This is a genomic window from Amycolatopsis sp. NPDC003861, from assembly GCF_053605405.1.
This window is the reverse complement of sequence record NZ_JBSGJD010000061.1, coordinates 1-40,465: the sequence shown is the minus strand read 5'-3', so window position 1 is coordinate 40,465 and position 40,465 is coordinate 1. Positions and strand designations below refer to the sequence as shown.

46 protein-coding genes and 1 pseudogene are annotated in these 40,465 nt (G+C 71.0%); 21 read left to right on the top strand and 26 right to left on the bottom strand.

Features of this window, described 5'->3' with window-relative positions; all coding sequences use genetic code 11:
- Positions 1-45 precede the first annotated feature (45 nt).
- Entirely contained in the window at positions 46-456 is a 411-nt protein-coding gene (locus tag ACWEVN_RS17690) for a DUF3151 domain-containing protein (RefSeq protein ID WP_452051933.1), read from the bottom strand.
- 230 nt (positions 457-686) lie between these two features.
- Between ACWEVN_RS17690 and ACWEVN_RS17685 the strand changes: the two genes are divergently transcribed.
- Positions 687-1,868 carry a hypothetical protein gene (locus tag ACWEVN_RS17685; RefSeq protein ID WP_449686108.1) on the top strand — a complete coding sequence of 394 codons (1,182 nt, stop codon included), beginning with the start codon at positions 687-689 and terminating at the stop codon, positions 1,866-1,868.
- 50 nt (positions 1,869-1,918) lie between these two features.
- Here the strand turns inward: ACWEVN_RS17685 and fbaA are convergent, their stop codons facing one another.
- A complete protein-coding gene (fbaA, locus tag ACWEVN_RS17680) occupies positions 1,919-2,950 on the bottom strand; it encodes a class II fructose-bisphosphate aldolase (protein WP_449686109.1) in 1,032 nt (343 codons plus the stop codon).
- A 208-nt stretch (positions 2,951-3,158) separates the two neighbouring features.
- A complete protein-coding gene (locus ACWEVN_RS17675) occupies positions 3,159-3,983 on the bottom strand; it encodes an LLM class F420-dependent oxidoreductase (RefSeq protein ID WP_449686110.1) in 825 nt (274 codons plus the stop codon).
- A 72-nt stretch (positions 3,984-4,055) separates the two neighbouring features.
- Between ACWEVN_RS17675 and ACWEVN_RS17670 the strand changes: the two genes are divergently transcribed.
- The 6 genes from ACWEVN_RS17670 (at position 4,056) to ACWEVN_RS17645 (ending at position 9,822) form a co-directional block, all read left to right on the top strand.
- Positions 4,056-4,964: an aldo/keto reductase gene (locus ACWEVN_RS17670; protein WP_452051932.1), complete on the top strand. Its 909-nt coding sequence runs from the start codon at positions 4,056-4,058 to the stop codon at positions 4,962-4,964.
- A 73-nt stretch (positions 4,965-5,037) separates the two neighbouring features.
- A complete protein-coding gene (locus tag ACWEVN_RS17665) occupies positions 5,038-5,949 on the top strand; it encodes an SDR family oxidoreductase (protein ID WP_378203758.1) in 912 nt (303 codons plus the stop codon).
- A 2-nt stretch (positions 5,950-5,951) separates the two neighbouring features.
- Positions 5,952-6,425, top strand: a complete 474-nt coding sequence (locus ACWEVN_RS17660) for a pyridoxamine 5'-phosphate oxidase family protein (protein WP_449686112.1) — start codon at positions 5,952-5,954, stop codon at positions 6,423-6,425.
- An 81-nt stretch (positions 6,426-6,506) separates the two neighbouring features.
- Positions 6,507-7,979, top strand: a complete 1,473-nt coding sequence (locus ACWEVN_RS17655) for a flavin-containing monooxygenase (RefSeq protein ID WP_452051931.1) — start codon at positions 6,507-6,509, stop codon at positions 7,977-7,979.
- Entirely contained in the window at positions 7,976-8,833 is an 858-nt protein-coding gene (locus ACWEVN_RS17650) for a metal-dependent hydrolase (protein ID WP_452051930.1), read from the top strand. The genes ACWEVN_RS17655 and ACWEVN_RS17650 overlap by 4 nt, the downstream gene beginning before the upstream one ends.
- 50 nt (positions 8,834-8,883) lie before the next feature.
- The gene (locus ACWEVN_RS17645; RefSeq protein WP_452051935.1) at positions 8,884-9,822 is read left to right on the top strand and encodes a PDR/VanB family oxidoreductase; all 939 of its coding nucleotides are present in this window, start codon (positions 8,884-8,886) and stop codon (positions 9,820-9,822) included.
- Here ACWEVN_RS17645 and ACWEVN_RS17640 read toward each other — a convergent pair.
- Entirely contained in the window at positions 9,817-10,101 is a 285-nt protein-coding gene (locus tag ACWEVN_RS17640; protein WP_449686115.1) for a YciI family protein, read from the bottom strand. The two genes, ACWEVN_RS17645 and ACWEVN_RS17640, sit on opposite strands and share 6 nt — an antisense overlap.
- Before the next feature lie 200 nt (positions 10,102-10,301).
- Here ACWEVN_RS17640 and ACWEVN_RS17635 point away from each other — a divergent pair, with 200 nt between their 5' ends.
- The 4 genes from ACWEVN_RS17635 (at position 10,302) to ACWEVN_RS17620 (ending at position 13,242) form a co-directional block, all read left to right on the top strand.
- The gene (locus ACWEVN_RS17635) at positions 10,302-10,874 is read left to right on the top strand and encodes an RNA polymerase sigma factor (RefSeq protein WP_163046624.1); all 573 of its coding nucleotides are present in this window, start codon (positions 10,302-10,304) and stop codon (positions 10,872-10,874) included.
- Positions 10,875-10,965: 91 nt separating this feature from the next.
- Positions 10,966-12,117, top strand: coding sequence for an N-acetylglucosamine-6-phosphate deacetylase (gene nagA, locus ACWEVN_RS17630; protein WP_449686147.1), 1,152 nt, complete (start codon positions 10,966-10,968; stop codon positions 12,115-12,117).
- 24 nt (positions 12,118-12,141) lie between these two features.
- Positions 12,142-12,495, top strand: a complete 354-nt coding sequence (locus ACWEVN_RS17625) for a hypothetical protein (RefSeq protein ID WP_452051929.1) — start codon at positions 12,142-12,144, stop codon at positions 12,493-12,495.
- Positions 12,496-12,540: 45 nt separating this feature from the next.
- Positions 12,541-13,242 carry a DedA family protein gene (locus tag ACWEVN_RS17620; protein WP_449686117.1) on the top strand — a complete coding sequence of 234 codons (702 nt, stop codon included), beginning with the start codon at positions 12,541-12,543 and terminating at the stop codon, positions 13,240-13,242.
- On the opposite strand, the gene ACWEVN_RS17615 is transcribed toward ACWEVN_RS17620, so the two are convergent.
- The 4 genes from ACWEVN_RS17615 to ACWEVN_RS17600 form a co-directional block, all read right to left on the bottom strand.
- The gene (locus ACWEVN_RS17615) at positions 13,232-13,645 is read right to left on the bottom strand and encodes a type II toxin-antitoxin system VapC family toxin (protein WP_449686118.1); all 414 of its coding nucleotides are present in this window, start codon (positions 13,643-13,645) and stop codon (positions 13,232-13,234) included. The two genes, ACWEVN_RS17620 and ACWEVN_RS17615, sit on opposite strands and share 11 nt — an antisense overlap.
- Entirely contained in the window at positions 13,645-13,917 is a 273-nt protein-coding gene (locus ACWEVN_RS17610) for a type II toxin-antitoxin system Phd/YefM family antitoxin (RefSeq protein WP_452051928.1), read from the bottom strand. Before ACWEVN_RS17610 ends, ACWEVN_RS17615 begins: the two co-directional genes overlap by 1 nt.
- A gap of 32 nt (positions 13,918-13,949) precedes the next feature.
- The gene (locus ACWEVN_RS17605; protein WP_310969543.1) at positions 13,950-15,341 is read right to left on the bottom strand and encodes an FAD-binding oxidoreductase; all 1,392 of its coding nucleotides are present in this window, start codon (positions 15,339-15,341) and stop codon (positions 13,950-13,952) included.
- Positions 15,342-15,410: 69 nt separating this feature from the next.
- Positions 15,411-15,836, bottom strand: coding sequence for a PPOX class F420-dependent oxidoreductase (locus ACWEVN_RS17600; RefSeq protein WP_452051927.1), 426 nt, complete (start codon positions 15,834-15,836; stop codon positions 15,411-15,413).
- 188 nt (positions 15,837-16,024) lie between these two features.
- Here ACWEVN_RS17600 and ACWEVN_RS17595 point away from each other — a divergent pair, with 188 nt between their 5' ends.
- The 4 genes from ACWEVN_RS17595 to ACWEVN_RS17580 all read left to right on the top strand — a co-directional run bounded on the left by ACWEVN_RS17595 (position 16,025) and on the right by ACWEVN_RS17580 (position 20,730).
- Complete coding sequence (locus ACWEVN_RS17595) at positions 16,025-16,549, top strand: MarR family winged helix-turn-helix transcriptional regulator (RefSeq protein ID WP_449686120.1); 525 nt, start codon at positions 16,025-16,027, stop codon at positions 16,547-16,549.
- The gene (locus tag ACWEVN_RS17590) at positions 16,546-19,113 is read left to right on the top strand and encodes an MFS transporter (protein ID WP_449686121.1); all 2,568 of its coding nucleotides are present in this window, start codon (positions 16,546-16,548) and stop codon (positions 19,111-19,113) included. Before ACWEVN_RS17595 ends, ACWEVN_RS17590 begins: the two co-directional genes overlap by 4 nt.
- Entirely contained in the window at positions 19,110-19,931 is an 822-nt protein-coding gene (locus ACWEVN_RS17585; RefSeq protein WP_452051926.1) for a YceI family protein, read from the top strand. Before ACWEVN_RS17590 ends, ACWEVN_RS17585 begins: the two co-directional genes overlap by 4 nt.
- A gap of 130 nt (positions 19,932-20,061) precedes the next feature.
- A complete protein-coding gene (locus tag ACWEVN_RS17580) occupies positions 20,062-20,730 on the top strand; it encodes a DedA family protein (protein WP_449686123.1) in 669 nt (222 codons plus the stop codon).
- A gap of 3 nt (positions 20,731-20,733) precedes the next feature.
- On the opposite strand, the gene ACWEVN_RS17575 is transcribed toward ACWEVN_RS17580, so the two are convergent.
- The 7 genes from ACWEVN_RS17575 to ACWEVN_RS17545 all read right to left on the bottom strand — a co-directional run bounded on the left by ACWEVN_RS17575 (position 20,734) and on the right by ACWEVN_RS17545 (position 26,333).
- On the bottom strand, positions 20,734-21,147 hold the full coding sequence (locus tag ACWEVN_RS17575; protein ID WP_449686124.1) for a VOC family protein: 414 nt from the start codon (positions 21,145-21,147) through the stop codon (positions 20,734-20,736).
- A gap of 175 nt (positions 21,148-21,322) precedes the next feature.
- A complete protein-coding gene (locus ACWEVN_RS17570) occupies positions 21,323-22,063 on the bottom strand; it encodes an SDR family oxidoreductase (protein ID WP_449686125.1) in 741 nt (246 codons plus the stop codon).
- Entirely contained in the window at positions 22,060-22,695 is a 636-nt protein-coding gene (locus ACWEVN_RS17565) for a nucleoside/nucleotide kinase family protein (protein ID WP_013230842.1), read from the bottom strand. The genes ACWEVN_RS17570 and ACWEVN_RS17565 overlap by 4 nt, the downstream gene beginning before the upstream one ends.
- Positions 22,692-23,519 carry a PfkB family carbohydrate kinase gene (locus ACWEVN_RS17560; protein WP_452051934.1) on the bottom strand — a complete coding sequence of 276 codons (828 nt, stop codon included), beginning with the start codon at positions 23,517-23,519 and terminating at the stop codon, positions 22,692-22,694. The genes ACWEVN_RS17565 and ACWEVN_RS17560 overlap by 4 nt, the downstream gene beginning before the upstream one ends.
- Before the next feature lie 2 nt (positions 23,520-23,521).
- The gene (locus ACWEVN_RS17555; RefSeq protein ID WP_452051925.1) at positions 23,522-24,331 is read right to left on the bottom strand and encodes an ATP-binding cassette domain-containing protein; all 810 of its coding nucleotides are present in this window, start codon (positions 24,329-24,331) and stop codon (positions 23,522-23,524) included.
- On the bottom strand, positions 24,328-25,320 hold the full coding sequence (locus ACWEVN_RS17550; protein ID WP_449677247.1) for an ABC transporter permease: 993 nt from the start codon (positions 25,318-25,320) through the stop codon (positions 24,328-24,330). The genes ACWEVN_RS17555 and ACWEVN_RS17550 overlap by 4 nt, the downstream gene beginning before the upstream one ends.
- Positions 25,317-26,333 carry a substrate-binding domain-containing protein gene (locus tag ACWEVN_RS17545; protein WP_310969555.1) on the bottom strand — a complete coding sequence of 339 codons (1,017 nt, stop codon included), beginning with the start codon at positions 26,331-26,333 and terminating at the stop codon, positions 25,317-25,319. Before ACWEVN_RS17545 ends, ACWEVN_RS17550 begins: the two co-directional genes overlap by 4 nt.
- Before the next feature lie 106 nt (positions 26,334-26,439).
- Here ACWEVN_RS17545 and ACWEVN_RS17540 point away from each other — a divergent pair, with 106 nt between their 5' ends.
- The 3 genes from ACWEVN_RS17540 to ACWEVN_RS17530 all read left to right on the top strand — a co-directional run bounded on the left by ACWEVN_RS17540 (position 26,440) and on the right by ACWEVN_RS17530 (position 28,937).
- Positions 26,440-27,477, top strand: a complete 1,038-nt coding sequence (locus ACWEVN_RS17540; protein WP_449686127.1) for a LacI family DNA-binding transcriptional regulator — start codon at positions 26,440-26,442, stop codon at positions 27,475-27,477.
- Positions 27,478-27,547: 70 nt separating this feature from the next.
- Positions 27,548-28,414 carry a LacI family DNA-binding transcriptional regulator gene (locus ACWEVN_RS17535; protein ID WP_449686128.1) on the top strand — a complete coding sequence of 289 codons (867 nt, stop codon included), beginning with the start codon at positions 27,548-27,550 and terminating at the stop codon, positions 28,412-28,414.
- Between the two features lie 10 nt (positions 28,415-28,424).
- Positions 28,425-28,937, top strand: coding sequence for a GNAT family N-acetyltransferase (locus ACWEVN_RS17530; protein ID WP_452051924.1), 513 nt, complete (start codon positions 28,425-28,427; stop codon positions 28,935-28,937).
- Here ACWEVN_RS17530 and ACWEVN_RS17525 read toward each other — a convergent pair.
- On the bottom strand, positions 28,902-29,930 hold the full coding sequence (locus ACWEVN_RS17525; protein ID WP_452051923.1) for a glycoside hydrolase family 76 protein: 1,029 nt from the start codon (positions 29,928-29,930) through the stop codon (positions 28,902-28,904). The two genes, ACWEVN_RS17530 and ACWEVN_RS17525, sit on opposite strands and share 36 nt — an antisense overlap.
- A 51-nt stretch (positions 29,931-29,981) precedes the next feature.
- Between ACWEVN_RS17525 and ACWEVN_RS17520 the strand changes: the two genes are divergently transcribed.
- Together ACWEVN_RS17520 and ACWEVN_RS17515 are read left to right on the top strand one after the other, a co-directional pair.
- On the top strand, positions 29,982-32,114 hold the full coding sequence (locus ACWEVN_RS17520) for a molybdopterin-dependent oxidoreductase (protein WP_452051922.1): 2,133 nt from the start codon (positions 29,982-29,984) through the stop codon (positions 32,112-32,114).
- Between the two features lie 68 nt (positions 32,115-32,182).
- Positions 32,183-33,151, top strand: coding sequence for a cellulase family glycosylhydrolase (locus tag ACWEVN_RS17515; protein ID WP_452051921.1), 969 nt, complete (start codon positions 32,183-32,185; stop codon positions 33,149-33,151).
- Position 33,152: 1 nt separating this feature from the next.
- On the opposite strand, the gene ACWEVN_RS17510 is transcribed toward ACWEVN_RS17515, so the two are convergent.
- The 7 genes from ACWEVN_RS17510 to ACWEVN_RS17480 form a co-directional block, all read right to left on the bottom strand.
- The gene (locus ACWEVN_RS17510) at positions 33,153-33,803 is read right to left on the bottom strand and encodes a TrmH family RNA methyltransferase (protein ID WP_449686133.1); all 651 of its coding nucleotides are present in this window, start codon (positions 33,801-33,803) and stop codon (positions 33,153-33,155) included.
- Between the two features lie 14 nt (positions 33,804-33,817).
- The gene (locus ACWEVN_RS17505) at positions 33,818-34,207 is read right to left on the bottom strand and encodes a DUF2784 domain-containing protein (RefSeq protein WP_449686134.1); all 390 of its coding nucleotides are present in this window, start codon (positions 34,205-34,207) and stop codon (positions 33,818-33,820) included.
- Positions 34,208-34,517: 310 nt separating this feature from the next.
- A complete protein-coding gene (locus ACWEVN_RS17500) occupies positions 34,518-34,922 on the bottom strand; it encodes an Asp23/Gls24 family envelope stress response protein (protein ID WP_449686135.1) in 405 nt (134 codons plus the stop codon).
- A 76-nt stretch (positions 34,923-34,998) separates the two neighbouring features.
- Positions 34,999-35,292 carry a hypothetical protein gene (locus tag ACWEVN_RS17495; RefSeq protein WP_452051920.1) on the bottom strand — a complete coding sequence of 98 codons (294 nt, stop codon included), beginning with the start codon at positions 35,290-35,292 and terminating at the stop codon, positions 34,999-35,001.
- Positions 35,289-35,651 carry an Asp23/Gls24 family envelope stress response protein gene (locus tag ACWEVN_RS17490; RefSeq protein ID WP_449686137.1) on the bottom strand — a complete coding sequence of 121 codons (363 nt, stop codon included), beginning with the start codon at positions 35,649-35,651 and terminating at the stop codon, positions 35,289-35,291. Before ACWEVN_RS17490 ends, ACWEVN_RS17495 begins: the two co-directional genes overlap by 4 nt.
- Positions 35,648-36,220, bottom strand: coding sequence for an Asp23/Gls24 family envelope stress response protein (locus tag ACWEVN_RS17485; RefSeq protein WP_449686138.1), 573 nt, complete (start codon positions 36,218-36,220; stop codon positions 35,648-35,650). Before ACWEVN_RS17485 ends, ACWEVN_RS17490 begins: the two co-directional genes overlap by 4 nt.
- On the bottom strand, positions 36,211-36,762 hold the full coding sequence (locus tag ACWEVN_RS17480) for an RNA polymerase sigma factor (protein ID WP_310969568.1): 552 nt from the start codon (positions 36,760-36,762) through the stop codon (positions 36,211-36,213). Before ACWEVN_RS17480 ends, ACWEVN_RS17485 begins: the two co-directional genes overlap by 10 nt.
- Positions 36,763-36,921: 159 nt before the next feature.
- Between ACWEVN_RS17480 and ACWEVN_RS17475 the strand changes: the two genes are divergently transcribed.
- Positions 36,922-37,107 (top strand): CsbD family protein, encoded by a 186-nt coding sequence (locus ACWEVN_RS17475; protein ID WP_452051919.1) that lies wholly within the window; start codon positions 36,922-36,924, stop codon positions 37,105-37,107.
- Positions 37,108-37,151: 44 nt separating this feature from the next.
- Here the strand turns inward: ACWEVN_RS17475 and pyrE are convergent, their stop codons facing one another.
- The 3 genes and pseudogenes from pyrE to ACWEVN_RS17460 form a co-directional block, all read right to left on the bottom strand.
- On the bottom strand, positions 37,152-37,715 hold the full coding sequence (pyrE, locus tag ACWEVN_RS17470) for an orotate phosphoribosyltransferase (protein ID WP_285457324.1): 564 nt from the start codon (positions 37,713-37,715) through the stop codon (positions 37,152-37,154).
- Positions 37,716-37,742: 27 nt separating this feature from the next.
- Positions 37,743-40,190 carry an ABC transporter permease gene (locus tag ACWEVN_RS17465; RefSeq protein ID WP_452051918.1) on the bottom strand — a complete coding sequence of 816 codons (2,448 nt, stop codon included), beginning with the start codon at positions 40,188-40,190 and terminating at the stop codon, positions 37,743-37,745.
- Positions 40,190-40,465: pseudogene (locus ACWEVN_RS17460) on the bottom strand (ABC transporter ATP-binding protein); the annotation flags it as partial. The gene ACWEVN_RS17465 and the pseudogene ACWEVN_RS17460, both read right to left, overlap by 1 nt.

The following is a 40,465-nucleotide window of genomic DNA, read 5'->3' as shown; positions in this document are numbered from 1 at the left end:
TGGTAAGGCGGGTTAGAACCCGCCTTACCACTCACGACCGGTGGGTCACTTCAGGCCGGTGGCTTCCGCGGCGGCGGGGTCGGAGTCGGCGAGGAAGGTCTTGCAGCGCTCGTGCTCCTCGGTCTCGCCGATCTTGCCGGCCGCCTTGCCCAGGACGGCGAGGGCGCGGAGGAACCCCTGGTTGGGGCGGTGCGACCAGGGCACCGGGCCGAAGCCCTTCCAGCCCGCGCGGCGCAGCTGGTCGAGGCCCCGGTGGTAGCCGGTGCGGGCGTACGCGTACGCGGCGACGGTCTCGCCCGCGTCGAAGGCCTTCTCGGCCAGCGAAGCCCACGCCTCGCTGTAGTCGGGGTGTTCGGCCGCGACGGTGGCCGGGTCGCTCCCGGCGTCGAGCGCGGCCTGGGCGGCGGTGTGCTCGGGCAGCAGCGTCGGCTCGGGGCCGAGCAGGTTGTACGTCATGGGGTCATTGTGCCCCTACAGGAAGAGGCTCCCGAGCACCCCGGCTCCGGCCAGCACCAGGGCGGCGACGAGCACGCCCGCGACAACTCGTTTCGGCATCATGGCGCGACACCCTGCCAAGCCGGCCCTGCCGGAAGCAAGTTCGCCACCCGTAGGGGTGAACCCCGATTTTCGCGGCGTTTGCCACGGTCTTGGCCCACTCGTGACCATGACCGGCCATGATGTCCGGCATGGCCAAGGCAGTCGACGTCCCGGTGGACGTGATCCCGCGCAGCCCCGTCGCCAAGACGCGGCTGTTCTTCACGCGGCACTGGCACCGCGGCGCCCCCGGGCAGCCGACCCCGGACTGGGTGCTCCGGTTCTGCTACGGGATGTGGCTGGCGGCGTTCGCGTTCAAGCTGGTCGGCTCGTCGTGGGACATGTCGTGGCACTTCAGGTGGCTGCGCGACGACCTGGCGCCCCCGCACCTGATCAACACCGTCGGCACGGTGATCATCGTGGTGCTGGTGGCGATCCACAGCTACACGGGCCTGGGCTGCGACAAGCGGTCGCTGCGGCTGATGCAGATCGGCCTGCTGACGTTCCTGGTCGCGGCCCCGCTGGACGTGATCAACCACCGCGTCAACGGCCTCGACCTGACCGCGTGGAGCCCGTCCCACATGATGTTGTACCTGGGCACGGGCATCATGCAGGCGGGCGTGCTCCTGGCCTGGCTGAAGTTCGCGCCGCCGGGCCGCTTCCGCACCGGCGTCCTGCTGGCGCTGTGGGCGTTCTTCCTGGAGAACACGTTCTTCCCGAACGGCCAGCAGGAGTACGGCATCCTGGGGCTGCGCGCGTGGGAGCGCGGGGAGCCGGAGGCGGAGAAGTCGCTGCTGGACTTCGCGGCCAACCAGATCGGCCACCCGGTCGACCGGACGGCGGTGCTGCACTTCACGATGCCGATCCCGTCGTGGGTGTACCCGCTGTGGGGCATCGGCGTGATGGCGTTGATCCTGGTCGTGGCGCGCCGGACGCTGGGCTTCCGCTGGGCGGCTACTTCGGTGGCGCTGGCGTATGTGGCTTACCGGTCGGTGATGTGGCCGCTGCTGCTCGGGCTGGGTTTCCCGGTGTCGACGGTGCCGTTCTACCTGCTGTTCGTGGGCCTGGCGGTGGACGTGGCGTTCGCCATCGGTTCCGGATTGGTCCAGGCCGGCGCGGGGGCGCTGCTGGTGACGGCGTTCGGGTACGGGGCGTTCTGGCTGCAGTCGCAGTTCCGGCCGTGGGTGCTGGGTGACGCGCACACGGAGTCGGCCCCGCCGGCGGCGTACTGGACGGCGCTGGTGGTGCTGGGCGGGGTGTTCGCCCTCTGGGCCGGCGCGGAACCGCTGACCCGGAAGTGGGCGGCGCGGCGCTCGGTCGCCGAATCGGTCTGAACACGACGAAGGGGCCGCCACACAACCGTGGCGGCCCCTTCGTCGTGTGACTACTTGAGCTTCGTGCCCGCCGAGCCCAGCGCCTGGCACGCCTCGACGACGCGAGCCGCCATGCCGGCCTCCGCGGCCTTCAGGTACGAGCGGGGGTCGTACACCTTCTTGTTCCCGACCTCGCCGTCGATCTTCAGAACCCCGTCGTAGTTCTTGAAGAAGTGGTCGACGATCGGGCGGGTGAACGCGTACTGCGTGTCCGTGTCGACGTTCATCTTCACGACGCCGTACGACACCGCCTCGCGGATCTCCTCCGGCAGCGAACCCGAACCGCCGTGGAAGACCAGCTCGAACGGCTTCGAACCCGCCTCCAGGCCGAGCTTCTTCGCCGCCGCCTCCTGGCCGCCCTTCAGGACGTCCGGGCGGAGCTTGACGTTGCCCGGCTTGTACACGCCGTGGACGTTGCCGAACGTCGCCGCCAGCAGGTAGCGGCCCCGGTCGCCCGCGCCCAGGGCGTCGATCGTCTTGAGGAAGTCGCCTTCGGCCGTGTACAGCTTCTCGTTGATCTCCGCCTCGACGCCGTCCTCTTCGCCGCCGACGACGCCGATCTCGACCTCGAGGATGATCTTGGCCGCCGCCGTCTTGGCCAGCAGTTCCTGGGCGATCTCGAGGTTCTCGTCGAGGTCGATCGCCGAGCCGTCCCACATGTGGGACTGGAACAGCGGGTTCTGGCCGTTCTTGACGCGCTCGGCCGAGATCTCGATCAGCGGGCGGACGAAGCCGTCCAGCTTGTCCTTCGGGCAGTGGTCGGTGTGCAGCGCGACGTTCACGTCGTACTTGGCCGCGACGACCTGCGCGAACTCCGCCAGCGCGGTCGCGCCGGTCACCATGTCCTTGACCTTCTGGCCGGACGCGAACTCCGCGCCGCCGGTGGAGAACTGGATGATCCCGTCGCTCTCCGCCTCGGCGAACCCGCGGATGGCGGCGTTCACGGTCTCGGACGAGGTCACGTTGATGGCCGGGTAGGCGAACTCGTTCGCCTTGGCCCGGTCGAGCATCTCCGCGTAGACCTCGGGGGTGGCGATGGGCATCGTTACTCCTCCTTGGCACAGGGTGGTCCCGACCGCATCGTACGAGGTGGACCGCCGCCGCACACCGGTCCCCGGGAAGAATCCAAGACAGCGCAGCTCCGCTGCTCCGTTGAGGGTGGCGGCGGGGGCATGGATGGACTTCTCCGCACGTCGGATCGGTTCAGAAGGAGCGCGTCCGGCCGCCGGGGAACCGGCGGCCGGACGGGGATCACACCAGCTCGGCGGCCAGCGCGCGGTACGCCGGCCACGGGTCCTCGTTGAGCACCTGGACGATGACCTGGTCCGCTCCCGCCTCGAGGTGACCCGCCAGGCCGCGGGCGATCGTCGCCGCGTCGCCGTGCAACGCCAGCGCGTCGACCAGCCGGTCGCTGCCCTCGCCCTCGAGGTCCTCGTCCGTGAAGCCGAGTTTCCGCAGGTTGGCGACGTAGTTCGACAGCCCGAGGTAGTACTTCACCGTCTGACGGCCGATCGCGCGGGCCTCGGCGGCGTCGGTCGACAGGACGACCTTGTGCTCGGGGGCCAGCAGCGGTCCCGCTCCGAGGATTTCGCGCGCCGAGCGGGTGTGCTCCGGCGTAGTCAGGTACGGGTGCGCACCCGCCGTGCGCGTACCCGACAGCTCCACCACCTTCGGCCCGAGCGCCGCCAGCGCGCGTCCGGAAGCCGGGACGCCGGCCGCGTCGAGGCCGTCCAGGTAGTCGACCAGCGCCGCGTACGGCTTCTTGTACTCCTTCGTCGCTTCGCGGTGGCCCGCGCCGATGCCGAGGAGGAAGCGGTCCGGGTACTTGCCCGCGAGCCGCTCGTACACCTTCGCGATCGACGCGGGCTCGTCCTGCCAGATGTTCACGATGCCGGTCGCGATGACCAGCGAGTCCGTCGCTCCCAGGAGGTCGTCGACGGAGTCCAGGTCGCCGGCGCCGGGCGAACCGCCCAGCCAGATCGCGCCGTAGCCGAGCTTCTCCGCCTCCGCGGCGAACTTCGCGTCGACACCTCCGTGGTACCGCCAGATCCCGAGCTTGCCCAGTTCGATAGCCATAGAACACCCCAACGCACGAAGTACCGGATTTCCTCCCGGTTCCCACGAGCCGGGAAGACTAACCTCGGGAGCATGACCAAGCTGGGCAACACCGACCTCGACGTCTACGGCCTCAACCTGGGCGGGAACGTCTTCGGCTGGACGGCCGACGAGCCGCAGTCGCACGCCGTGCTCGACGCCTACGCCGCCGCCGGCGGCAACTTCGTGGACACCGCCGACCTCTACGGCGGTGGCGGCCGCTCCGAGGAGATCTTCGGCCGCTGGCTGGCCGCGGGCGGCCGGCGTGACGACTTCGTCGTCGCCACGAAGGTCGGCGGGTGGCAGGAGCGGCCCGGCCTGTCGGCGAAGAACATCCAGGCCGCGGCCGAGGACTCGCTGCGGCGGCTGCAGCTCGACCACATCGACCTCTACTACGCCCACGTCGACGACCGGGACACGCCGCTCGAAGAGACGCTGAGCGCGTTCGACACCCTGGTCCGCGCGGGCAAGGTGCGCTACCTCGGCGCATCCAACTACACCGCCGAACGGCTCGCCGAAGCACTGTCCATTTCGGACCAGAACGGCTTCGCGCGGTACGCCGTGCTGCAGCCGCACTACAACCTCGTCGAACGGGACTACGAGCGCGACCTCGCCCCGATCGTCGCGCGCGAAGGCCTGGCCACGCTGCCGTACTTCGCCCTCGCGAAGGGCTTCCTCACCGGCAAGTACCGCACGAAGGACGAGACCGGCGACAGCCCGCGCGCCGCCCGCGCCGCGTCCTATTTGGACGCCGATGGCGAGCGCGTGCTCGCCGCGCTGGACGAAGTCGCGCAGGCACACGGCGTTTCGGTCGCCACGGTGGCGCTCGCCTGGCTGCGGCAGCAGCCGACGGTCGCCGCGCCGATCGCCAGTGCCCGGACGCCCGAGCAGCTGACCGACCTCGTCGCGTCGGTTTCCCTCGAGCTGACCGACGCCGAAGTCGCCGCCTTGAGCGAGGCCTAAGACCCTACTTCTGGGTAGCTTACTGCGGGTAAGTTGAGGTACGGTGCCCTCAAGTGACGTCTAGGAGGGCACCGTGGCCAACCCGTTTTCGCTGCTGAGCGGCACCAAGAAGGTCGACGGCAAGGTCGTGCTGATCACCGGCGCCGCTCGCGGCATCGGCGCCGGGCTGGCCGAACGGCTGGCGGCGCGCGGCGCCAAGGTCGCCCTCGTCGGCCTCGAAGCCGAGGAGCAGCAGAAGGTCGCCGACCGGATCGGGCCGAACGCCCACGCGTGGGAAGCCGATGTCACCAGCTGGGACGCCCTCGAGCAGGCGACCAAGGGCGTCGTCGAGCACTTCGGCGGGATCGACATCGTCATCGCCAACGCCGGGATCGCGACCGCGGGCTTCGTCCGCTCGGTCGACCGGGCCGCGTTCGAGAAGGTCATCGAGGTCGACCTCCTCGGCGTCTGGCGCACTTTCCGCGTCACGCTCCCGCACGTCATCGAGCGCAAGGGCTACCTGCTGGCGATCTCCAGCCTCGCCGCGATCACGCACGCACCCGGCATGGCGAACTACGCCGCCGCGAAGGCCGGCGTCGAAGCCTTCTCGAACAGCCTGCGCGCCGAGGTCGCCCACCTGGGCGTCAAGGTCGGCGTCGCGCACCCGACGTGGATCCGCACCGACCTGGTCGAGAGCGCCGACGCGCACCCGGTGTTCGGCAAGCTCCGCGCGTCGATGCCCGGTCTGATCGGCAAGACGTACCCGCTGGACGTGGCCCTGGACGACCTCGAAGCCGGCATTCTCAAGCGCGCCCGGACCATCCACGTGCCGCGCTGGGTCGGCGGGCTGAAGCTGCTGCGCGCCTTCCTCCCGCCGGTCATCGAGATCGGCTCGCGCAGCCGGGTACCGTCGGCGGACAAGGCCGCGCTGGCCGACATCGAGGCCCGCGGCGCGTTCGAGTCGGCGGTCACCGGCCACGGCGGGCGGGCCGCCACCAAGGGGTGAAGATGTCCCGTCGCGACCAGATCAGGATGACCGAGGACGAGGTGCGCGCGTACCTCGCGGAGCAGAAGGTCATCAACGTCGCCAGCATCGGCCCGAACGGCCGCCCGCACCTCGCGCCGCTCTGGTACTTCCCGCACGAGGACGGCGTCGCGACCTGGACGTACGGCACGTCGCAGAAGGCGAAGAACCTCCGCCGCCTGCCGGAGGCGACCGTGCTGGTCGAGGACGGCGACAGCTACGAGAAGCTCCGCGGCGTCTCGTTCGAGGCCGACGTCGAGCTCGTCGAGGACGTCGACGAGGTCACCCGGATGGGGACGGCGCTGATGCAGCGCTACTCGGGAGCCAAGCCGGGTGACCCCGCACCGGCCGAGCTGCAGGCTTTCATCGCAGGTCAGGCCGCGAAACGCATCGGGCTGGTCTTCCGGCCGACCAAGGTCGTGAGCTGGAACCACGGCAAGCTCGGCGGGACGTACTGATCGGTAGGCAGTACTTCCAAGTAACTGTTACCTGAGGTAACGTCATCTGGGCAGGATCCCCGACGCAGCGGAGGCCGACAGATGACCGAGCGGTTCAAGGTCGTGATCGTGGGCACCGGGTTCTCCGGGCTCGGCCAGGCGATCCAGCTCGAGAAGGCCGGCATCCGGGACTACGTGATCCTGGAGAAGGCCACCGAGGTGGGCGGCACCTGGCGCGACAACTCCTACCCCGGGTGCGCGTGCGACGTGCAGTCGCACATGTACTCGTTCTCGTACGAGCAGAACCCGGGCTGGTCGCGGTCGTTCTCGCCGCAGCCGGAGATCTTCGACTACCTCAAGGGGGTCGCGGACAAGTACCGGCTGCGCGAGAAGATCCGCTTCGGCGTCGAGCTGACCGGCGCGCACTGGGACGAGGGCGAACGCCGCTGGACGGCGACCACGAAGGACGGCCGCGAGTTCGTCGCGCAGTTCCTCGTCTCCGGCGTCGGCGGCCTGCACATCCCGCAGCTCCCCGAGCTGCCCGGGATCGCGAACTTCCAGGGGCAGACCTGGCACTCCGCGCGCTGGAACCACGAGTACGACCTGCGCGGCAAGAAGGTCGCCGTGGTCGGCACCGGCGCCAGCGCCGTCCAGTTCGTGCCGAAGATCGCCCCGGACGTCGCCGAGTTGACGCTCTTCCAGCGGACGCCGCCGTGGATCATGCCCAAGCCCGACCACGCGATGCCGTCGTGGGCGCAGACGCTGTTCAAGCGCGTCCCGGGCACCCAGCGCCTCTACCGCAACGCGCTGTACTGGCTCCTCGAAGCGCGGGCCATCGGCTTCAACGGCCACCCGGCGATCATGAAGGCCGGCGAGCTGATCGCGAAGCGGAACATCGCGAAGGGCATCAAGGACCGCGCGCTGCGCAAGAAGGTCACGCCCGATTACACGATGGGCTGCAAGCGCGTCCTGATCTCCAACGACTACTACCCGGCGCTGGACCGGCCGAACGTCGAGGTGAACACCGACGGCATCCGCGAGGTCAAGGCGCACTCGATCGTCGACTCCGCGGGCGTCGAGCACGAGGTCGACGCGATCGTCTACGGCACCGGCTTCAAGGTGACCGACGCGCTGGAGTACCTCGACATCACCGGCGTCGACGGCCGCAACCTCGCCAAGGAGTGGGCGAGCGAGGGCATGCGGACGCACAAGGGCATTACCGTCTCCGGCTTCCCGAACCTGTTCTTCCTGCTGGGCCCGAACACCGCGCTCGGCCACAACTCCGTGGTGTTCATGATCGAGTCGCAGTCGCGGTACGTCGTCGACGCCATCAGGCTCGCCGATTCGCGCGGCGCCGCGGCGCTCGACGTCCGGCCGGGTGTGCAGGACGAGTTCCAGCGCGAAATCCAGGACCGGCTGGTCAAGGGCGTCTGGACGCAGGGCGGCTGCAAGAGCTGGTACCTCGACGCCCAGGGCGTGAACCGGACCATCTGGCCGGGCTTCACCTGGCGCTACTGGCTCCAGACCCGCAAGGTCGACCCGGCGGACTACGAGCTGTCCGGCCGGGCGTCATGACTTCGCAGGACGAGCAGGTCGTCCTGCAGGCCCGGAACGTCAAGTTCGGCTGGGCGGCGCTGCCGCTGCACTGGATCCCCGGCGAACCGCAGGCCACGCACACCATCAACGTGCTGCACCTGGCGCTGCCCGAGGGCGAGCGCTGGTTCGTCGAGGTGTTCAAGCAGGCGGTGCCGCTGATCCGCGACGAGCGGCTCAAGGAAGACGTCCTCGGCTTCATCGGCCAGGAGGCGGTGCACGCCGAGGCCCACGACGGCGCAGCCGCGCACCTCGAGGCGGCGGGTGTGCGGGTGCGGCCGTTCGTGGCGCAGATGGAGTGGCTGTTCCGGAAGCTGCTCGGCGACCGCGACCTGACCGGGAAGGCCGCCGAGGAGTGGCTGGTCGAGCGGCTCGGGATCATCGCCGCGATCGAGCACTACACGGCGTTCCTCGGCCAGTGGGTGCTCGACGCGCCCCTGGAGGACGCGGGCGCCGACCCGGTGATGCTGGACCTCCTGCGCTGGCACGGCGCCGAGGAGGTCGAGCACCGGTCGGTCGCGTTCGACCTGTTCATGCACCTCGACGGGCGCCACGGACGCCGGGTCCGCAGCATGGCCGCGGTGACGCCGGTGCTGGCCTGGGTCTTCGCCCGCGGCACGCGGTACCTGATGCGCAACGACCCGGCCCACCCCGGACGCGCGTCGCTGCGGGGGTACCGCCGGGCGGCCCGGCGCGGGTTGCTGCCGACCGGGCGTCAGCTGGTGCGGGAAATCCGGCCGTACTTCCGGAAGTCGTACCACCCGTCCGAGACCGGGAACACCGAGCAGGCGGTGGCCTACCTGGCGAGTTCGCCCGCGGCCCGGGCGGCGGAGTGACCCTCGGCCGGCCGACCCGGCTCGACGGCAGCGACCGCACCGACCACCTGATGTCCACTTTGGTGGGTGTCGTGGGCGTTTATCGCCGTTTGTCGCAATTCAGCGGTCGGCGGCGGCCGCCCGTGGCCACAGTGGACCGCGATCTTTCGCTGGTCGTCGAAACGATCCGGCCCGAAGCCGAGGGGGTCGTGAGCCTGCGTCTCGCGAACGGCGTCCCGCTCCCGGGCTGGCGGCCGGGCGCGCACCTCGATCTCGTGCTGCCGTCCGGCCTGACCAGGCAGTATTCGCTCTGCGGGGACCCGGGCGACCGCTCGCACTACCGGATCGCCGTCCGGAAGATCGGCGTCGCCTCAGCCGAGGTCCACGCGCTGGTGCCCGGCACCCGCGTCACCGCGCGCGGCCCGCGGACGGCCTTCCCGTTCGTCGGCGCCGGGCCGTTCCGGTTCATCGCCGGCGGCATCGGGATCACGCCGATCCTGCCGATGGTCCGCCGCTGCATCGCGGCGGGCGCGGACTGGCGGCTGGTCTACACCGGCCGCAGCCGGGAGTCGATGCCGTTCCTCGGGGAGCTGCCGGACGACGACCGCGTCTGGATCCGCCCCGACACCGAGTACGGCATCCCGGCGTCCGGCGCCGAGCTCCTGGCCGGGCTCCCGGACGGCGCGTCGGTCTACTGCTGCGGCCCGGTGCCGATGATCACCGGTGTCCGCACCGACCTGGCGCTGACCGCGGCCAAGGCCGTCCACTTCGAACGGTTCGCCCCGCCGCCGATCGTCGCCGGCGAGCCGTTCCTGCTGACTTTGCGCAGGTCAGGCGCGGTCTTGGCGGTGCCGGGCGACCGGAGCGCCCTCGACGTCCTGCGCGAGGCGCGTCCCGGGACGCCGTACTCCTGCCGGCAGGGCTTCTGCGGGACGTGCGCGGTGCCGACGGCCGACGGCGGGTCCATGCGGATCTGCGTCGACCGCGGCACCACCGTGCTCGACCTATGACTCCTGGGGCAGCCAGGCGCCGATCACCGGCTTGAACTCGCGGACGGTCCGCTGCGCGACGACGCCTTCCAGGTGGTACGGGTCCTGGTCGATCGTCTCCATGAGGTGCGCTTCGTCGTCGGCCTGGTACAGCGTGAGGCCGCCGGTGCCGTCCCCGAGCGGGCCGGCGACCGCGACGCGGCCCTCCGCGGCCAGCTTGCTCAGGAACTCGCGGTGGCGCGGCCGGACGTCCGGCATCTTCTCCTGGACGTAGGTGATTTCGACGAGGAACCAGGCCATGTGGATCTCCGGGGTCGGCGCGGGGTGGTCCGGTCCGACGCTACCCGTGTCACGGTTCTGTACCAGCATCCGATCTGTGGCACCGGCATCCGAACCCGATAGGCTGGGCGTGCGTCAGTACCTGTGTGAGCGCTGTGAATACCGTGAACCTGCTGACGCGGCACACCGTGCAAACCGGGGTCGAGAACAGGCAGGGGTTCATGCTCGAGGGCAATGCGGAACGCAGTGTCGAGGCGACCCTCGGCCACCTGCGGGTCATGGACGGTCCGGCCCCGGCGCAGACCGCCGCGCCACTGACCCTCGAAGACCTCTACCGCCAGCACCGCATGCGGCTGGTCCGGCTGGCGATTCTGCTGGTCGACGAGCCCGCGACCGCGGAAGACGTGGTCCAGGAGGCCTTCACCGGCCTGCACCGCAACTGGGGCCGGCTCCGGGACGCCGCGGCCGCGGTCGGCTACCTGCGCACCGCGGTCGTCAACGGGTCGCGCAGCGTGCTGCGCCGCCGCAAGACGGCCCGCGAGTACGTGCCCCCGCACGCGGTGAACGCGCGCTCCGCGGAGAGCCTCGCGATGCTCTCCAGCGAGCACCAGGCCGTGGTCAGCGCGCTGTCGAAGCTGCCGCCCCGCCAGCGCGAAGTGCTGGTGCTGCGGTACTACGGCGGGCTGAGCGAGGCCGAGATCTCTGAGGCCGCAGGTATCTCCAAGGGTACCGTTAAATCGACCGCCAGCCGGGCGCTCGAGGCACTCCAGAAGGCCATGCAAGCCCCACAGTGACCCGGGTGGACCATTCCGATCACTGAGTCGTATCACCATGCTTGGTCCAGACCAATATATGCTGGGGTGCGTGAGAGGCGCCGGAGATTTCGTGATCATGGGCGGCCGGGTCGCCGCCCCGGACCGTGTACTCGACGACGGCTGGGTCGCCGTCACCGACGGGCGGATCGCCGGCGTGGGTTCCGGGACCCCGCCGTCCGGCGAGCACGTGGACGTCGGAGGGGCACTGGTCGTGCCCGGGTTCATCGACACCCACTGCCACGGCGGGGGAGGTGCTTCGTTCACCTCCCTCGATCCCGACGAACTCCTGACGGCGGTGCGAGCGCACCGCCGTCACGGCACCACGACCATGCTGGCCAGCCTGGTTTCCGACCCGGTGGACATCCTGCGTGAGCAGGTCGCGGCGCTGCGTGAGCTCGTCCAGGACGGCGAGGTCGCGGGCATCCACCTGGAGGGGCCGTTCATCTCGAAGGCCCGCTGCGGGGCGCACGACCCCGAGACGCTGCTCGAACCGGACACCGGCACGGTCGAGAAGCTGCTGCGCGCGGGCCAGGGCGCGATCCGGATGGTCACCATCGCCCCCGAGCTGCACGGCGGCGTGAAGGCCGTCCGGCAGCTGGCCGAGTCCGGCGTCATCGCGGCCATCGGGCACACCGACGGCGTCGAGGAGCAGCTGCTGCCGGCGATCGACGCGGGCGCGACGGTGGCGACCCACCTGTTCAACGGCATGCGGCCGCTGCACCACCGCGAGCCCGGCCCGGTCGGCGCGCTGCTGGACGACGAGCGGATCACGATCGAGCTCATCTGCGACCTGGTCCACCTGCACCCGACGGTCGTCCGCCTGGCGGCGAAGCACGCAGGCCGCAACCGGACGGTCCTGATCACCGACGCGATGTCGGCCACGGACGCGGCGGACGGCCGCTACACGCTGGGCCGCCTCGAGGTCGACGTCCACGACGGCGTCGCCACCCTCGCGGACAACGGTTCGCTGGCCGGCAGCACCCTGACGATGGACACCGCCTTCCGCAATCTGGTCGGGGGTGCGAAACTCGGCATCCTCGACGCGGTGCACGCGACGTCGCAGCGGCCGGCCGAGCTGCTCGGCATCGCGGACCGGGCAGGCATGCTGTGCGCCGGTTACCAGGCCGACATCGTGGTCCTCGACCAGGACCTGCGGCCGGCGAAGGTGCTGCGGCGGGGAGAATGGGTCGCCGAGGTGGGAACGGCTACCTTGAGTACGTAGGTTTCTGCGAGCGGACGGGCGGAGATGAGCGAGCCGAAGGACCCCGAGCAGCTGCTGGCGGACGCCCTTCGCGCGCAAGCCGTCTTCGCGCCTTCCGCGGCCTCTCCGACCTCTTCGGCCTCGCCGAAGGAGCCGGCCACCGACGCGGTCCCGACCAGCGACCTGCCATCGGCGTACGGGCTGCTGTCGGGGGCGAGCGCGGACTCGCTGGAGCGCGAGCGCGCGGCACTGGACGCGGAAGCGCCGACGACGTTCGCCCCGCGGCCGCCGGAGCCGGTGCGGACGTCCGCGCAGCTGCCGGCGTACTGGATCTTGTTGCTGGCGGTGCTGCTGGGACTCGCCGCGGGGTCCGTGGTCGGCCTGCTGACCCTGGTCTGACCGGGTCTCAGTCACGACTCAGGGTGACCCTGTACCGTTTTCGAGGTGATTCTCGCCCAGAGCACGGTCAACACGATGTCGCTGCTGCCGTCATGGCTGGACCCGCAGCACCTGCTGAGCGGGCTGACGACACCGGTCATCGCGGTGCTGTGCCTGATCATCTTCATCGAGAGCAGCATCTTCCCGGTGCTGCCGGGTGACTCCCTGCTGTTCACGGCGGGCCTGTTCATCGCGAACGGCACCCTCGACGCGCCGTTGTGGCTGGTCTGCGTGCTGGTGACGGTCGCCGCGCTGCTCGGCAACGTGGTCGGCTACTACATCGGGTACTTCGTCGGGCCGAAACTGTTCAACCGGCCGGATTCGAAGTTCTTCAAGCGCGAGTACGTCGACAAGACGCACGAGTTCCTGGAGAAGCACGGCCCGAAGGCCGTGGTGCTGGCCCGGTTCGTCCCCTTCGTCCGCACGTTCATCACCTGGATCGCGGGCATCGGCCGCATGGACCCGAAGCGCTACTTCACGTACACGGTGATCGGCGGCATCCTGTGGGCCGCGGGCATCACGATCCTCGGCTCGCTGCTGGGCAACATCGCGTTCATCAAGGACAACGTCGACGCGATCTTCGTGCTGATCGTGCTGGTGTCGGTGGTCCCGATCGGGCTGGAGTACCTGAAGTCGCGGCGCGAGAAGAAGGCGCTGGCCGAAGCCGACCCCGAGGTCACTCAGCGAATCCCGCGCATCAAGGACTGAGGTCGGCGACACCCGGGCTGTCGGTCGGCAGCCCCAGCGCTTCGGCCACGGCCAGGAGGCGCTTGTCGTAGGTGACGAAGGACGTGAGCTGCCTGCCGAACACCGCGTGTGCGGTGGCGAGGTGGATGGCGTCCAACGAGCGGAGGTCCGGCGACGGGTAGGCGGCGGCGGTCCGGCGCACCACTTCGTCGATCTCGTACTTGGCGACCCGTGCCAGCACCGCGGGAACGTCGGTGAGCAATGCGGGGTCGCTGCGCAGGAGAGCCCTCGATACTTCGACCTCGGCCAACGTCGAGGTGACAAGCATGGTGCCCTGCCGTTCGTCCAGCCAGTCGACCAGGGTCGCACTCTCCGCCTCGTGCCGGATCAGCTTCACCAGCGCGGCGGTGTCCAGGTAGATCATCAGTACCGTTCGTCGTCACGCAGCTCGCGAACCATCTCCCCGGCTTCGAGGTCGGTCCGGACGGGTCCGTGCGGGCGCGGCATCGGCCCGGTCACCGAGGCCGGGTGCAGCTTTCCCGAAGCGATCAACGCCGAGACCGGACTCGGCTGCGCAGGAACGATACGGGCGATCACCGTGCCGCGTTCGGTGATCTCGACGTCCTCGCCGGCCTTGACCCTGGCCAGCACACCGGCGGTGTCCTGGTTCAGCTCACGCACAGCTACCTGGTTCATGAAACCAGTGTAGTACACGATCGTAGTACAACCTAGGTCATCGAGAACATCGAGCCCGGGTTGAACAGGTTCTCCGGGTCGAGCGCCCGCTTGATCTCCTGGTGCACCCGCAGCCCCACCGGCCCGATCTCCCGTGCCAGCCACTCGCGCTTGATCTTGCCGACGCCGTGCTCACCCGTCACCGTCCCGCCCAGCGACAGGCCCACCTCGAGGATCTCGTCGAACGCCCGCTGCGCCCGCTCGAACTCCGAGGGGTCGTCCGGCTGGTACACGATCGTCGGGTGCATGTTGCCGTCGCCGGCGTGGCCGACCACCGCGATGCGCAGCCCCACCTCGGAGCTGATCTTCTCGCAGCCGCGGATCAGCTCCGCGATGCGCGTCCGCGGCACGCACACGTCGTCGGTCAGCCACAGCCCGTACGTCTCCAGCGCCGTCAGGACCACCCGGCGAGCCTGGAGCAGCATCCGGCCTTCCTCGAGGTCCTCCGTCGTGTACGCCAGGTCCGCTCCGCAGTCGACGCAGATCTGCTCCAACGCCGCCAGCTCGCGGCGGGCCACCTCGCCGCCCGCGTCCGACTGGCCCAGCAGCAGGGCCTGGCAGTCCGACCCCGCGCCGAGGTCCGTCTTCAGGTACGCCTCCGACGCCTTGATCGACGACGCGTCCATGATCTCCAGCAGCGAGGGCACGAGCCCTTCGCGCACCACGCGCGCCACGGCCTCCCCGGCCGCTTCGGTCGTGCTGAAGCCCGCCACCAGCGTGGCCGGGGCCTGGGGCAGGGGCTTGAGCTGGACCGTCGCCTGCGTGATCACGCCGAGCGTGCCCTCGCTGCCCACGAACAGCCGCGCCAGGTCGTAGCCCGCGACGCCCTTCACCGTGCGGCGGCCGGTCTTCAGCAGTGATCCGTCGGCCAGGACGACCTCCAGGCCGAGCACCGAGTCCGTCGTCACGCCGTACTTCACGCAGCAGAGGCCGCCCGCGTTGGTCGACAGGTTGCCGCCGATCGTGCACCAGTCGTAGCTCGACGGGTCCGGCGGGTAGAACAGCCCGTGCTTCTCCACGGCGTTGCGGAAGTCCAGGTTGACCACGCCCGGCTGGACGACCGCCAGCCGGTTGCCCGCGTCGATCTCGACGATCTCGTTCAGCTTGGTCAGCGACAGCGTGACGCAGCCGTCGATGGCGTTCGCGGCACCGGACAGCCCGCTGCCCGCCCCGCGCGGGACGATCGGCACCTTCGCCTCGGCACACGCCTTCACCACCGCCTGCACCTGCTCGGTGTTCGCGGGCAGCACCACGGCGAGCGGCGTGCCCGACGGCGCCAGCGGCATCATGTCGCGCGCGTAGGACGCGGTGACGTCGGAGTCGGTGAGCACGGCGCTCTTGCCGAGCAGGTCGCGGAGCCGGGTGACCAAAGCTTCGTTGCTCATGGCCTCATCGTAAGCCCGGACAGTCCGCACTGCGGAAATCTTCTTTCGAAACCAGCCGTAACGGAGCAGTCAGCGGACCAGCCCCAGCAGCTTGTCGACGTGCACGGTGAGCAGCACGCGCTGGTCGGTCACCATCGCCTCGCGGTACTCGGTCCAGTCCGGATGCTCGCCCGCGGCGCGGCGGTAGTAGTCGACCAGCGCTTCCACCGTGTCGTCGTCCGGCGCCGCGGCCGGGGCGGTGAGCGAGGCGCGACCCTCGGCGACGACGTAGCTCCAGCCGTCCTCGCTGCCCACGTGGAACGTCACCCGCGGGTCGCGGCGCATGTTCTTCGTCTTCGCCCGGGTCTCGGTGATCGACGCGATGAACGTCGCGGACGCCGGGTCGTACAGGTAGGTGATGGTGGACAGCTGCGGCCGGCCGTCGCGGCGGATCGTCGCCAGGACGCCGTGGCGGCGGGCGGCGAGGAAGTCCTTCAACGCTGTGTCGTCGGTCATACCCCTCTCAACCCGCCGCGGCCGCCGTTGTTCCGAGGAGCAGCCCAGAGGAATCTTGCTTGCATACGACAACTAAAGTGTGTTCTGCCACAACACGAGGTACTCCGCTTGCATAACCGCTAGTGAAGGCACATCCTTGCCTGAGGCAACTAGTTGCAGCCGCCAACCAACGCCTTGAAGGATCAGTCATGGCAACGAACACCACCCGGCCCACGGCCGAGCTGGACCTCGCCGACCAGCTCGGGCACGAGCTCGTCCGCTTGGTCCGGCTGGTCAACAAGGCGAAGTCGCAGGTCTCCAAGCAGGGGCCGGACGGCATCGAACGGGCGGCGTACGCGATCCTCTTCACCCTCATCCACGAGGGCCCGCAGCGCACCAGCAAGCTCGCCGAGTCGCTCCACTCCGAGATCTCCACGATCAGCAGGCAGTCGAGCTCACTCGTGCAGCACGGGCTGGTCGAGCGCCAGGCCGACCCGGAAGACGGGCGGGCCTGCCTGCTCGCGCCGACGAGCGAAGGCATGCGGGTGTTCGAAGAGAACCGCAAGCAGCGCAACCAGTGGCTGGCCGAGGTGCTCGGGGACTGGACGGACGGGGACATCCAGACCTTGAACCGCCTCTTCGGCCGGCTCAACACAGGTATCGAGAACCACTCTCCACAGCTGGCCGACGCCCACGCGTCCGCCGGTGCACCGGCCAAGGGGGCCAACGCATGAGTACCACCACCGTCGAACAACCCGTGGCGAAGGAACCACCACGGCTGAGCCACCGCCAGATCGTGACGATCCTGAGCGGCCTGATGTGCGGCATGTTCCTGGCCGCGCTCGACCAGACGATCGTGGGTACCTCGATCGTCAAGATCGCCAACGACCTGCACGGCTTCGACCTGCAGGCCTGGGCGACCACGGCGTACCTGATCACCTCGACGATCGTCACGCCGATCTACGGCAAGCTCTCCGACATCTACGGCCGCAAGCCGTTCTACCTGACCGCGATCGGCATCTTCGTCGCCGGTTCGCTCGCCTCGACGTTCGCGCAGTCGATGTACCAGCTGGCCGCGTTCCGCGCGGTGCAGGGCCTCGGCGCCGGCGGTCTGATGTCGCTGGCCATGACCATCCTCGGCGACATCGTGCCGCCGCGGGAGCGGGCCAAGTACCAGGGTTACATCCTGGCCGTGTTCGGCCTCTCCACCGTGCTCGGCCCGGTGCTGGGCGGCTTCTTCGCCGGCATCGACTCGCTGGCCGGCCTGCACGGCTGGCGCTGGGTCTTCCTGATCAACGTCCCGATCGGCGTCGTCGCGCTGTTCGTCGTGGCCAAGGTGCTGAACGTGCCGCACACGCCGCACAAGCACAAGATCGACTGGTGGGGCGCGCTGACGATGATCGTCGCGGTCGTGCCGTTCCTGATCGTCGCCGAACAGGGCCAGAAGTGGGGTTGGGGCGACCAGAAGGCCATCTTCTGCTACGTCATCGGCGGCGTCGGCGTGATCGCGTTCATCGTGGTCGAGCGGTGGATGAAGGACGCCGCGCTGATCCCGCTGCGGCTGTTCAAGAACTCGACGTTCACCGTGGCGATCATCGGCGGTGTCATCGTCGGTGTCGCGATGTTCGGCGCGATCACCATGATCCCGCAGTTCATGCAGGTCGTGCAGGGCTACACGCCCACCGAGTCGGGTCTGCTGATGCTGCCGCTGATGGCGGGCATCATGCTCAGCTCGATCGTGTCCGGCCGGCTCACCGGGAAGACCGGGCGCTACAAGATCTTCCCGATCATCGGCACCATCCTGATCGCCGGTGGCGCGTTCTTCTTCGCCCAGGTCAAGTACGACTCGGAGCTGTGGCACCCGCTGGTCGCGGCGGCCATCATCGGCCTCGGCCTCGGCCAGTGCATGCAGACGCTGATCATCGCGGTGCAGAACGCGGGCCCGCGCAGCGACATGGGCGTCTCGACCGCGTCGGCGACGTTCTTCCGCCAGATCGGTGGTACCGCCGGTGTCGCGATCTTCCTGACGGTCCTGTTCAACACCCTGCTGCCCAACATCACCAAGGCGTTCGGCGGGCAGCTGCCGGCCGGCGCCGGCGCGGGCATCGGCAGCCTGTCGGAGAACACCAGCGGCATCCAGAACCTGCCCGAGGCGATCCGGACGCCGGTGCTGATCGGCTTCACCGAGTCGATCACGACGGTGTTCTACATCGCGGGTGCGGTGGCCCTGCTGGCCACGGTCGTCCTCCTGTTCATGAAGGAGATCCCGCTGACCAACGCGGCCCCGGCCGCGGCGGCCGTGGAAGGCGGCGAGGCGCTGCTCGACGACCACGCCGACGAGCCCACCGAGATCGTCGAGCCGGTGCGTCCGGTCGACCGCGAGCCCGCGCTCGTGGGCGGCGGCAAGCACGCGCTGAGCACCAACGGGCACGGCGACTACCAGGCCGTTTCCGGCGCGCTGCCGATCACGAACTCCGTCGGGCAGGCCGAGCTGGACGCGCCGGTCGGCGCGGGCGGCGTGCCGGTGACCGGCCACGTCCGCCGTCAGGACGGCACCCACGTGGCGGGCGCCGCGCTGACCCTGATCGACCAGCGCGGCCGCCAGGTCGCGCGGGCCACCGGCGGCGCCGACGGCAGCTACTCGGTGCCCAGCCAGGGCCCGGGCGCGTACGTGCTCATCGTGTCCGCGCACGGCCACCAGCCGCAGGCCTCCAGCGTCGTGATCAGCAACGGGCCGGCGACGGTCGACGTCACGCTCACCGGGTCCGGCGAGCTGACCGGCACCGTGCGGGCGGCCACCACCGGCCAGCCGCTGCCGAACGTGACGGTGACGCTGACCGACGGCCGCGGCGAGGTGAACGGCGCGTTCATCACGACCGCGGACGGCACCTACGCCTTCGTCGGGGTCGGCGCCGGGGCGTACACCCTGGTCGCCAGCGGCGCGGGCTACCGGCCGTTCGCGGTGACGCTCACCGTGCCCGACAGCGGCGTGCTGCGCCACGACGTCGAGCTCGCCAGCTCGGTGCTGCTGTCCGGCACCGCGCGGACCGAGGGCGACCGGGTGGTCCCGGACGCGCGGATCACCGTGCTCGACGCCGAAGGCAACGTGGCCGCGGTCGCGCGGACCGACGGCGAAGGCCGGTACCTGGTCAGCGACCTGCCCGCGGGCGCGTACACCGTGGTCGCGAGCGGCTACCCGCCGGCGACCAGCCAGGTGGAGCTGACCGGCGGCGAAGCGGACCACGACGTCCGGCTGAGCTACGACCAGGCCCTCGACGACCTGGTCGACCGGTCATGAGCGGTTTGCGCGCGACCTTCCGCACGGCCGAGGGCTGGGCGGTGGAGCACGCGGTGCTCACCGTCACCGACCCGGCCGGGCGGCAGGTCGCCCGGCAGGCGGCCGACGTTCGCGGCGAGGTCGTCACCGACGCGCTCACGCCGGGTGTGTACACGGCGGTCGTCACGGCGGCCGGGTACACCCCGGTCGCCCGGACGGCCCAGATCGCCTCGGACGGCAGCGGCTCGCTCGGCGACGTCGTGCTGGCCCCGGTCGCCGAGGCGATCGAGCTGCCGCCCGCCGGGCCGTGGGTGATCGACCCGATGCACACGTCGGTGGTCGCGACCGCGCGGCACCTGGGCATCGCGAGCATCAAGGCGCGGTTCCCGGACGTGTCCGGCCGGATCGAGATCGGCCGCCCGGCCGAGCGGTCGTCGGTGCACGCCGAGATCAAGGCGGCGAGCATCGACACCGGCATCCGGATGCGCGACGACCACCTGCGCTCGCCGGACTTCCTCGACGTCGACGTGCACCCGGTGATCACGTTCACCAGCACGGGGCTGCGCCAGCGCGGCGCGGACTCGTGGACGCTGCTGGGCGAGCTGACGCTGCACGGCGAGCGCCGCGAGGTCGAGCTCGAGCTGACCTACGGCGGCTGGGGCCCGGACCCGTGGGGCGGCGTGCGCGTCGCGTTCCACGCCGAGACGACGCTGCACCGGAACGACTTCGCGATCAACTACAGCGCGATGGTCCGCGCCGGTGTGGCGGCGGTCGGCACGACGGTGAAGATCGAGCTGGACGTCGAAGCGGTGCAGGGCGAGACGCTGCCGCAGTTCTGAGCGCTCGGATCGGAGGCCCTCTCACCGCTGGGTGAGGGGGCCTTCACCGGTTGTAGCACCTGAATATTCCGGACAGCTCGATTCGACCGTTCGCAGTGGGGTGTTCACCTCGGCCACGTAGGCTCGCGGGGTGAACGTCGTGAGCATCGAGGCCGCGGGCGTCGGCGTGAGCTGGCTGGACACCGCCGGCCCGCTGCTCGTCTGGGTGATCGTGCTGAGCTTCGTGCTGGTCGAGTGCGCGCTGATCATCGGGCTGTTCCTGCCCGGTGACTCGCTCCTGTTCGGGGCGGGCGTGGTGCTGGCCCAGCACGGTTCGGACGCCAACGCGTGGCTCCTGTCGGGGGCCGCGCTGATCGTCGCGGTCCTGGGCAACCAGATCGGCTACTACATCGGCCGCACGAGCGGCACGAAGCTGATCGCGCGCCGCGACGGCAAGGTCTTGAACCGGCAGGCCCTCGACCGGGCGCAGCGGTTCCTGGACCGCCGGGGGTTCTTCGCGATCGTGGCGGCCCGCTGGATCCCGTGGATCCGCACGCTGGCCCCGCTGATCGCGGGCGCGGCCCGGATGGACCCGCGCCGGTTCATGGCGGCGACGGCCCTCGGCGGGCTGCTGTGGGTGCCGACGCTGGTCCTGCTGGGGTACTACGGCGCGGGGCTGCTGGACGCCCTGCCGTGGCTGAAGACGGCGGCCCTGTGGGCCAGCATCGCGTTCTTCGTGGTCGGGACGGGGTACGGCGTGCTGCGGTACCGCCAGGAGATGCGCCGCCCGGTGGACGAGCGGGACGACGCCCGGGCCTGAGCCTCAGAGCTCCGGGTCCGCCCAGACCTCCAGCTGGATGCCGTCGGGGTCGCGGAAGACGACGACCCGCGAGCCTTCGAACGTGCGCGACGGCGCGACCGGCACGTAGGACACGCCGAACTCCTGCAGCCGGCTCTCCCACTCCGCCAGCTCGGCCGCCGAATGCACCCGGAACGCCACGTGGTCCAGGCCGGTCCGGCGCTCGTCGAAGCCGCGGCGGCCGGTGTCCGCGTGCTGGACCAGGACCACCGAAAACTCGTCGCCGGCGGAGCGCAGCACGACCTTGCGCAGGCCCGTGTCCGGCTCTTCGCGCCGGGTGACCTCCTCGAGGTCGAGGACCCGCACGTACCACGGCACGCTGCGGTCCACGTCGGTCACGGTGAGCGCGAGGTGGTGCACGGACATGAGTTTGGCCATGGCTTCCGAAGCCGTCCTTTCTCGTGGCGGCTCCCCAGAGTTGCACAGCGTTCGGCAGCCGAAACCGAGGTGACCAAGTCCGCGTCCGATCGTGATCTCCCCGTCTCCGGCCGTCCCAGCAGCCGGACGCCGGTGACCGAAGGTCATTCGCGTTATCCGGAGCGTGTCCAGGTGGTCACCGACCGCCGCCGACGTCCAGGACCGCGCCCGTTGTGAACGACGATGCCGCCGAGAGCAGGAACAACACCGCTTCCGCGATTTCCGCCGGTTCGCCCGGCCGCCCCAGCGGGATCTGCGGGGCGAGCCGGTCGAGGCGGTCCGGGAGGCCGGCGGCGTCGTGCAGGCCGGTGCGGATCATGCCCGGCCGGACGGCGTTCACCCGGATCCCGTCCGCCGCGACCTCCTGGGCCAGGCCGAACGTCAGCGTGTCCACCGCGGCCTTCGACGCCGCGTAGTGCACCCACTCCCCGGCCGAGCCGGTGCGGGCCGCCGTCGAGGAGATGTTCACGATCGCGCCGCCCTCGCCGCCGTGGCGGGTCGACATCCGCCGGACCGCCTCGCGGCAGCAGAGGAACACCCCCGTCACGTTCACGTCGAGGGTGCGCCGGACGACGTCGACCGCGTAGTCCTCGAGCCGGCCCGGGGTGTTGCCGACGATCGCCGCGTTGTTGACCAGGCCGGTCACCGGGCCCAGCTCGGCCGCCGCGTCGAACAGCGCGCGGACGTCGCCCTCGTCGGAGACGTCCGCGCGAACCGCCAGCGCCTGCCGTCCCGAGGCACGCACCTGCGCGGCGACGGCTTCCGCGGGTTCGGCGTCGCCCGAGTAGTTCACGACGACGTCGTACCCGCGCGCGGCGGCCAGCGTGCCGATGGCCGCGCCGATGCCCCGGCTGCCGCCGGTGACGATGAGCGTCAAATCGCGAAGTTGGCCAGCGGCAGGTTCTCCAGAACCAGGTCCGCGCGGTCCCGCGTCTGCGAGATGAGGTCGGCGTTGCGCTGGTCGGAACCGAGCGCGCGCTGCCGGGCTTCGACCAGCGAACGGCCGTAGCGGCGGTGGCGCGACACGAGCCGCTCGATGCGCTCGGGCTCGTCCGGGGCGAGGAACCAGGCCTCGGTGAGCAGCGGCCGGATCGCGCTCCACGGGTCGTCCGGGAGCAGCAGGTAGTTGCCCTCGGTGATCACGAGCTGGACCTCCGGCGGGACCGCGACGGCCCCGGCGATGGGTTCCTCGATTTCGCGGCGGAACTCCGGCGCGTACACCGTTTCGCGGCCTTCGGCGAGGCGGCGGATCAGGTGGTAGTAGCCCGCGGCGTCGAACGTGTCCGGGGCGCCCTTGCGCTCGGTGCGGCCCAGCCGGCGCAGCTCGACCTGCGCGAGGTGGAAGCCGTCCATGCCGACCACGGCCGCGCGCGAGCCGAGCGCGTTGGCCAGCGCCCAGGCGAGCGTGGTCTTGCCGGACGCGGGCGAGCCGATGATGCCGAGCACGTTGCGCTGCCCGCGCACGGTCAGCCCCTCGGCCCGGGCCAGCAGGTCGTCGAACGCCGTCATGTCCTGTTCCTTCCTGCGATCGCGGTCGTCCACGACCGCGGTCCCACATGCCGCACCCGTTCGGCGGCCACCTCGTTGGCGAAGCCGATCCAGTCCGTCACCGTCGGTTCGCGCGCCACGGCCACGGCGAGCGCGCCGTGCCAGACGTCGCCCGCCCCTAGTGTGTCCCGCGCTTCCACGGCCGCAACAGGCACCTCACCCGAGCCGCCGTCCGCAGTGGACCAGCGCACCGGGCGCGGCCCCGCGGTGGTGATGACGGTGGAGACGCCGCGCTCGTGCAGGCCGGGCCCGGGCGCGGTGAAGTGCGCGGAGCAGGCGGCCACGTCGACCAGGGGCAGCAGGTCGTCGAGCACGGGTTTCCAGCTGCCGGCGTCCAGCACGACCGGGGCTCGCGCGCCCCGCGCGGCCGCCAGCGCGAGTTCCGGGTAGTGACCATCCACGAGCACCACGTCCGCCTCCGGAAACGCCGCGTCGACGGGGAAGTCACGCCCGCCGGCGTTGCGGGAGACGACCGTGCGCTCGCCGTCGCGATCACGGACGGCCGCGGCGCTGACCGGCGGCGGGTCGGGCAGCTCCGGGGCCAGGTCGATCAGCCGGACGCCGTGGGCTTCGAGGTCGGCGCGGGCGAGCGCCGCCAGCGGGTGCGCACCGAGAACGGTCAGCAGGGTCGCTTCGGCGCCGAGCGCGGCCGCCGTCACCGCGGCGTTCGTCGCGGGCCCACCCGCGGCGACGTCCACCTGCAGCGACTGCACCTTCTCGCCCGGCGCCGGAAGCTCCTCGACCCGCTGGACCAGGTCCACCGTGCACAAGCCCGCCAGCAGCACCCTCACTGCAAGCCGGCCACGTGGGTCGCGGCGGCCGCCTCTTCGACTTCACCGTTCTCGTTGAGCCGCAACGCGCCGGTGAGCAGGCCGACGACCTGGTTCATCGAGTGCGTCTTCGGCGAGACGACCGCGACGCGCTTGCCGAGGCGGTGCACGTGGATGCGGTCGGCGATGTCGAACACGTGCGGCATGTTGTGGCTGATCAGCACGACCGGCAGGCCGCGGTCGCGGATCCGGCCGATCAGGTCGAGCACCTTGCCGGATTCGGCGACACCCAAAGCGGCGGTCGGCTCGTCCATGATCACGGCCTCGGTGCCGAACGCGGCCGCGCGGGCGACGGCGACCCCTTGGCGCTGGCCGCCGGAGAGCGTCTCGACGGGCTGGCTGATCGACTTGATGTTGATGCCCAGCTCGTCGAGGATCCGCTGCGCTTCCGACCGCATGGTGCCGGTGTCGAGCTTGCGGAACAGCCCGAGCGGGCCCTTGAGCCGCTTTTCCCGGCCCAGGAACATGTTCGACGCGATGTCGAGCGCCGGCGCGACCGCGAGGTCCTGGTACACCGTCTCGATGCCGTAGTGCCGGGCGTCCAACGGGGATTTGAAGTGGACGGTCCGTCCGTCCACTTTGATCTCACCCTCGTCCGGGATCACCGCGCCGGACAGGGCTTTGATGAGCGACGACTTCCCGGCGCCGTTGTCGCCGACCACCGCGAGCACCTCGCCGGGCAGCAGGTCGAAGTCGGCGCCGTCGATGGCGGTCACCCGGCCGTAGCGCTTGACCAGGCCGCGGGCCTGGAGGATCGGTTCGGTCATGACTGCTGCTGCCTCCGCGCGATCCGGTCCACCACGACGGCGGCGATGAGCAGGGCGCCGGTGGCGAGGTCCTGGTAGTTGCCGTCCACGTTCATCTGCGTCAGCCCGGACCGCAGCACGGCCACGACCAGCGCACCCATCAGCGTTCCGAGCACCGAGCCGCGGCCGCCGAAGAGGCTCGTCCCGCCGAGGACGACGGCGGTGATCGAGTCCAGGTTGCCGAGCTGGAACTGGTTCGGGTCGGCGTTCGGCGTCCGGCCGAGCGCCTGCCAGGCGGCGATGCCGAAGGTCAGCCCGGCCACGATGTAGACCGACAGCACCGTGCGGTTGACCTTGATGCCGGACAGCCGCGCGGACTCCGGCGCGTTGCCGACCGCGTAGACGTGCTTGCCCCACGCGGTTTTCGTGAGCGCGTACCAGACGCCGAGGTACATCAGCAGCGCCAGTGTCATGCCGTAGGTGATCGGGATGCCGCCGAAGAGGTAGCGCTTGGTGCCGAGCCACTGCAGCAGCCCGTCGGTCACCGGCACGGCCTGGCCGCCCGCGATCAGCTTCGACACCGCGGTGAGCATGGTGAACGTGCCGAGCGTGATGATGAACGCCGGCAGCTTGATCCGGGTCGCGAGCCCGCCGATGAAGATGCCGACGATGATCGTCAGGACGACGCCGGCGAGCAGTGCGACGAAGCCGTTCGTGCCGGCCGCGGCGAGCTTGGCCATGATCAGCGTCGCGACGACCATCGAGGCCGCGTTGGACAGGTCGATGCCCGCGATGAGGATGACGAGCGTCTGGCCCAGCGCGAGCGTCCCGACGACCAGGGACTGCTGGACCACGGTGGACAGGTTGTCGAGGTCGAAGAACGTGTCCGTGGCCAGGGAGAACACCACGATCGCGACGACCAGCGCGAGCGCCGGGCCGACCGCGGGCGCGCGGAGGAGGAAGTCGCCGAGCGACTCACGCTCCCTTGTGGACACTGTCGCCGTGGTCATTTGTTGCCTCCCCAGCAGTTCTGCAGGCCCCAGGCGGAGTCGTGGCTCTCGATGCCGGGCAGGGGCTTGTCGGTGATCACGGCGGACCCGGTGTTCACGAACCCGGACGGCTTCTTGCCGGTCTTCGCGTATTCGACGGCGGCGAGCACCCCCTGCTCGGCCATCTTCTTCGGGAACTGCATGACGGTGGCGGCGAACTGGCCGTCCTTGACGTTCTGGACGCCTTCGCAGCCGCCGTCGATCGAGCCCATGACGATCTGCCCGGTGAGGCCACGCGCCTTCAGCGCCGCGTATGCGCCGCGGCCCATCGGCTCGTTCATCGAGTAGACGGCGTTGATGTCGGTGCTGCGCTGCAGCAGGTTCTCCATGCCCTGCTGGGCCAGGCTCTGGTCGCCGTTGGCCGCGGTGTGACCCTTGATCTCCGGCGAGCCGTCGGTCAGCCCGATGCCCTTGAGGAAACCGCCGTGGCGCTGGGTGTCGACCGTGCTGCCCGCCGTGCCGTCGACCATCAGCAGCTTGGGCGGGACGCCGGCCAGCGCGGCCTTGACGTAGGCGCCCTGCTGCTCGCCGGCCGCGAAGTTGTCGGTGGCGAAGGTGGCGTCGACGGCGTCGGCCGGTTCGGTGGCGGTGTCGAGCGCGATGACCAGGACCCCGGCGTCGCGGGCGTCCTTGATCGCCTTGAGCACGCCGGTGGACGAGCTGGGCGTGATCAGGATGGTGTTCGCACCCTGCTGGCGGAGGTTCTCGATGGCCCGGACCTGGCCGTCGTTGTCACCGTCGAACTGGCCGGCGAGCGCGCTGAAGTCGGCGCCGTTGGCCTGCGCGGCCGCTCTGGCGGCGTTGCGGAGTTCCACGAAGTAGGGGTTGGTGTCGGTCTTGGTCACCAGGCCGACCTTCGCCTTGCCGCTCCCGCCCGTGTTGGTGTTGCCACCCCAGTGGCGCTCGACCGTGCACCCGGTCGTCGCGGCGAGGACGGCGGCCAGCGTGAGCGCGGCGAGACTTCGCTGTCTCATGGGTTCCAGCCTTTGTTCGTGTCGAGGCTTGCCGATGGTCGGGAAGGTAGACAGACTGCTCCCTGCGCGCAAGCGTTTGCGCAAACGCTTGCCGGAAAGGATGGGTATGCCCCAGTCGAAGTCTTCGCGGCCGACCCAGCGGGACATCGCCGAGCTCGCGGGCGTCTCGATCACCACCGTCTCGCACGTGGTGAACGGGACGCGCGCGGTCGCCGAGGACACCAAGGCGGCGGTGCTGCGGGCGATCGAGACGACCGGCTACACCGGCGACGCCATCGCGCGTTCGCTGGTCACCGGCGGGACCCGGTCGATCGGGATGGCGATCTCCCTGGTGGCCAACCCGTACTTCGCGACGCTGATGCAGGCGATCGAGCGCGAGGCGTCGCTGCACGGCTACACCGTCCTGCTGGCGGACACCCACGACGCGGCGGACACGGAGCGTGACACCGTGCGGGCGCTGCGCTCCCGTCGCGTCGACGGCCTGCTCATCACCCCGGCCCCCGGCGACGGCCCGGTGATCGGCGAGCTGGTGTCCCTCGACGTGCCGACCGTGCTGATCGACCGGCTGGCCACCCGCACCGACGTCGACCAGGTCGGCTCGGAGAACATCCAGGCGACCTCGGCGCTCACCGCGCACCTCGCCACGCTCGGGCACCGGCGGATCGGGATGATCAGCGGCGTACCGGGGTTGTCGACGAGCGAGGAGCGCGTGCTCGGCTACCGGCTGGGGCTCGGCCGGTCCGGCCTGACCTGGTCATCCGACCTCGTGGCCTGCGGAAACTCTTCGCGCGAGGGCGGTGCGCTGGCGTTGAGCACGCTGCTGGCGCTGCCCGAACCGCCGACGGCGCTGGTGGTCGGGAACGACAGCATGATGGTCGGCGTGCTGCACGAAGCGCGGCGGCGCGGGCTGCGGATCGGGCGCGACCTGCCGGTGGTGGTCTACGACGACGTCGAGTGGGCCGATCTGGTCGACCCGCCGCTGACGACGATGGCACAGCCGATCGAGGAGATCGGCCGGCAGGCGGTGCGGCTGCTGCTGGCCCGGATCAACGACCCGGCCCGCAAGGCCGAAACGGTGCGGCTGGCACCCACTCTGCGTCACCGCGAGTCGTGCGGGTGTCCACCGGTTCACTCACTTCAGTGAATCTGGGTTCCTGACACCTCCGCGCGGCCGTTCAGCGGATACGTTTCCGGCTGAGCGTCTGCGAGGGCTTATGACCGCACTTTCGCCGGACCTCCGGTTGTGGGACCCCCCGGTCACCTACCGGATCGGCGTCGCGATGGGGGTGCACGCGCACCCGAACTCGGGCGAGCTGCTGCGCGCGATCCGGGCGGCCGCGGCGCAGGCGGGGTGCGACGTCGTGCTCGCGGACACCGAAGACACGGTGGGCGAAGAAGCGGCGGTGGTGCGCGCCCTGCGCGCGGACCTGGTGGACGGCGTGCTCCTGGTGCCTTCGGCCGGCGACGAAGCGGTGGTCAACGGCCTGGTCCGGATGGGCGTGCCGACCGTGCTGGTCGACCGCGTGGCCGCCCGCAACGACGTCGACCAGGTCGGTACCGAGAACGTGCACGCGATGGCGTCGCTGGTCCGGCACCTGACCGACCGGCGGCACCGCAAGATCGGCCTGATTTCGGGCGACGAGGGCCTGGAGGTCAGCCGCGAGCGCATCCGCGGCTACCGGCTCGGCCTGGAGCAGGCGGGGTTGCGCTTCAACCGCGAGCTGGTGGAGAGCGGCTTCTCGAATCCGGGCGGAGCAACCCGCGCGACGGCCAAGCTCCTGGACGGCTGGCCCTCCCCGACGGCCCTGGTGGTGGCGGACGAGTCGATGCTGGTGGGCGTCCAGTACGAGGCCCACCGCCGCGGCATCCGCATCGGCTCGGAGCTGGCGGTGGTCGGCTACGGCGACATGGACTGGGCCCGCCGCGTGAGCCCGGCGGTGACGACCCTGGTCCAGCCGATCGCCGACCTCGGCCGCCGGGCGGTGCAGCTGCTGATGTCGAGGATGGCGGACCCGGACCGCCCCCCGGAGTCGGTGTGGCTGACCCCGAAATTCCTGCACGGCGCGTCCTGCGGGTGCTGATACTGGTGCGGTGATCCGCCTCGCGCACACCGCCGACCTGCCCCCAGCCGCCCGCACCCTGGTCCACGACGTCTTCGAGAACGATTTCACCGACGCCGACTGGGAGAACTCCCTCGGCGGCACCCACGCCCTCGCCTTCGAAGGCACCGACCTGGTCGGCCACGCCTCGCTGGTCCAACGACGGCTCCTGCACGGCGGGCGGGTGCTCCGAGCCGGGTACGTCGAGGCCGTGGCGGTGCGCGCGGACCAGCGTCGGCGAGGGCACGCGAGCGCGTTGATGGCCGCGTTGGAACGCCTGCTGCCCGGGTACGACCTCGGTGCGCTGAGCGCCGCGGAGAAGGCCGTGCCGCTGTACGAAGGCCGAGGCTGGCAGCAGTGGCGTGGCCCCACCTCCGCCCTGACCCCGGACGGCATCCAGCGCACCGAAGACGAGGACGGCGGCGTGTACGTGTTCCCCGGCCGGGTGTTCCTAGACCTCGACGGCGAGCTAACCGCCGACTGGCGGGCCGGCGACGTCTGGTGACAGCGTCGCCGCGGCTTCGAGGAGCATCCACGCGCCCACCTGGACCGACAGGTCGCGCTCCGGGGCGTCCTGCGGCAGCGGCCAAGACACCGGGCGGTCCCAGTACGCGCTGAACAACGGACCCTCCGGCGCGTCGAAAGCTCCCGACCAGCACGCCTCCGCCGACGTCAGGACCAGCGCCCGGGCCGTCGCCGCCTCCGGACCGGGCAACGCCTGCGCCGCCAGCGCCAAGTACCGCGCCAGGATCGCCGCGAACAACCCGCCGTCGCCGCCGCCCTGGCCGCGGATGACTCCTCCCGGTGCGAGGTGCTCCGCCACCGCCCGCACGGTTCGGGCCGCATTGTCCACTTCGGACAGCTCAAGGCAAGCGCCGAGGTAGACCCCTTGGCAGTACGTGTAGATGTGCTTCACCAGCTCGCCGGTGTCCGCTCGGATGCCGTCCCAGACCAAGCCGGACGCCGGATCGACCAAAGTGGACGTCAGCCAGGACGTCATCTCGCGGGCACGGACCACATTTCCCGATCGGGCGTGGAAGATCGCCGCCGGGCCGTTGGCCGGGGCGTTCTTGAAGTCGTCGCCGCGGCGCCACCAGATTCCGCCTCCGGCCGCCGACGTCCAGCCCGACAGCAGTTGCGTGTCGATCGCCGCCAACGCCGGGCCGACGTCGATGCCCAGTGACGAAACCCGTTGCAGGGCAAGGCCGAGCCAGGCGATGTCGTCGTAGTAGTCGTTGATCCACTTGCCGAAGTTGCGCAGCCGCACCGAACGCACGAAGGACCGGATCGAGGCCAAGCGCGCCGGCGAAGGCGCGCGCAGCTGGGCATCGACCAGTGTGTCCAGCAGGTGGGCCTGCCACCAGTAGTTCCAGTGCCAGTGCACGCGCTGGTCCAGCGCCGCCGGCCAGCGGCTGCGGCCGAGGACCGTGCCAGGCAGGGCCCACACCCGGCGCAGGTGGCGGGAAGTCACCGCGTGTTCCGCGGCCGAGACGTCCATGTCGCCATCGTGCCTTGCCGATCGACATACCGCTCGGTATGTTCAGTGGTCATGACGACCGCCCACGTCACCTGCCCGCTGTGCGAAGCCACCTGCGGGCTCGAAGTGACGCTCGACGCGAACCAGCAGGTCACCCGCGTCCGAGGGGACGAGCAGGACGTCTTCTCCCGGGGGTACATCTGCCCCAAGGGCGCGTCGCTCGGCGCACTGCACCACGACCCCGACCGGCTGACCGCCCCGCTGCTCAAGCGCGACGGCGAGTTCGTCGAGGTCAGCTGGCAGGAGGCCTACGACGAGATCGCCCGCCGCCTCCCGCCGATCCTCGAGCAGCACGGCCGGGACGCCGTCGCCGTCTACGCGGGCAACCCCGGCGTGCACAACATCGCGCTGACGCTCTACGGCCGCGTGCTCTACAAAGCCTTGGGCACCAAGAACTTCTACAGCGCCACCTCGGTCGACCAGCTGCCGAAGCACTACTCCGCCGGCACGATGTTCGGCGACCCGCTGGCCATCCCGGTGCCCGACCTCGACCGGACGCGGCACCTGCTGATCCTCGGCGCCAACCCGCTCGTCTCCAACGGCAGCCTGATGACCGCCCCGGACATCCGCGGTCGGCTGCGCGGGATCCGCGAGCGCGGCGGCAAGATCGTCGTCGTCGACCCACGCCGCACGCGCACCGCCCAGTTCGCCGACGAGCACCACGCGATCCGGCCCGGCACCGACGCGCTGCTGCTGTTCGCGCTGGTCAACGTCCTGTTCGCGGAGAACCTCGCCGACCCCGGCCGGCTGGCCGAGCATCTCAACGGCCTCGACGACGTCCGCGAACTGGCGCAGCCGTTCACGCCGGAGGCCGTCGCGCCGCGCACCGGCATCGACGCCGAGGCGATCCGCCGGATGGCCCGGGAGCTGACCTCGGAGAACGCCGTGGTCTACGGCCGGATCGGCACCACGACCCAGGCGTTCGGCACCACCGCGAGCTGGCTGGTCGACGTCCTCAACGTGCTCACCGGCCACCTCGACGCCCCGGGCGGCGCGATGTTCCCGCTGGCCGCGTGCCAGCCCACCGGGAACCGGCGGCCGTTCGCCGTCGGGCGCTGGCGCAGCCGGGTGCGCGGCCTGCCCGAGGTCGTCGGCGAACTGCCGGTCGCCACGCTCGCGGACGAAATCGAAACCCCGGGCGAAGGCCAGGTCCGCGCCCTGATCACGGTCAGCGGCAACCCCTGCCTCAGCACGCCGAACGCCGGACGGCTGGCCGCGGCCCTCGAAAGCCTCGACTTCATGATCTCCGTCGACGTCTACCTCAACGAGACGTCCCGCCACGCCGACGTCGTCCTGCCCGGCCCGTCACCGCTCGAGCGCCCGCACTTCGACCTGGCCTTCTACCAGCTGTCCATCCGCAACATCGCCAACTGGACCCCCGCGACGCTGCCGTCGGCGCTGCCCCAGGAGTGGGAGACCATGCTGCGGCTCACCGGCATCGTCACCGGTCAGGGCCCGGAGGCCGACGTCGCCGCGCTGGACGACTTCCTCGCGGCCGACGTCGCCCGCCGCGCCGGGCTGGCGGTCACCCACGACCGGACCGGGCCCGCGCGCCTGGTCGACCTGATGCTGCGCGCGGGGCCGTACGACGTCACGCTCGCCGACCTCGAAGCCGCGCCGCACGGCGTAGACTTCGGGCCGCTGAAGCCGCGGATCCCGGAGGTCCTCTGCACCGCGTCCGGCCGGATCGAACTGGCGCCCGGGCCGATCGTCGCCGACGTTCCGCGGCTGGCGGAAGAACTCGCGAAAACCGCGGACGACCTGGTGCTGATCGGACGGCGGCACCTGAGTTCGAACAACTCGTGGATGCACAACCTGGCGCCCCTGGTCCGCGGCGGCAACCGCTGCACGGTCCAGGTCCACCCGGTCGACGCGCGCCGCCTCGGCCTCACCGACGGCGGCCTCGCCTCGGTGACGTCCCGCGCCGGAAAGCTGCAGGTCCCGGTCGAGGTGACGGAGGACATCCGGCCGGGCGTGGTGAGCATCCCGCACGGCTGGGGCCACGACGCCGACGGCTCGCGGACGCGGGTGGCGCGCGCGAACCCCGGCGTGAATTCGAACGTCCTCACCGATGAGACAGTTCTGGACCGGCCGTCCGGAACGTCGGTGTTGAACGGCATCCCCGTCGAGGTCGCCCCCGCCTGACCCTTGACACCGCGGCGAGCCGTCGAGGATTCTGCGACCGGCATGTTTACGTGAACATCGGAGTTCGCATGGCTCGCCTTCGTCACTGCCTGCTCGCCCTCCTGCTCGTTCCCCTCTTCGCCGTCCCGCAGAGCGCGTCCGCGGCCACGAACAGCTTCCGCGGCGTCAACTGGGCGGACGCCCGCGACAACTACGTCGACGGCTGGGTGATCCCGACCGGCCTGACCGCCGGGGACAGCTACGACAGCGTCCGCGGCAAGGCCGACGGCATCATCACCGGCTTCCAGCAGAAGCTCGGCGCGAACACCGTGCGGCTGCCGATCAACCCGCAGAGCGTCGGTTCGGACTGGTGGGGGCGGTACAAGGGCGCCGCCGACTCGGCCCTGGCCCACGGCATGAAGGTCATCTTCGGCTACTGGGAGGCGAACAAGGACGGCTTCGTCGACGACACGAACGCCTGGAACACCATGTGGGACCAGGTGACCGCCGACTACGGCGGCAACGGCAACGTGTACTTCGAGCCGATGAACGAGCCGTTCGGCTACAGCCTGAACGCCTGGGTGTCGCTCTGCTCGACCTGGCTGTCCCGGCACTCGGCCATCCCGCGCGGCCGGGTGCTGATCAGCGGCACCGGCTACAACGACAACGTGACCGGCGTCGGCGCGGCGAGCGCGTTGACCGGCACCCTGCTTTCGCTGCACTTCTACGGCTTCTGGGCCTCGGACACGACCCGCTCGGCGTGGACCACGAACCTCAGCAACCGGCTCGGGGCGTACTCGTCGCGGACGATCATCGACGAGGCCGGCGCCCCGATGACCACCGGGCTGGACTACTCCGCCGGCCACCAGGACGGCAACAACTTCACCGCGTACTTCGCCGCCACCACGGATCTGGCGCGGTCCCGGCAGATGGGCGTCGTCTACTGGCCCGGCCTGCGCTCCGGGGACACCTACTCGATCACGCGCCAGAGCGGCAGCGGCCTGGAGACGAACAACGCGTCGGGCGTGGTGCAGCTGCGCTGGGGCTGGGGCCTGTAGGTCACCACGCGCGGCCGAGATCGGCGTGCTGCCGGATCCAGGCGTGCATGACGATCCCGGCCGCGACCCCGGCGTTGATCGAGCGGGTCGTGCCGAACTGGGCGATCGACACGGTGAGGGCCGACGCCGCCTGCGCTTCCGCGGAGAGGCCCGGCCCTTCCTGGCCGAACAGGAGGACGCACTCGCGCGGCAGCTCGGCCGTCTCGACCGGCTGGGAACCGGGTGTGTTGTCCACCCCGACGACGGCCAGCCCCCTCTCCCCGGCGAAAGCCGCCAGCCCGGTGACGTCGTCGTGGTGGCGCAGGTGCTGGTAACGGTCGGTCACCATGGCGCCGCGCCGGTTCCAGCGGCGGCGGCCGACGATGTGCACTTCGGCCGCGGCGAAGGCGTTGGCCGTCCGGACCACGGTGCCGATGTTGTGGTCGTGCTGGAAGTTCTCGATCGCGACGTGGAACGGGTGCCGCCGGGTGTCCACATCGGACACGATGGCCTCGCGGCGCCAGTAGCGGTAGGCGTCGACGACGTTGCGGCGGTCGCCGTCCCGCAGCAGCTCGGGGTCGTACCGCTCGTCCGCGGGCCACGCACCCGGCCACGGGCCGACGCCGACCTCTTCGCGGCTCACCCACTCGGTAGGTCCGGGTGTGGAATTCACCCGGTGATTGTCGCTCAGCCCAGGTGGACCGGGCGCACGTGGGTTTCCTCGTCGTGGCGGTGGCGCCACCGGTGGTAGACGCCGACGTACGAGTACGCGACCAGCACGACCGCGATGATCCCGATCGCCGGCAGCCACGACTGCGGGAAGACCGTGCCGTAGAGGTAGTAGGCGTTGAACCCGCCGGGCAGGTCGCCGAGGCCCTGCTGGTGGCGGAAGTAGTTCTCCAGCGCGGTGAGCGGGCACGGCACCGGGGTCACGTTCACCAGCACGCCCCAGGCCGCGGCGAACATGTGGACGAAGATCAGCTTCGGCCAGCGCCAGGCGACGAAGCCGCCCAACCCGATGAGCGCCAAGGCCAGGATGTGCACCACGACGGTCACGTCGGCCAGGAACTTCGCCATCGCACCCCCTCCACCGATCCCCCTACCAGCGACTTTACTCCGCTACGCGGATCCGGCCGCCCTCAAGAGTGCCCCGGCGTGTGATTTTTAACCCAGCGGAGCAACCCATTCACCTGCGCGGTGACGGAGGGGTTACACCGGGTGGGAATTCCGGTGGCCGCTTGACGGGGTACCGCGTCGGCTCCTCGTGCGGGTACTGGTCGGGCGCACCGTCCGGTTTCGTCCGGTTCGGGTCGGCTGGGCGTTGCGGTTCCGGCGGCTCCTCCATGCCCCGACGGTACGCCCGAGCCCACCGCCCGGCAGCCGGATTTCACTCGACGCGATCGCTGACGGCCGGCTCCTCGTCGCCCGCGATGTGGACGTCGGTGACGTTGATGTTCACCTCGACGACCTGCAGGCCGGTCATCTGCTCGATGGCCGTCACCACGTTGCGGCGCACCGAGCGCGCCAGCTCCGCGATGGGCACGCCGTACTCGACGAGCACCTGCAGGTCGACCGCCGCCTGCTTCTCGCCGACCTCCACCGACACGCCCTGGCCGACGCTGGCCGACGCGCCCGGGATGCGGTCGCGGAGGGCGCCGAACGCGCGGGCCGCGCCGCCGCCGAGGTCGTGCACGCCGTGGACTTCGCGCGTCGCCAGGCCGGCGATCTTCTGGACCACCGTGTCCGCGATGGTCGTGGTGCCCTGCTTGGTGACGAGTGCGGTCTCGGTCATGGTTCCTCCCTGGATGTCCTGCGCGGCAAGGCTTTCCGCCTTGTTCGTAGCTAAGGACACAAAGGACTGGAGACCCTCACTGTGACGTGGGTCTCGCGAACGCCGCGCCGTCGAGGTCGGTGACTTCCAGGCGCAGCCGCGCGTCTTCCCACGCCGTGCCGGCCAGCACCTTGCGCACGGCTTCGGCCGCCCGGTCGAGCAGCGGCGGGATGGGCAGCCGGGTCGCGATCAGCCGGATCCGGACCACCTCCGGGTTCAGGTCCACCGCCAGGCCGTCCCGGCCCACCGGCAGCACCGGGGTGGCCGGGCGGAGGCCGGCCACGTCCGCGAGGGCGCCGACGATCTTCTCGACGGCTTCGTCGGCGGTCACCGGGTTTCCGGCTCGATGTCCAGAATGGACACCGACACCTCGGCGACGACCAGGCCGGTCTGCTCGGCCACGACCCGCGTCACCGCGCGCTGGACCGCGCGGCCCACCGCGGCCGCCTGGTCGGCCGCCGCCGTGACCAGGTCGAGGTGGACCGTCACCCGGCCGTCGGTGGTGCGGACCCGGACGCCGTCCGACGGCGCCGGGTCGAGCCCCTTCCAACGCTGCCGGGCCGCGCGCGTCCACGCCGTCACCAGGCCGCGCAGGCCCGGTTCGAGGCGCACCACCCCCGGCGTCGTGATCGCCGCCCGCGCCGCCACACTGGCGATCACCGGATCGGCGATGACGTAGTCCACGCTCATTCCCCTGGCCCCCCGACCGTGTCTTCCCCGGCAGTGTCTTCCTCGAAGATGTCGTCCACGAGCAGGTCGAGCCGCACCAGCGTCAGGCCCACCCGGGCCGCGGCCGCCGCGGTCACCCGCTCCCGCACCTTCGCCAACGCTTCGCCGCCCGCGGCGTTCCGCAGGCTCACCGCGAGGGTGAGGTCCACCTCGACCCCGCCGGGGCCGGTCCGCACCCGGCAGCGCCGCGCCCGGACGCCGTCGACCGTGTCGGCCGCGTACCGCAGCACGGCCGCCACCGCCTGCTCGCTGACCTCGACGAACCCGGGCTCCGGGGTGGGCAGCGGCACCATCGAGCCGCGCCGCACCTCGGCCCGCACCGCCGACATGATCCGCCCGAACAGGTCCGGTGACGGCGTGTCCTCCTCGGCCAGCAGCTCGGACGTCGCTTCGCGCAACGCCAGCAGGCTCTCACGCGCGGCCGCGCAGTGCGGGCAGGTCAGCTCGTGCTCGTCGGCTGCCGCGTCCAGCCGTTCCCACACCTGCTCGACATCGCGTTCGCAGGGCAGTTCGTAGTCCGTCATCGCCATGGCTTCATCACCTCCGCCAGCTGGGCACGGGCGCGCGCGATCCGGCCGCGGACCGCGGTCGCGTTGACGCCGACGATTTCGCCGATCTCGTCGTAGGACCGGCCGTGCACTTCGCGCAGCAGCCAGCACGCCCGCTGTTCGGGCGTCAGCTGCGCCAGCGCCGCGTTCAAGGCGGCGAGCTGGCTGCTCACCTGCACGGCCCGCTCCGGCTGCAGATCGGCCCGCGGCGACTCGGCGGTGTCGAGGTCGACGTCGGCCTGCGGCTTGCGCGAGCGGATCGTGTTGAGACAGCGGTTCGTGGTGGCCCGGTAGAGCCAGCCGACGAACGCGGCGTCCTCGGTGAGCTGGCTCAGCTTGCGCCAGGCGTTCAGGAACACCTCCTGCACGACGTCCTCGGCGTCGCCGCGGTGGGCGAGCATCTTGACGGCGAGCCGGAACATCGGCCCCTGGTAGCGCAGCACGAGCTGTTCGTACGCCCGGACGTCGCCGTCCCGCGCGCGGCCGACGAGGGTCACGTCGTCGAGCGGCGTAGTCGTCGTCACGGCACCTCCTCGCAGGGAGGACACCGGCGGGCGGAAAACGTCACGCAGTGATTCTGGGTGACGGAGGTCACCGGGGCGACTCCGTGAGGTTCACGCGTCGCGGTGGTCCTTCCGGCGCAGGGTGCCCCGCCGGGGCGCCGCCGGAACGGGAGGTGCGCCATGTCGCTGGGCGACAAGATCAGCAACAAGGCCGAGGAGCTGGGCGGCAAGGCCAAGGAGGCCGCCGGCGACGCGACCGGCGACGAGCGGCTGCAGGCCGAGGGCCAGGCCGATCAGGCGAAGGCCGGGCTGAAGGACGCGGTCGAGAACGTCAAGGACGCCGCGAAGAAGCTGTTCGACAAGTGAGCCGGGCGGACCGGGGACCTGCGCGGTCCCCGGTCCGGCGGCACTCAGTCCAGGCCGAGGTCGTCCTTGCCGAGGATGTACCGGTACTCCAGGCCTTCCTTCTCGATGGCCTCGCGCGCGCCGGTGTCGCGGTCGACGACCGTCACCACGCCGACGACGTTCGCGCCCGCCTCGCGCAGCGCCTCGACCGCCGTCAGGACGCTGCCACCCGTCGTGGACGTGTCCTCGACCGCCAGCACGCGCTGGCCGCGGACCTCCATGCCCTCGATGCGGCGCTGCATGCCGTGTTCCTTGACCGCCTTGCGGACGACGAACGCGTCCAGCACGACGCCGTCGGAAGCCGCCGAGTGCAGCATCGCCAGCGCGACCGGGTCGGCGCCGAGCGTCAGGCCGCCGGCCGCCACGTAGTCCCAGTCCGCCGTGAGCTGGCGCAGGAGCTTGCCGATCAGCGGCGCGGCCGCGTGGTGCAGCGTCGCCCGCCGGAGGTCGATGTAGTAGTCGGCTTCCTTGCCGGACGCCAGGGTCACTTTTCCGTGCACCACGGAAAGATCGGTGACCAGCCTGGCCAGTTCGAGTTTCGCCGCTTGATCCAACCCGGGGTTCGCCACGGCCGTGAGTCTTACACACGGCCGGGATCACTCACCGACGGATGTGGCGTCGACCGCACGCCCGCGCGTCGCGGCCCAGGCCGGGACCAGGATCGCCACGAGCGCGAGCACCACGGCGATGGCGAGCACCGTCAGGTAGATCGCCACCGGGCCGGACGGCAGCAGCGAGCCGGTCACCACCAGGCAGAACGGCACGATCGCGCCGGCCGCGACGAGCGTCCCGAGCAGCACCGCGATGGTCGCGATCAGGCCGCCTTCGACTCCCGCCATGCGCAGCACCTGGCCGCGGGTGAAGCCGCTGAGCCGCTGCACCCCGAACTCGCGGCGCCGCCGCGCGGTGGCCGTCACCAGCGTGTTCACCACGGAAATCACCGTGTACGCGAGAATCATCCCGACGAGCAGGTAATTGACCCAGGCGCCGACCTCGTTGCCCTTCGCGTGCGCCGCGATCAGCGTGCCGCGGTCGCCGACGAGCACCGGCAGCCCGGCGGTCGCCTCGCGCAGGCGTGCCGTCAGCACCGCCGGGTCGACGCCGGGAGCGGCCTGGACCAGCAGCTGCGGGGCGAGCCCGAGGGTCGTGTGCGGGGCCAGCAGGTCCGCGGGCAGCACGAGCCGTTCGAACCCGGGACGCTGGTCGACGACGGCGGTGACGCGCACGTCCACCGGCGTACCGTCGCCGAGCCGCAGCGACAGCGTGTCGCCGACGCGGTGGCCGAGCGTCGACGGCACCTCGACGGCGTTCCCGGTCAGCTCGCTGACGCCCAGCGCGGGCCGGCCGTCGTCGTGCTGGCCCGAGTCGAACGGCTTCTCGACGAACACCGTGCTGGTGACGTACTCCGAGGCACTCGCGACCCCGGGGGTGGCGCGGACCCGGCCCAGCACGGACGGGTCGAGCCCGCCCGGGCCGGCCACGACGGCGTCCGCGCGCAGATCCTCGGTGTAGGCCTGGTTCGAGACGGCTTCCTGGGTGGTCTGCAGGTAGATGTTGGCGGTCGCGATGCCGACCGCGAGCATGATCGGGGTGACCGCGCCCGCCGCCCGCACCGCGCCGACCCGGGTGTTGCGCAGTGCGACCCGGCCGTTGACGCCGGTCAGCGCCTCCACCGGCCAGCGCAGCAGCGTCGCCATCAGCTTCGTCACGCCGGGGCTGATCGCCGCGAGCCCGAACGCCCACAGCATCACCGCCGGGCCGGCCGTGCTGGCCGCGACCGGGCCGGTCATCACCGCGACCGTGACGATGCCGAGTGCCGTCCCGCCGCCGAAGCACAGGATGGCGGTGATCAGCCGGATCGGCGTCAGCCAGCGGCGTTCGACGGCGGCTTCGGCGAGCGCCTCGGTCGGGCGGATCCGCGAAGCACGGCGTCCCGCCACGAAGGCCGCACCCACGACGGCCAGCAGCGACGCGCCCGCGGCGACCACCGCCGGCACCCAGCCCTGCTCGAACCGCAGCACGTCGGGGACGACGTGGTGGTCGGCGAGCTGACCGAACAGCCACTCCCCGAGCACCGGGCCGAGCGCCACCGCGCCACCGACGGCGAGCAGCGCGACGACCAGCGCCTCGCCGAGCACCATCCGCCGCAGCTGGCGCGGAGTGGTGCCGACCGCGCGCAGCAGCGCGAGTTCCCGCTGCCGCTGCTGCGTCGACAGCGTCAGCGTGCCCGCCACGACGAACACCATGACCATCGCCGAGAGCCCGCCCGAGACGGCGGCCAGCACGATCAGGTTCTCCCCGCTCTTGCCCGTCTCGGGGAACTCGAAGGCACCACGGTCGACGCCGGTCGCCACCACCCCGGCGTCCCCGACGGCCGCGGTCACGGCAGCGACGTCGCCGCCGAAGACGCCGATGGTGTCGAACCGGCCCGGGTGCCCGGACAGCCGTTCGGCGTCCGGAGCCGCGAAGAACACGGCCGCGTCCCGCATGGGCTGCGGGGCTTGCGCGATCCCGGAGATCCGGAACGGGCTGACCCTGCCGTGCGCGGCGATCGGCAGCGTGTCCCCGACGGCGAGCCCGAGCCCGGCATCGACGACGACCTCGCCCGGCTTCGGGGCGGCGCCCGTCAGCGTGTACGGCGTCAGCACGGCGGAATCCCACGCGTGCCCGAGAGCGCTCGCGGCGCCGATCTGCGCCGGGAAGCTGACCTCGCCGACGACGCCGGTGACGCCCGGAACCGCGCGCAGGCGGCCGGCCAGCGCCGCGTCGAGCCGGACGCGCTCGGGCAGGGTCGCGTTCTCGAACTTGTGCTTGTCGTCGGGTTCGAGGGTCGCCGGGTCGTCCTCGGGCAGCTCGATCGTCTGCTGCCCGCCGACCACGATCGGCGCCGCGGCCAGTCGCTGCACCGGCGTTTCGGACCGGATGCCGGTCTCCATCAGGCCACCGCACGCCGAGACGACCAGCGCGCCGAAGAACACGGCGACGAACGTCGCCAGGAAGCCGCCCTTGCGCAGGCGGAGGGTCCGCAGAGCCAGCTTGAACATCAGGCCGCCACCCGGCCCCAGGCCCCGAGGTGGGTCATCCGCTCGGCGACGGCTTCCGCGGTCGGCCGGGCCAGCCGCCCGGCGATCCGGCCGTCGGCCAGGAACACGACCTGGTCGGCGTAGGACGCGGCGACCGGGTCGTGCGTCACCATGATCACCGTCTGGCCCGACGACCGGACGGAGTCGCGCAGCAGGCCGAGCACCTCGGCGGCGGTGCGGGTGTCGAGCGCGCCGGTCGGCTCGTCGGCGAACAGCACGGCGGGGTTGGTGACCAG

Excerpts from the sequence above, each read along its gene's own strand:
- ACWEVN_RS17600 (WP_452051927.1), bottom strand. The coding sequence starts at position 15,836 with ATGACCGACGACACAGCGTTGAAGGACTTCCTCGCCGCCCGCCGCCAC.
- ACWEVN_RS17575 (WP_449686124.1), bottom strand. The coding sequence starts at position 21,147 with ATGGCCAAACTCATGTCCGTGCACCACCTCGCGCTCACCGTGACCGAC.
- ACWEVN_RS17685 (WP_449686108.1), top strand. The coding sequence starts at position 687 with ATGGCCAAGGCAGTCGACGTCCCGGTGGACGTGATCCCGCGCAGCCCC.
- ACWEVN_RS17555 (WP_452051925.1), bottom strand. The coding sequence starts at position 24,331 with ATGACCGAACCGATCCTCCAGGCCCGCGGCCTGGTCAAGCGCTACGGC.
- ACWEVN_RS17650 (WP_452051930.1), top strand. The coding sequence starts at position 7,976 with ATGACTTCGCAGGACGAGCAGGTCGTCCTGCAGGCCCGGAACGTCAAG.
- ACWEVN_RS17645 (WP_452051935.1), top strand. The coding sequence starts at position 8,884 with ATGTCCACTTTGGTGGGTGTCGTGGGCGTTTATCGCCGTTTGTCGCAA.
- ACWEVN_RS17670 (WP_452051932.1), top strand. The coding sequence starts at position 4,056 with ATGACCAAGCTGGGCAACACCGACCTCGACGTCTACGGCCTCAACCTG.
- ACWEVN_RS17485 (WP_449686138.1), bottom strand. The coding sequence starts at position 36,220 with ATGGCGATGACGGACTACGAACTGCCCTGCGAACGCGATGTCGAGCAG.
- ACWEVN_RS17655 (WP_452051931.1), top strand. The coding sequence starts at position 6,507 with ATGACCGAGCGGTTCAAGGTCGTGATCGTGGGCACCGGGTTCTCCGGG.
- ACWEVN_RS17540 (WP_449686127.1), top strand. The coding sequence starts at position 26,440 with ATGCCCCAGTCGAAGTCTTCGCGGCCGACCCAGCGGGACATCGCCGAG.
- ACWEVN_RS17545 (WP_310969555.1), bottom strand. The coding sequence starts at position 26,333 with ATGAGACAGCGAAGTCTCGCCGCGCTCACGCTGGCCGCCGTCCTCGCC.
- ACWEVN_RS17535 (WP_449686128.1), top strand. The coding sequence starts at position 27,548 with ATGACCGCACTTTCGCCGGACCTCCGGTTGTGGGACCCCCCGGTCACC.
- ACWEVN_RS17660 (WP_449686112.1), top strand. The coding sequence starts at position 5,952 with ATGTCCCGTCGCGACCAGATCAGGATGACCGAGGACGAGGTGCGCGCG.
- ACWEVN_RS17585 (WP_452051926.1), top strand. The coding sequence starts at position 19,110 with ATGAGCGGTTTGCGCGCGACCTTCCGCACGGCCGAGGGCTGGGCGGTG.
- ACWEVN_RS17520 (WP_452051922.1), top strand. The coding sequence starts at position 29,982 with ATGACGACCGCCCACGTCACCTGCCCGCTGTGCGAAGCCACCTGCGGG.
- ACWEVN_RS17525 (WP_452051923.1), bottom strand. The coding sequence starts at position 29,930 with ATGGACGTCTCGGCCGCGGAACACGCGGTGACTTCCCGCCACCTGCGC.
- ACWEVN_RS17490 (WP_449686137.1), bottom strand. The coding sequence starts at position 35,651 with ATGAGCGTGGACTACGTCATCGCCGATCCGGTGATCGCCAGTGTGGCG.
- ACWEVN_RS17475 (WP_452051919.1), top strand. The coding sequence starts at position 36,922 with ATGTCGCTGGGCGACAAGATCAGCAACAAGGCCGAGGAGCTGGGCGGC.
- ACWEVN_RS17690 (WP_452051933.1), bottom strand. The coding sequence starts at position 456 with ATGACGTACAACCTGCTCGGCCCCGAGCCGACGCTGCTGCCCGAGCAC.
- ACWEVN_RS17675 (WP_449686110.1), bottom strand. The coding sequence starts at position 3,983 with ATGGCTATCGAACTGGGCAAGCTCGGGATCTGGCGGTACCACGGAGGT.
- ACWEVN_RS17515 (WP_452051921.1), top strand. The coding sequence starts at position 32,183 with ATGGCTCGCCTTCGTCACTGCCTGCTCGCCCTCCTGCTCGTTCCCCTC.
- ACWEVN_RS17635 (WP_163046624.1), top strand. The coding sequence starts at position 10,302 with ATGCTCGAGGGCAATGCGGAACGCAGTGTCGAGGCGACCCTCGGCCAC.
- ACWEVN_RS17605 (WP_310969543.1), bottom strand. The coding sequence starts at position 15,341 with ATGAGCAACGAAGCTTTGGTCACCCGGCTCCGCGACCTGCTCGGCAAG.
- ACWEVN_RS17640 (WP_449686115.1), bottom strand. The coding sequence starts at position 10,101 with ATGGCCTGGTTCCTCGTCGAAATCACCTACGTCCAGGAGAAGATGCCG.
- ACWEVN_RS17505 (WP_449686134.1), bottom strand. The coding sequence starts at position 34,207 with ATGGCGAAGTTCCTGGCCGACGTGACCGTCGTGGTGCACATCCTGGCC.
- ACWEVN_RS17625 (WP_452051929.1), top strand. The coding sequence starts at position 12,142 with ATGAGCGAGCCGAAGGACCCCGAGCAGCTGCTGGCGGACGCCCTTCGC.
- ACWEVN_RS17615 (WP_449686118.1), bottom strand. The coding sequence starts at position 13,645 with ATGATCTACCTGGACACCGCCGCGCTGGTGAAGCTGATCCGGCACGAG.
- ACWEVN_RS17550 (WP_449677247.1), bottom strand. The coding sequence starts at position 25,320 with ATGACCACGGCGACAGTGTCCACAAGGGAGCGTGAGTCGCTCGGCGAC.
- ACWEVN_RS17595 (WP_449686120.1), top strand. The coding sequence starts at position 16,025 with ATGGCAACGAACACCACCCGGCCCACGGCCGAGCTGGACCTCGCCGAC.
- ACWEVN_RS17500 (WP_449686135.1), bottom strand. The coding sequence starts at position 34,922 with ATGACCGAGACCGCACTCGTCACCAAGCAGGGCACCACGACCATCGCG.
- ACWEVN_RS17465 (WP_452051918.1), bottom strand. The coding sequence starts at position 40,190 with ATGTTCAAGCTGGCTCTGCGGACCCTCCGCCTGCGCAAGGGCGGCTTC.
- fbaA (WP_449686109.1), bottom strand. The coding sequence starts at position 2,950 with ATGCCCATCGCCACCCCCGAGGTCTACGCGGAGATGCTCGACCGGGCC.
- ACWEVN_RS17590 (WP_449686121.1), top strand. The coding sequence starts at position 16,546 with ATGAGTACCACCACCGTCGAACAACCCGTGGCGAAGGAACCACCACGG.
- ACWEVN_RS17565 (WP_013230842.1), bottom strand. The coding sequence starts at position 22,695 with ATGACGGCGTTCGACGACCTGCTGGCCCGGGCCGAGGGGCTGACCGTG.
- ACWEVN_RS17610 (WP_452051928.1), bottom strand. The coding sequence starts at position 13,917 with ATGAACCAGGTAGCTGTGCGTGAGCTGAACCAGGACACCGCCGGTGTG.